This window comes from Pseudomonas sp. JL23, assembly GCF_056933585.1.
Genome location: NZ_CM167795.1, coordinates 57097 through 112228, shown reverse-complemented (window position 1 = coordinate 112228; position 55132 = coordinate 57097). Strand labels below are relative to the sequence as shown.

54 protein-coding genes (2 of these 54 running past the window's edge) are annotated in these 55132 nt (G+C 60.4%); 25 read left to right on the top strand and 29 right to left on the bottom strand.

What is annotated here, in order from left to right:
* The 8 genes from AC1Z24_RS00525 to gcvH form a co-directional block, all read left to right on the top strand.
* Positions 1–146, top strand: the end of a protein-coding gene (locus AC1Z24_RS00525) for a YecA/YgfB family protein (protein WP_483744161.1). 409 nt of this gene lie to the left of the window's left edge; only the last 146 of its 555 coding nucleotides appear in the window; its start codon lies off the left edge, out of view; it ends in the stop codon at positions 144–146.
* A 79-nt stretch (positions 147–225) separates the two neighbouring features.
* A complete protein-coding gene (gene pepP / locus AC1Z24_RS00520) occupies positions 226–1560 on the top strand; it encodes a Xaa-Pro aminopeptidase (RefSeq protein WP_483744160.1) in 1335 nt (444 codons plus the stop codon).
* On the top strand, positions 1557–2744 hold the full coding sequence (ubiH, locus tag AC1Z24_RS00515; protein ID WP_483744159.1) for a 2-octaprenyl-6-methoxyphenyl hydroxylase: 1188 nt from the start codon (positions 1557–1559) through the stop codon (positions 2742–2744). Before pepP ends, ubiH begins: the two co-directional genes overlap by 4 nt.
* A 46-nt stretch (positions 2745–2790) precedes the next feature.
* Positions 2791–4011 (top strand): 2-octaprenyl-3-methyl-6-methoxy-1,4-benzoquinol hydroxylase, encoded by a 1221-nt coding sequence (locus AC1Z24_RS00510; RefSeq protein WP_483744158.1) that lies wholly within the window; start codon positions 2791–2793, stop codon positions 4009–4011.
* A gap of 234 nt (positions 4012–4245) precedes the next feature.
* The gene (locus tag AC1Z24_RS00505; protein WP_483744157.1) at positions 4246–5247 is read left to right on the top strand and encodes an extracellular solute-binding protein; all 1002 of its coding nucleotides are present in this window, start codon (positions 4246–4248) and stop codon (positions 5245–5247) included.
* A 202-nt stretch (positions 5248–5449) separates the two neighbouring features.
* Positions 5450–7066, top strand: a complete 1617-nt coding sequence (locus AC1Z24_RS00500; protein WP_483744156.1) for an ABC transporter permease — start codon at positions 5450–5452, stop codon at positions 7064–7066.
* Between the two features lie 158 nt (positions 7067–7224).
* Positions 7225–8307: a glycine cleavage system aminomethyltransferase GcvT gene (gcvT, locus tag AC1Z24_RS00495; RefSeq protein WP_259101180.1), complete on the top strand. Its 1083-nt coding sequence runs from the start codon at positions 7225–7227 to the stop codon at positions 8305–8307.
* A 46-nt stretch (positions 8308–8353) separates the two neighbouring features.
* Positions 8354–8737 carry a glycine cleavage system protein GcvH gene (gcvH, locus tag AC1Z24_RS00490; protein ID WP_483744155.1) on the top strand — a complete coding sequence of 128 codons (384 nt, stop codon included), beginning with the start codon at positions 8354–8356 and terminating at the stop codon, positions 8735–8737.
* Between the two features lie 139 nt (positions 8738–8876).
* Here gcvH and AC1Z24_RS00485 read toward each other — a convergent pair whose 3' ends face one another.
* From AC1Z24_RS00485 to glnA, 7 genes are all read right to left on the bottom strand, one after another.
* Complete coding sequence (locus tag AC1Z24_RS00485; protein ID WP_259101176.1) at positions 8877–9197, bottom strand: DUF2388 domain-containing protein; 321 nt, start codon at positions 9195–9197, stop codon at positions 8877–8879.
* Positions 9198–9359: 162 nt separating this feature from the next.
* Positions 9360–10796, bottom strand: coding sequence for a nitrogen regulation protein NR(I) (gene ntrC / locus AC1Z24_RS00480; RefSeq protein ID WP_259101175.1), 1437 nt, complete (start codon positions 10794–10796; stop codon positions 9360–9362).
* Positions 10793–11878: a nitrogen regulation protein NR(II) gene (gene glnL, locus AC1Z24_RS00475; RefSeq protein ID WP_259101173.1), complete on the bottom strand. Its 1086-nt coding sequence runs from the start codon at positions 11876–11878 to the stop codon at positions 10793–10795. The genes ntrC and glnL overlap by 4 nt, the downstream gene beginning before the upstream one ends.
* Before the next feature lie 343 nt (positions 11879–12221).
* Positions 12222–12815 (bottom strand): DUF4124 domain-containing protein, encoded by a 594-nt coding sequence (locus tag AC1Z24_RS00470; RefSeq protein WP_483746762.1) that lies wholly within the window; start codon positions 12813–12815, stop codon positions 12222–12224.
* 1 nt (position 12816) lies between these two features.
* A complete protein-coding gene (locus AC1Z24_RS00465) occupies positions 12817–13338 on the bottom strand; it encodes a DUF4124 domain-containing protein (RefSeq protein ID WP_259101169.1) in 522 nt (173 codons plus the stop codon).
* Positions 13339–13543: 205 nt separating this feature from the next.
* Positions 13544–14098, bottom strand: a complete 555-nt coding sequence (locus tag AC1Z24_RS00460; protein WP_483744154.1) for a chorismate mutase — start codon at positions 14096–14098, stop codon at positions 13544–13546.
* Between the two features lie 144 nt (positions 14099–14242).
* A complete protein-coding gene (gene glnA / locus AC1Z24_RS00455) occupies positions 14243–15649 on the bottom strand; it encodes a glutamate--ammonia ligase (RefSeq protein ID WP_259101166.1) in 1407 nt (468 codons plus the stop codon).
* Positions 15650–15980: 331 nt separating this feature from the next.
* Between glnA and thiI the strand changes: the two genes are divergently transcribed.
* Positions 15981–17435 carry a tRNA uracil 4-sulfurtransferase ThiI gene (gene thiI / locus AC1Z24_RS00450; protein ID WP_483744153.1) on the top strand — a complete coding sequence of 485 codons (1455 nt, stop codon included), beginning with the start codon at positions 15981–15983 and terminating at the stop codon, positions 17433–17435.
* 143 nt (positions 17436–17578) lie between these two features.
* Positions 17579–19399: a translational GTPase TypA gene (typA, locus tag AC1Z24_RS00445; protein WP_259101161.1), complete on the top strand. Its 1821-nt coding sequence runs from the start codon at positions 17579–17581 to the stop codon at positions 19397–19399.
* A gap of 178 nt (positions 19400–19577) precedes the next feature.
* On the opposite strand, the gene AC1Z24_RS00440 is transcribed toward typA, so the two are convergent.
* The 3 genes from AC1Z24_RS00440 to AC1Z24_RS00430 all read right to left on the bottom strand — a co-directional run bounded on the left by AC1Z24_RS00440 (position 19578) and on the right by AC1Z24_RS00430 (position 22857).
* Positions 19578–20033 (bottom strand): YkgJ family cysteine cluster protein, encoded by a 456-nt coding sequence (locus AC1Z24_RS00440; RefSeq protein ID WP_259101158.1) that lies wholly within the window; start codon positions 20031–20033, stop codon positions 19578–19580.
* A gap of 81 nt (positions 20034–20114) precedes the next feature.
* Positions 20115–21491, bottom strand: coding sequence for a GTPase/DUF3482 domain-containing protein (locus tag AC1Z24_RS00435; protein WP_483744152.1), 1377 nt, complete (start codon positions 21489–21491; stop codon positions 20115–20117).
* On the bottom strand, positions 21484–22857 hold the full coding sequence (locus AC1Z24_RS00430; protein WP_483744151.1) for a DUF2868 domain-containing protein: 1374 nt from the start codon (positions 22855–22857) through the stop codon (positions 21484–21486). The genes AC1Z24_RS00435 and AC1Z24_RS00430 overlap by 8 nt, the downstream gene beginning before the upstream one ends.
* Before the next feature lie 171 nt (positions 22858–23028).
* Here AC1Z24_RS00430 and AC1Z24_RS00425 point away from each other — a divergent pair, with 171 nt between their 5' ends.
* From AC1Z24_RS00425 to AC1Z24_RS00415, 3 genes are all read left to right on the top strand, one after another.
* Complete coding sequence (locus tag AC1Z24_RS00425; RefSeq protein WP_483744150.1) at positions 23029–23541, top strand: dihydrofolate reductase; 513 nt, start codon at positions 23029–23031, stop codon at positions 23539–23541.
* Between the two features lie 162 nt (positions 23542–23703).
* Positions 23704–24771: an HAD family hydrolase gene (locus tag AC1Z24_RS00420; RefSeq protein WP_483744149.1), complete on the top strand. Its 1068-nt coding sequence runs from the start codon at positions 23704–23706 to the stop codon at positions 24769–24771.
* Positions 24772–25251: 480 nt separating this feature from the next.
* Complete coding sequence (locus tag AC1Z24_RS00415; protein WP_483744148.1) at positions 25252–25473, top strand: DUF6124 family protein; 222 nt, start codon at positions 25252–25254, stop codon at positions 25471–25473.
* Positions 25474–25674: 201 nt separating this feature from the next.
* Here the strand turns inward: AC1Z24_RS00415 and ilvD are convergent, their stop codons facing one another.
* Together ilvD and AC1Z24_RS00405 are read right to left on the bottom strand one after the other, a co-directional pair.
* Positions 25675–27522 (bottom strand): dihydroxy-acid dehydratase, encoded by a 1848-nt coding sequence (gene ilvD / locus AC1Z24_RS00410; RefSeq protein WP_483744147.1) that lies wholly within the window; start codon positions 27520–27522, stop codon positions 25675–25677.
* A gap of 412 nt (positions 27523–27934) precedes the next feature.
* A complete protein-coding gene (locus tag AC1Z24_RS00405; RefSeq protein ID WP_483744146.1) occupies positions 27935–28450 on the bottom strand; it encodes a dermonecrotic toxin domain-containing protein in 516 nt (171 codons plus the stop codon).
* A 319-nt stretch (positions 28451–28769) separates the two neighbouring features.
* Here AC1Z24_RS00405 and AC1Z24_RS00400 point away from each other — a divergent pair, with 319 nt between their 5' ends.
* Positions 28770–30452 carry a DUF4153 domain-containing protein gene (locus AC1Z24_RS00400; protein ID WP_483744145.1) on the top strand — a complete coding sequence of 561 codons (1683 nt, stop codon included), beginning with the start codon at positions 28770–28772 and terminating at the stop codon, positions 30450–30452.
* 127 nt (positions 30453–30579) lie between these two features.
* Here the strand turns inward: AC1Z24_RS00400 and AC1Z24_RS00395 are convergent, their stop codons facing one another.
* A complete protein-coding gene (locus tag AC1Z24_RS00395) occupies positions 30580–31776 on the bottom strand; it encodes a class I SAM-dependent rRNA methyltransferase (RefSeq protein ID WP_483744144.1) in 1197 nt (398 codons plus the stop codon).
* Positions 31777–32088: 312 nt separating this feature from the next.
* Between AC1Z24_RS00395 and AC1Z24_RS00390 the strand changes: the two genes are divergently transcribed.
* From AC1Z24_RS00390 to AC1Z24_RS00380, 3 genes are all read left to right on the top strand, one after another.
* Entirely contained in the window at positions 32089–32901 is an 813-nt protein-coding gene (locus AC1Z24_RS00390) for an HDOD domain-containing protein (protein ID WP_483746761.1), read from the top strand.
* Positions 32902–32931: 30 nt separating this feature from the next.
* Positions 32932–33744: a bifunctional DNA-formamidopyrimidine glycosylase/DNA-(apurinic or apyrimidinic site) lyase gene (gene mutM / locus AC1Z24_RS00385; protein ID WP_483744143.1), complete on the top strand. Its 813-nt coding sequence runs from the start codon at positions 32932–32934 to the stop codon at positions 33742–33744.
* A 114-nt stretch (positions 33745–33858) separates the two neighbouring features.
* Entirely contained in the window at positions 33859–34212 is a 354-nt protein-coding gene (locus AC1Z24_RS00380; protein WP_483744142.1) for a multidrug transporter, read from the top strand.
* 11 nt (positions 34213–34223) lie between these two features.
* Here AC1Z24_RS00380 and AC1Z24_RS00375 read toward each other — a convergent pair whose 3' ends face one another.
* The 3 genes from AC1Z24_RS00375 to AC1Z24_RS00365 form a co-directional block, all read right to left on the bottom strand.
* Positions 34224–34475, bottom strand: coding sequence for a YfhL family 4Fe-4S dicluster ferredoxin (locus tag AC1Z24_RS00375; RefSeq protein WP_259101132.1), 252 nt, complete (start codon positions 34473–34475; stop codon positions 34224–34226).
* A gap of 91 nt (positions 34476–34566) precedes the next feature.
* Positions 34567–35046, bottom strand: coding sequence for a pantetheine-phosphate adenylyltransferase (gene coaD, locus AC1Z24_RS00370; RefSeq protein ID WP_259101130.1), 480 nt, complete (start codon positions 35044–35046; stop codon positions 34567–34569).
* Positions 35047–35192: 146 nt separating this feature from the next.
* Positions 35193–36602, bottom strand: coding sequence for a coniferyl aldehyde dehydrogenase (locus tag AC1Z24_RS00365; protein WP_483744141.1), 1410 nt, complete (start codon positions 36600–36602; stop codon positions 35193–35195).
* A gap of 232 nt (positions 36603–36834) precedes the next feature.
* On the opposite strand from AC1Z24_RS00365, the gene AC1Z24_RS00360 reads away from it, so the two are divergent.
* The 5 genes from AC1Z24_RS00360 to katG all read left to right on the top strand — a co-directional run bounded on the left by AC1Z24_RS00360 (position 36835) and on the right by katG (position 42370).
* Positions 36835–37113 carry a DUF2790 domain-containing protein gene (locus AC1Z24_RS00360; RefSeq protein ID WP_483744140.1) on the top strand — a complete coding sequence of 93 codons (279 nt, stop codon included), beginning with the start codon at positions 36835–36837 and terminating at the stop codon, positions 37111–37113.
* A 263-nt stretch (positions 37114–37376) separates the two neighbouring features.
* Entirely contained in the window at positions 37377–38120 is a 744-nt protein-coding gene (locus tag AC1Z24_RS00355) for a YkgJ family cysteine cluster protein (RefSeq protein WP_483746760.1), read from the top strand.
* 221 nt (positions 38121–38341) lie between these two features.
* Positions 38342–39430 (top strand): catalase family peroxidase, encoded by a 1089-nt coding sequence (locus AC1Z24_RS00350; RefSeq protein WP_483744139.1) that lies wholly within the window; start codon positions 38342–38344, stop codon positions 39428–39430.
* Positions 39427–39972, top strand: a complete 546-nt coding sequence (locus tag AC1Z24_RS00345) for a cytochrome b (RefSeq protein ID WP_483744138.1) — start codon at positions 39427–39429, stop codon at positions 39970–39972. The genes AC1Z24_RS00350 and AC1Z24_RS00345 overlap by 4 nt, the downstream gene beginning before the upstream one ends.
* A 151-nt stretch (positions 39973–40123) precedes the next feature.
* Positions 40124–42370 carry a catalase/peroxidase HPI gene (katG, locus tag AC1Z24_RS00340; protein ID WP_483744137.1) on the top strand — a complete coding sequence of 749 codons (2247 nt, stop codon included), beginning with the start codon at positions 40124–40126 and terminating at the stop codon, positions 42368–42370.
* Positions 42371–42492: 122 nt separating this feature from the next.
* On the opposite strand, the gene AC1Z24_RS00335 is transcribed toward katG, so the two are convergent.
* The gene (locus AC1Z24_RS00335; protein WP_483744136.1) at positions 42493–43857 is read right to left on the bottom strand and encodes a sensor histidine kinase; all 1365 of its coding nucleotides are present in this window, start codon (positions 43855–43857) and stop codon (positions 42493–42495) included.
* On the bottom strand, positions 43835–44527 hold the full coding sequence (locus tag AC1Z24_RS00330; protein WP_483744135.1) for a response regulator transcription factor: 693 nt from the start codon (positions 44525–44527) through the stop codon (positions 43835–43837). Before AC1Z24_RS00330 ends, AC1Z24_RS00335 begins: the two co-directional genes overlap by 23 nt.
* A gap of 173 nt (positions 44528–44700) precedes the next feature.
* Here AC1Z24_RS00330 and AC1Z24_RS00325 point away from each other — a divergent pair, with 173 nt between their 5' ends.
* Both AC1Z24_RS00325 and AC1Z24_RS00320 read left to right on the top strand, forming a co-directional pair.
* Positions 44701–45363 (top strand): TetR/AcrR family transcriptional regulator, encoded by a 663-nt coding sequence (locus tag AC1Z24_RS00325; RefSeq protein WP_483744134.1) that lies wholly within the window; start codon positions 44701–44703, stop codon positions 45361–45363.
* Positions 45364–45393: 30 nt separating this feature from the next.
* On the top strand, positions 45394–46248 hold the full coding sequence (locus AC1Z24_RS00320; protein WP_483744133.1) for a sulfurtransferase: 855 nt from the start codon (positions 45394–45396) through the stop codon (positions 46246–46248).
* Positions 46249–46374: 126 nt separating this feature from the next.
* Here AC1Z24_RS00320 and AC1Z24_RS00315 read toward each other — a convergent pair whose 3' ends face one another.
* The 8 genes from AC1Z24_RS00315 to AC1Z24_RS00280 all read right to left on the bottom strand — a co-directional run bounded on the left by AC1Z24_RS00315 (position 46375) and on the right by AC1Z24_RS00280 (position 52541).
* Positions 46375–46695 carry an AzlD domain-containing protein gene (locus tag AC1Z24_RS00315; protein WP_259101113.1) on the bottom strand — a complete coding sequence of 107 codons (321 nt, stop codon included), beginning with the start codon at positions 46693–46695 and terminating at the stop codon, positions 46375–46377.
* On the bottom strand, positions 46692–47411 hold the full coding sequence (locus AC1Z24_RS00310) for an AzlC family ABC transporter permease (RefSeq protein ID WP_483744132.1): 720 nt from the start codon (positions 47409–47411) through the stop codon (positions 46692–46694). Before AC1Z24_RS00310 ends, AC1Z24_RS00315 begins: the two co-directional genes overlap by 4 nt.
* 66 nt (positions 47412–47477) lie before the next feature.
* Positions 47478–48503, bottom strand: a complete 1026-nt coding sequence (locus AC1Z24_RS00305; RefSeq protein WP_259101111.1) for a hydrolase — start codon at positions 48501–48503, stop codon at positions 47478–47480.
* 88 nt (positions 48504–48591) lie between these two features.
* Positions 48592–49224: an SCO family protein gene (locus AC1Z24_RS00300; protein ID WP_483744131.1), complete on the bottom strand. Its 633-nt coding sequence runs from the start codon at positions 49222–49224 to the stop codon at positions 48592–48594.
* On the bottom strand, positions 49221–50114 hold the full coding sequence (cyoE, locus tag AC1Z24_RS00295) for a heme o synthase (protein WP_483744130.1): 894 nt from the start codon (positions 50112–50114) through the stop codon (positions 49221–49223). Before cyoE ends, AC1Z24_RS00300 begins: the two co-directional genes overlap by 4 nt.
* Complete coding sequence (locus tag AC1Z24_RS00290; protein ID WP_483744129.1) at positions 50111–51229, bottom strand: COX15/CtaA family protein; 1119 nt, start codon at positions 51227–51229, stop codon at positions 50111–50113. Before AC1Z24_RS00290 ends, cyoE begins: the two co-directional genes overlap by 4 nt.
* Positions 51230–51238: 9 nt before the next feature.
* The gene (locus AC1Z24_RS00285) at positions 51239–51826 is read right to left on the bottom strand and encodes a hypothetical protein (RefSeq protein ID WP_483744128.1); all 588 of its coding nucleotides are present in this window, start codon (positions 51824–51826) and stop codon (positions 51239–51241) included.
* Positions 51792–52541, bottom strand: coding sequence for an SURF1 family protein (locus AC1Z24_RS00280; RefSeq protein ID WP_483744127.1), 750 nt, complete (start codon positions 52539–52541; stop codon positions 51792–51794). Before AC1Z24_RS00280 ends, AC1Z24_RS00285 begins: the two co-directional genes overlap by 35 nt.
* A 24-nt stretch (positions 52542–52565) precedes the next feature.
* Between AC1Z24_RS00280 and AC1Z24_RS00275 the strand changes: the two genes are divergently transcribed.
* A complete protein-coding gene (locus AC1Z24_RS00275) occupies positions 52566–52769 on the top strand; it encodes a twin transmembrane helix small protein (protein WP_483744126.1) in 204 nt (67 codons plus the stop codon).
* 146 nt (positions 52770–52915) lie between these two features.
* On the opposite strand, the gene AC1Z24_RS00270 is transcribed toward AC1Z24_RS00275, so the two are convergent.
* The 3 genes in view from AC1Z24_RS00270 to ctaD are tightly spaced (at most 15 nt apart) and all read right to left on the bottom strand, a layout consistent with a single transcriptional unit that may run on beyond the window.
* Positions 52916–53803 (bottom strand): cytochrome c oxidase subunit 3, encoded by an 888-nt coding sequence (locus tag AC1Z24_RS00270; RefSeq protein ID WP_483744125.1) that lies wholly within the window; start codon positions 53801–53803, stop codon positions 52916–52918.
* Between the two features lie 15 nt (positions 53804–53818).
* Complete coding sequence (locus AC1Z24_RS00265; RefSeq protein ID WP_483744124.1) at positions 53819–54373, bottom strand: cytochrome c oxidase assembly protein; 555 nt, start codon at positions 54371–54373, stop codon at positions 53819–53821.
* A protein-coding gene (ctaD, locus tag AC1Z24_RS00260; RefSeq protein ID WP_483744123.1) for a cytochrome c oxidase subunit I crosses the window boundary here: on the bottom strand, positions 54370–55132 show its end. 857 nt of this gene lie beyond the right edge of the window; 763 of the gene's 1620 nt are visible here — the last part of the coding sequence; its start codon lies off the right edge, out of view; its stop codon occupies positions 54370–54372. Before ctaD ends, AC1Z24_RS00265 begins: the two co-directional genes overlap by 4 nt.

Sequence of the window (55132 nt, the reverse complement as noted above, 5' to 3'; positions counted from 1 at the left end):
CTCAAGTCCAGGACGCCCTGGAAGAATCCGAGGATGGCGAAAGCGATTACATGGAAGTCATGGAATACCTGCGCGTCGCACCACTGCTGCTGTTCACCGAGTGCAACAAGCCTGCGCCAGCCGAGGCCAAGCCTTCGCTGCATTGATTGCCCATCCCCGCGATCCGGTCGGCGCCTGCGCATCAGGCACTGACCGGCCCGTTCGACAGAGGAACACCACCTGCCCATGATCCATATCCCCAAGTCGGAATACGCCCGTCGACGCAAGGCCCTGATGGCGCAGATGGAACCCAACAGCATCGCCATCCTGCCCGCAGCGGCTGTGGCGATCCGCAATCGCGACGTCGAGCATGTCTATCGTCAGGACAGCGACTTCCAGTACCTCAGCGGTTTTCCCGAGCCGGAAGCGGTGGTGGTGCTGATTCCGGGCCGTGAATATGGCGAGTACGTGCTGTTCTGCCGCGAACGCAACGCCGAGCGCGAATTGTGGGATGGCCTGCGCGCCGGGCAGGAAGGTGCGATTCGTGACTATGGCGCGGACGATGCCTTTCCGATTACCGATATCGACGACATCCTGCCGGGCCTGATCGAAGGCCGCGACCGGGTGTACTCGGCCATGGGCAGCCACCCAGAGTTCGATCGCCACCTGATGGACTGGATCAACGTCATCCGCTCCAAGGCCCATCTTGGTGCGCAGCCGCCGAACGAATTCGTTGCCCTGGATCACCTGCTGCACGACATGCGCCTGTATAAATCGGCGGCAGAAGTGAAGGTCATGCGCGAGGCGGCAGAGATTTCCGCCCGCGCCCATGTACGGGCGATGCAAGCCAGCCGCGCCGGGTTGCACGAATTCAGCCTGGAAGCCGAACTGGACTACGAATTCCGCAAGGGCGGGGCGAAGATGCCGGCCTATGGCTCCATCGTCGCCTCGGGCCGCAACAGTTGCATCCTGCACTATCAGGAAAACGACGCGCCGCTCAAGGATGGCGATCTGGTGCTCATCGACGCGGGCTGCGAGATCGACTGCTATGCCAGCGACATCACCCGGACCTTCCCGGTCAATGGCAGATTTTCGCCGGAACAGAAGGCGATTTATGAGCTGGTGCTGGCGTCCCAGGAAGCGGCATTCGCTGCCATTGGTCCGGGCAAGCACTGGAATCAGGCACATGAAGCTACGGTCAGGGTGATTACTGAGGGCTTGGTGGAGCTGGGGCTTTTGCAGGGCGACGTCGATACCCTGATCGCGACTGAGGCGTACAAGGCGTTCTACATGCATCGTGCCGGGCACTGGCTGGGCATGGATGTGCATGACGTCGGTGAATACAAGGTTGGCGGTGAGTGGCGCGTACTGGAAGTCGGCATGGCACTGACCGTGGAACCGGGGATCTACATTTCGCCCGACAATCAGAACGTGGCGAAAAAATGGAGAGGGATTGGCGTGCGAATCGAGGATGACGTCGTAGTGACCCGACAAGGCTGTGAAATTCTTTCCGGTGGCGTGCCCAAGACTGTTGCTGAAATCGAGGCCCTGATGGCCGCTGCCCGCAGTCAAGCCGCATGAGCCGTTTCAATCTCGCGATTATCGGCGGCGGCCTGGTCGGCGCCAGCCTGGCCCTGGCCCTGCAGGCGGGCGCCAAGGAACGCGGCTGGAAGATCGTCATGATCGAGCCGTTCGCCCCCGGTGACAGCTATCAGCCAAGCTACGACGCACGCTCTTCGGCGCTGTCCTTCGGTGCCCGGCAGATCTATGAGCGTCTGGGCCTGTGGCAGCACATTGCCCGACGTGCCGAGCCGATTCTGCATATTCAGGTGTCCGATCGCGGCCGTTTCGGCGCGACCCGCTTGTCCGCCCTGGAAGAGGGTGTGCCGGCGCTGGGCTACGTGGTGGAAAACGCCTGGCTCGGCCAATGCCTCTGGCAGGGCCTGGACAAGGACGTAGTCACCTGGCGCGTACCCGCCGAGGTCAAGCGCATGCAGCCCGAAGCCGACGGCTACCGCCTGACCCTGGATGACGACAGCGAAATCCACTGCGACCTGGCCGTCCTGGCTGACGGCGGCCGCTCCAGCCTGCGCGAGCAACTGGGCATCGGCGTGCGCCAGCGGCCATACAACCAGAGCGCGCTGATCGCCAATATCACCCCCAGCGAAGCGCATCTGGGCCAGGCCTTCGAGCGTTTCACCGATGAAGGCCCGATGGCCCTGCTGCCATTGCCGGAAAACCGCTGCGCCCTGGTCTGGACCCGCACCGGTCAAGACACCCAACGTCTGGTCGAGCTGGATGACCGGGCATTCCTCAGCGAACTGCAGAACACCTTCGGCTACCGCCTCGGCACCCTGCGCCAGGTCGGCGTGCGTCACGTCTATCCACTGAATCTGATCGAGGCCGACGAACAAGTCCGCTCCCATCTGGTGGTCCTCGGGAACGCCGCCCACAGCCTGCACCCGATTGCCGGGCAGGGCTTCAATCTGTCCCTGCGCGATACCCAGGCGCTGGCCGACGCCTTGCTGGCCAGCGACAAGCAGCCGGGCGATCTGGCGACTTTGTTGGCGTACCGCGAACGTCAGCGCCTGGATCAACAGCTGACCGTGGGCTTTTCGGACAAGGTGACCCGCCTGTTCGGCAGCACCCAACCACTGGTTACGACCGGACGCAACCTCGGCCTGCTCGGTCTCGACCTGCTGCCACCCGCCAAGCGCTGGTTTGCCCGTCAGGCCATGGGCCTGGGGACACGCCCCGATGCATGACCTTTCCCACACCCGGCAGTTGCCGCCAGCAAGAGCGATTTAACACATGGAAACCCGCGCAGATGTGCTGATTGTCGGGGCCGGAATGGTCGGCAGTGCCCTTGCCCTGGCGTTACGCGGCAGCGGCCTGGATATTCTCGTGCTCGACGGCAGTCCGCTGAGCGTCAAGCCGTTCGACCCGCACGCGGCGTTCGAGCCGCGGGTCAGCGCCTTGTCGGCGGCCAGCCAGCGCATCCTGCAACGTCTTGATGTGTGGGATGGCATCGCCGCGCGCCGCGTCAGCCCTTATGGCGAGATGCAGGTCTGGGACGGCAGCGGCACCGGGCAGATCCATTTTTCCGCGTCCAGCGTGCATGCCGAAGTGCTCGGCCATATCGTCGAGAACAAAGTGGTCCAGGACGCTTTGCTTGAGCAACTGCATGACAGCGATATCGGCCTGCTGGCCAACGCCCGCCTGGAGCAGATGCGTCGCTCGGGCGATGACTGGCTGCTGACCCTGGCCGACGGCCGCCGCCTGCGCGCGCCCTTGGTGGTCGCCGCCGACGGCGCCAACTCGGCAGTGCGGCGCCTGACCGGCACAGCGACCCGTGAATGGGATTACCTGCACCATGCCATCGTTACCAGCGTGCGCACTGTGAACGGCCATCACAAGACCGCCTGGCAGCGCTTCACCGACGATGGCCCGCTGGCGTTCCTGCCGTTGCAGCGTGAGGGCGAGAATTGGTGCTCCATCGTCTGGTCGGTCACTCCGAGCGAAGCCGAACGCCTGATGGCGCTTGAAGACGACCTGTTCTGCCGCGAGCTGGAGCGCGCCTTCGAAGGCCGCCTTGGCTCAGTGCTGGCTGCCGACCCGCGCCTGTGCGTGCCGCTACGTCAGCGCCACGCCAAGCGCTACGTCGCCGAAGGCCTGGCGTTGATCGGCGATGCCGCTCACGTGATCCATCCGCTGGCCGGGCAGGGCGTCAACCTGGGTTTTCTCGATGCCGCCGTCCTCGCCGAAGTGCTGCTGCACGCCAGCGAACGCGAAGAACGCCTGGCAGATGTGCGGGTGCTGAGCCGCTTCGAGCGTCGGCGCATGCCGCACAATCTGGCGCTGATGGCGGCCATGGAAGGCTTCGAACGGCTGTTCCAGACCGACCGACTGCCCCTGCGCTGGCTGCGCAATGCCGGCCTTAAAGTGGTCGATCAACTGCCCGAAGCCAAGGCCCTGTTCGTTCGCCAGGCTCTCGGCCTGACCGGGGATCTGCCGGAATTGGCGAGGTTGTAGTCCGCCAGGACCGTAGGAGCGAGGCTTGCCCGCGAAGAGGCCGGTGCATCCGCCGCAGCCTCTAAGGCTGAAAAACCCTATTCGCGGGCAAGCCTCGCTCCCACAATGATCACTCCAATTCAAATACCCATGGAGCCCTGCAACATCCAGTAACGCCTCTATCTTCTGTTCGATTGAGATGACAAATGGGATTCACTACCATTTCGCCTCATTTTGCGCACACGAGACATTCCCATGAAGGCAAGCAAGGCTCTCCTCGCCGCTCTGACCCTGACCGTGCTGGGCAGCGCCGCCCAGGCCGCCGATGAAGTGGTGGTGTATTCATCGCGGATCGATGAGCTGATCAAGCCAGTATTCGACGCCTATACCGCCAAGACCGGGGTCAAGGTCAAGTTCATCACCGACAAGGAAGCGCCACTGATGCAGCGCATCAAGGCCGAGGGCCAGAACGCCACCGCCGACCTGCTGCTGACCGTCGATGCTGGCAACCTCTGGCAAGCCGAGCAGATGGGCATCCTGCAGCCCTTCACCACTGCGCTGATCGACGCCAATATTCCCGCCCAGTACCGCTCGTCCACCCATGCCTGGACCGGCCTGAGCCTGCGCGCCCGGACCATCGCCTACTCCACCGACCGGGTTAAACCCGAAGAGCTCTCCACCTACGAAGCCCTGGCCGACAAGAACTGGGAAGGTCGCCTGTGTCTGCGTACGGCGAAGAAGGTCTATAACCAGTCCCTGACCGCCACGCTGATCGAAACCCATGGCGCCGAAGCCGCGGAGAAAATCCTTAAAGGCTGGGTCAACAACCTGTCCACCGATGTGTTCTCCGATGACATCGCCGTGCTTGAGGCCATCAACGCCGGGCAGTGCGATGTCGGCATCGTCAATACCTATTACTACGGCCGCCTGCACAAGCAAAACCCCAAACTGGCGGTGAAGCTGTTCTGGCCGAATCAGAATGACCGTGGCGTGCACGTCAACCTGTCGGGCATCGGCTTGACCCAATACGCGCCGCACCCGGAAGCCGCCAAGGCCTTGGTCGAATGGATGACCGGCACCGAGGCGCAAACCATCTTCTCCGGCATCAACCAGGAGTTCCCGGCCAACCCGGCGGTGCAGCCATCCGAGGAAGTGGCGAGCTGGGGCAGCTTCAAACCTGATGCGTTGCCGGTGGAAGTCGCCGGCAAGCGCCAGGCCGAGGCTATTCGCATGATGGATCGGGTTGGCTGGAATTAATCGCAAACACATCATTGATGTGGGACCGGCTTTAGCCGGGAAAGCGCAGGCAGGATCAATACATTTCTGCTGCCTGTCATATTGTCTTCCCGGCTAAAGCCGGTCCCACATAAAACCGCATTAATTTAGTTTGTTCGGTTGTGTGGCAGGGAACCTGCTTTAGCGGTTCCGACCTTTACTCTCTCACCATAAGAATTCCCCCTTGGCCCATCCCGCCCAACGCCGCTGGTATCCACTGGTCTACGCCATCGCCGCGTTGGTCCTGCTGCCATTGAGTGTCCTGGTGCTGTCCTGGCAGTCCATCGATCAGCAGATCTGGTCGCACCTCTGGGAAACCCAGATGACTCGCCTGCTGAGCAATACCGCCATCCTGTTGCTCGGCGTTGGCATTGGCGTGACCTTGCTGGGCGTGAGCCTGGCCTGGCTGACCAGTCTCTGCGAGTTTCCCGGCCGGCGCTGGCTGGACTGGGCATTGATGCTGCCGTTTGCGATTCCGGCCTATGTGCTGGCCTTTGTCTTCGTCGGCCTGCTGGACTTCTCCGGGCCGGTACAAAGCCTGCTGCGCGAGTGGTTCGGCAACGGTGTACGTCTGCCACGGGTACGCTCCACCGGCGGAGTGATTTTTGTTCTGGTGCTGGTGTTCTACCCCTATGTCTACCTGTTGGCGCGCACGGCGTTCCTCGCCCAGGGCAAGGGCCTGATGGAGGCAGCGCGAATACTCGGGCAATCGCCCTGGAAGGCCTTCTGGCGGGTCGCCCTGCCGATTGCGCGGCCTGCCATTGGTGCCGGGGTAGCTCTGGCCCTGATGGAAACCCTGGCGGACTTTGGGGCGGTTTCGGTGTTCAACTTCGATACCTTCACCACGGCCATCTACAAGACTTGGTATGGCTTCTTCAGCCTGTCCAGCGCGGCGCAACTGGCCAGCCTGCTATTGCTGGCGGTGATGCTGGTGCTATACGGCGAGCATCGCGCGCGCGGTGCCAACCGTGTCGCCAACGAGCGGCCGCGGAGCACGGCGCTGTATCACTTGCACGGCATCAAAGCGCTGGCCGCCAGTAGCTGGTGCGGGCTGGTATTCGCCTGCGCCTTCGTCGTGCCGGTGCTGCAATTGGTGGTGTGGGTCTGGCAACGCGGGCGCTTCGATCTCGACGAACGCTATCTCGATCTGATCCTGCACACCCTTTACCTGGGCGGTACGGCGGCGTTGCTCACCGTTTGTGTCGCCCTGATCCTGGCGTTCGCCCGGCGCCTGTCGCCGACCCGAGGTATTCGTGTCGGCGTGAGCCTGTCCAATCTAGGCTATGCGCTACCGGGTTCGGTACTGGCCGTATCGATCATGCTGGCATTCAGTTATCTGGATCGCGAATGGGTCATTCCGCTGTCCAGCTGGCTCGGTGGTACGGGCAAGCCGTTGCTGTTGGGCAGTCTCGCCGCGCTGTTGCTGGCCTATCTGGTGCGCTTTATCGCCGTCGCCTACGGGCCGCTGGAAAACAGCCTGTCACGTATTCGCCCATCGCTGCCTGAAGCAGCACGCAGTCTGGGTGTCAGTGGGCCACGATTGTTTTTCAAGGTGTATCTGCCGTTACTGGCACCGGGCGCCCTGAGTGCTGCCTTGCTGGTCTTCGTCGATGTACTCAAAGAAATGCCCGCGACTCTGCTGATGCGCCCATTTGGCTGGGACACCCTCGCCGTGAAAATTTTTGAAATGACCAGTGAAGGCGAATGGGCTCGGGCTGCTCTGCCGGCCCTGACACTGGTACTGGTCGGCCTGCTGCCGGTCATCGGTCTGATCCGCCGCTCGGCGCGACAGATCGCTTAGGTGCGGGTCTCTCGCCTTGCGGCTACAATGCGCCGCAATCGGTGTGGTCTGTCAGACAATTCTGCGTGCCAGTGACGGTTTCGCCCCCTGTTCACAGGGATGAGACTTGCCTGAGCCACAGCAGCCCACACCTTCGCCACGCCCGGAAGGAGAAACCCATGGGACAGCGTACGCCCCTCTTTGACCTGCACCTCGCGCTAGGCGCGAAGATGGTCGATTTTGGTGGTTGGGACATGCCGCTGCATTACGGCTCGCAAGTCGAGGAACACCATCAGGTGCGACGCGATTGCGGTGTGTTCGACGTCTCGCACATGCATGTGATCGATGTTACCGGCAGTCAGGCCAAGGCCTGGTTGCAACATCTGCTGGCCAATGACGTCGGCCGCCTGAAAAATATCGGCCAGGCCCTTTACAGCGCCATGCTCAACGCTGACGGCGGGGTTATCGACGACATGATCGTCTACCTCACCGACAGCGGTTATCGCCTGGTGGTCAACGCCGCCACCGGCGCCAAGGACCTGGCCTGGATGGAGCGCCAGCTCAAAGGCTTCGACGTACAGCTTATCGAGCGCCCGGACCTGGCGATGCTCGCCATTCAAGGCCCCCACGCCCGGCGCAAGATCGCCGAACTGGTCTCGGCTCAACGCAGCGAACTGATCCATCGCCTCAAGCCCTTCGAAGGCCAGGAAGACGGCGACTGGTTCATCGCCCGCACGGGCTACACCGGCGAAGACGGCCTGGAAATCATCCTGCCCGCCGCACAGGCCCCCGGTTTCTTCAACGATCTGGTCGGTGCCGGCATTTCCCCCATCGGCCTGGGCGCCCGCGACACGCTGCGCCTGGAAGCCGGTATGAATCTCTACGGCCAGGACATCGACGAACAGGTGTCGCCACTGGCCGCCAACATGGCCTGGACCATCGCCTGGGAACCGGCCGAGCGCGATTTCATCGGCCGCGCCGCCCTGGCCGCCGAACGCGCGGCGGGCGTCTCATCGCGTCTGGTCGGGCTGGTCCTGGAAGAACGCGGTGTATTGCGCGCCCATCAAGTGGTGCGCATCGCAGAAATTGGCGAAGGAGAGATTACCAGTGGTAGTTTCTCTCCTACGCTGAGCAAATCAATTGCTCTGGCTCGGGTACCGATGGCGACAGCCGACCGCGCCGAAGTAGAGATTCGAGGCAAGTGGTATCCGGTACGCGTGGTGCAACCGACCTTCGTACGTCATGGCAAAACCCTGATCTAATAATATTTTTTGCGGACTTCCGCTGACCCGATCCGAGGATGAATAAATGAGCAATATTCCCGCCGAACTGCGTTTTGCCGAAAGCCATGAATGGGCCAAGGAAGAGGGCGACCTGATCGTCGTCGGTATTTCCGACCATGCTCAGGAAGCTCTGGGTGACGTGGTATTCGTCGAGCTGCCGGAAATCGGCAAGGTCTTCGCTGCTGGCGACGCAGCAGGCGTGGTCGAGTCGGTGAAAGCCGCTTCGGACATCTACTCCCCGGTTGGCGGTGAAGTAGTCGCAGTCAACGAATCCCTGGGCGACAGCCCTGAATCGCTGAACAGCGATGCTTATGGCTCGTGGATCTTCAAGGTCAAGCCAAGCAATGCCGCAGGCGATCTGACCAAGTTGCTGGACGCTGCGGGTTACAAGGCAGCTATCGGCGAGTAACACTCTTCGCCACTGGAAACACAAAAAACGGTGGGAGCGGATTCATCCGCGAATGGGGCGTTTGATCGATAGAGATATATCGGTCAAACCGGCCTCTTCGCGGATGAATCCGCTCCCACCGTTTTATTCAGCGCAAAACTTATTGGTTCTCTGCGACCAGATTCTTCGCCAGGATGGCGTTGGCCAAGTCCATGTCGGTAGCCTTCAGGCCAGGGTTATCACGACGCACCTGCTCAATGGCCGCTTCCAGGAACGGCCCGCGAATGCCACCGTCACTGGCGACGAAACTGCCGGCGTCATCCTGAGCGGCGACGATCAACTTGTGATCCTTGAAGGTCAGGTAGGTGGAGCCGGTGGTTGCACCGGAAGAAATGACATCGCGCCAGAAGCCATCAGCCATCGCTGAACCGACCGGCAGGGAAAGCAACGCTAACGTGGCGACCGCGAACTTGAGACGCATGGTGAGGCACTCCTGCATTGATAGTGAGCGTTGGATAGCTGTGGCAGGCTGGTAGTTCCATTGCCTCAGCCCTTACTCACCACCCTGTGGGACCGGCTTTAGCCGGGAAGACCTATTCCCGGCTAAAGCCGGTCCCACAAGAGTTCATGCAACCCACATCACTCAGGCGTCATCACCCTCATCATCGTCGCCGCCATCGATCTTCATGCCCAATTCCTTGATCTTGCGAGTCAAGGTATTGCGGCCCCAACCCAGCAGCACAGCGGCGTCGCGACGGCGGCCGGCGGTATGCTTGAGGGCGGTTTCGATCATGATGCGCTCGAAGGTCGGTACAGCGCTGTCGAGCAGGCTGGATTGGCCACGCGCCAGAGCCTGGTCGGCCCATTGACGCAGGGCCTGCTCCCAGTTGGTTACCGGCGCGGCGTCCTGCGGCAGGCTCAGCAGCTCCGGCGGCAGGTCGCTGATATGCACTTCACGACCAGAGGCCATGACGGTGATCCAGCGGCAAGTGTTTTCCAGCTGACGAACGTTGCCCGGCCATGGCAGATGCTTGAGGTATTCCTCGGTCTCGGCCTTGAGCAGCTTCGGCTCCACGGCCAGCTCTTGCGCAGCGCGGCTGAGGAAGTGCTTGGCCAGGGTCGGAATGTCTTCGCGACGGTCGGACATGCGTGGGATGTGGATACGGATCACGTTCAGGCGGTGGAACAAATCCTCGCGGAACTTGCCGGCCTGCACCAGGGTTTCCAGGTTCTGGTGGGTCGCAGCGATGATGCGCACGTCGACCTTGACCGGCGTGTGCCCACCGACCCGATAGAACTCGCCGTCAGCCAGTACGCGCAGCAAACGGGTCTGGGTGTCGGCCGGCATGTCACCGATTTCGTCGAGGAACAGTGTGCCGCCGTCCGCCTGTTCGAAACGGCCGCGACGCAGGTTGGCCGCGCCGGTAAAGGCGCCTTTTTCATGGCCGAACAGCTCGGACTCCATCAGGTCCTTGGGGATCGCCGCCATGTTCAAGGCAATAAACGGCGCCGCAGCACGCGGGCTGTGACGGTGCAATGCATGGGCGACCAGCTCTTTACCGGTACCCGACTCACCATTGATCAGCACGGTGATATTGGAGTGGCTCAGACGCCCGATGGCGCGAAACACTTCCTGCATCGCCGGTGCTTCACCGATGATTTCCGGGGTGCGGGTCAGGGTCGGCGCAACGTCCATGCCCTGTTGTTCCTGGGCGTGCTGGTTGGCACGCTTGACCAGGGACACTGCCTCATCGACGTCGAACGGCTTGGGCAGGTATTCAAACGCCCCACCCTGATAGGACGCCACGGCGCTATCGAGGTCGGAATGGGCGGTCATGATGATCACCGGCAGGCGCGGATGCTGCTCGCGGATTCGCGCCAGCAAGTCCAGGCCACTGGCACCGGGCATGCGGATGTCGGAGATGATCACGTCCGGTTGCTGACGCGCCAGGCGGCTCATTACGCCATCGGCACTGTCGAAGCTTTGCGTGGTCATGCCTTCCTGTTGCAAGGCCTTTTCCAGTACCCAGCGAATCGAGCGATCGTCATCTACGATCCAGACAGTTTCACTACGGCTCATGTCGAAGCTGCTCCTTGTTCCAGCGGCAGGAAGATCGAGAAGGTGGTGTGGCCAGGATGGCTGTCACATTCGATCAGGCCCTGATGCTGACTGATTATGTTCTGGGTAATGGCAAGACCGAGCCCTGTGCCATCCGGGCGCCCACTGACCATCGGGTAAAAAATGGTTTCCTGAAGCTCGGCCGGAATACCGGGGCCGTTGTCGATGATCTCGATCTTGCTCACCAGGCGATGACGCACATGCCCGATGGTGAACTGGCGCATGGCCCGGGTGCGCAGGCTGATGCGACCCAGACGCAACTCGTTCTGGCCGCTGATGGCCTGCATGGCATTGCGCACAATATTGAGTACGGCCTGGATCATTTGTTCGCGGTCGATCAAGACATCCGGAATACTTGGATCATAGTCACGCACCAGCGTGATGCAGCCCTGGCTTTCCGCCTCTACCAGACTGCATACGCGCTCGAGCACTTCGTGCACGTTGGTCATGGCCAGGGACGGCAGCTTGTTCGAGCCAAGCATGCGATCCACCAGATTACGCAGACGGTCGGCCTCTTCAATGATGACGTTGGTGTAGTCCTTGAGGCTTTCTTCCGGCAGCTCCCGGGCCAGCAGTTGCGCAGCACCGCGAATCCCGCCCAGAGGGTTCTTGATCTCGTGGGCTAGACCACGGACCAGCATCTTGGTGGTTTCCTGCTTGGACAGCTGGGCCTCTTCCTTGGTAATACGCAACAAGCGGTCGCGAGGATGAACCTCAAGCAACAGCATGGTCTGGCCCTGGCTGAGAATCGGGGTGACGGCGTAGTCGACGGTGAGGGTCTGGCCAGTCAGGGCGGTGAGCATCGCCTCGCGCTTGGTGAACGGGTGCGCCTGCTCAACCGCCTGACGCAGCGAACTCAGGGCCTCGGCGGACTCGGTGAACAGCTCGCTGATAAATTGCCCGTGGCTACGCTGACCGCTGATCGCCAACAGCATCTCCGCCGCCGGATTCATGTATTCAAGGCGCAGATCGGCATTGAGCAGAATGGTGGCAGTGGTCAGGTTGTCGAGTAACAGTCGGTGCAGCGTGTCGCTGATAGTCATGAATATCGTTGACCTCTTTTGGCACATTGCAATTTCAGGCGGCCCCGGAGTGCTGGTGCTGGTAGACCTTCGCCAGCTTTGGCACGCCGTTGTTACAGCGCGAATGGGGCGTTAAGACACTGAAGTTGCAAAAACCAAACCAAGGCTCCGAAAAGAAGCGTTAAAGCAGGAAAACCGGGCGTTTTTTGGACAGCGTGCAACATTACGCAGCTTGCTCTGGTTCTTTTCGAACCAAAATGGGATGCAACCGTTCAGGAATGGAGAATTAACGCACCATTTGTGCGCACTCAGCCGCTCTCACGGGGGTCGCATTCCAATTCAGTTCGTTGGGCCAGCACCCTCGTCAATCGGCAGGCTTGAGCACCAGCGGGCATTCCGGCCGCACACCGTAATCGCCTTCCTTACAGGGATGCGCCTGGCGTTTCTGCGCCAGACTTGTGCGTTGCATATGGAACGGCTGGTTGGGGGTTCGCTCGACGACCCGGCCCAGCTCATCGACGATTTCCACTGAGAGCTGATGAGTGCCGCGATCAATGTTGCTCAAAGGAAACACCGGGCTGCGCCCACTATCGCCCACCGGCTGGCCATCGAGCAGCAGGCGATAGACATGGCTGTCCTGCAAGGCGGGCTCGCTGGTTACAGTGACGATCAGATTACCCTCCATGCTGCGGATCGTTGCATCCGGTTCCGGCACCAGGATGCGCAACAGCTGGTAATGAAACACTGGCTTGGGCTTGGCCGCTTTTGCCGTGGCGGGTGCCTTTTGCGCGGGCGGGGTGCCGGTCAGGTTATTGGTCGGCGGGATCTCGACGCGCTTGGCGCCCTTCTTCGGCTGATCGGTAAAGACCCGATTACCGTTGGCGTCAATGTAAGTAAAGACATCGGCCGCCGCAGGCAACATCCAGAACAACAGCAGGCATAGCAGCAGGGCACGCACGTCAAGGTTTGCCGACATGGGCTCGCTGCACGCTGAGGGTGACGGTCGGGCTTTGCTGAACCACGCGCTTGCTGTCGAGCACCTGCACGGCAAGGCTATGTTCACCGCGGTCGATATTGATCACCTGCAGGCGCGGCACGTTGGTCGGCTGACCATACGGCTTGCCGTCGACCAGCAGCTGGAACATGAAGCCGGGGTCCAGTTTCGGCCGGATCTTCACGCCCACCGTGAAGTTGCCGTTATTGGCGCGCAATGCTTCATCGTCGGGCAGGTCGGTCAGCTCAAGCACCGTGTACTGCTGACCCGAGGACGCGGCAGGAGTGGTCGGCGCGGCGGGCACTACAGGCGCGGGCTTGACGGTGTTGATAGTCGGCAGCGGTGGCAGCTCGACCTCCTGGGCTTTTGTGCCAGCGGGCGGCTGGTTGCTGTAAGCGGTGTTGCCTTCAGCATCGGTGTATTTGTAGATCTGCGCAGCAGCGGGCAGGGCGACCAGTAACAACAGCCAGACAAGACTTCGACGCATGGGGTCTCCGGAAAACGGTAGTGCGGGCAACTGCGAGCCACGAGGCGCCAGCATAGAACACATCATGTAGGGGTGGCAGACATACTGCGCCATCACACAAACAACACGACCCCTGGTGGGACCGGCTTTAGCCGGGAAGGCAATATGGCAGGCGGTACAAATGTATCGATCCCGCCGACGCTTTCCCGGCTAAAGCCGGTCCCACTCAGTTGCCAGCACACAACCCCAAGGTCGCGCGAACCAGCCCCTGATCATGAATGGCATCAGTGGCATGCCGCTGCCGTGCAGCATCCAGCCACGCCTGGCAATGCGGATCTTTGCGCAGGGGCACGAAGGCGCTGTAGGTCTGCAGCAGGCGGGTTTGCAGGATATCCAGTTGCGGTCGGATATCGTCGGTCAGGCTGCGACGTGGCAGGGCAGGCGCGGCGCCTGCGGCATGCCACTGGGCGAGCAGGGCGTTCTGAACCAGCTTGTTGGCTTCGATCTGGGCTCGGAACAGCTGCTGTACATCGTTGCGGTCCAGCTCGAACTCGACCGCGCGAGCACCGGCACCGTCGATGACCTGCTGTTCGCGGGGCAGATCCTCCACCGGCTTGCCACTGTCCCATTTGCTCAGGGCCACTGGGTCGGCAATGGTCAGGCGCTCGCCGATTACGCCGAGCAGGGCATCCAGCTCAGCCGGGCTCTTTTGTGTGGCGCAGCCCGTCATGGACAGACAGGCAAGGGTCGAAAGGGAAACAGCGAGAAAAAGCGAACGCATGGTGGTGCTCCATCCTGTGCCGAAATGCAGAACACAAGGGTGCCAAAGAAAATCGGAAAAAGCCCATACCTATTTACCACACCCATAAAAAAGGCCTCCCGAAGGAGGCCTCTTGTTCAAGCAGCTTGCGCTGACTCGACCGGATTAGCAGCTGTAGTACAGCTCGTATTCCAGTGGGTGTACGAAAGTACGTACCTTGATTTCTTCTTCGCTTTTGAGAGCGATGTAAGCGTCGATGAAATCATCGCTGAAAACGCCGCCTTTGGTCAGGAACGCACGACCTTTGTCCAGCTCTTCCAGGGCTTCTTTCAGGCTGCCGCAAACTTGTGGGATCTCTGCTGCTTCTTCTGGCGGCAGGTCGTACAGGTTTTTGTCAGCTGCATCGCCAGGGTGGATCTTGTTCTGGATGCCGTCCAGGCCAGCCATCAACAGAGCAGCGAAAGCCAGGTACGGGTTGGCTGCTGGATCCGGGAAGCGTGCTTCGATACGACGGCCACGTGGGCTGGAGACGTAAGGAATACGGATCGAAGCGGAGCGGTTACGCGCCGAGTAGGCCAGCATGACCGGAGCTTCGAAGCCTGGAACCAGACGCTTGTAGGAATTGGTCGCAGGGTTGGTGAAGCCGTTCAGCGCCTTACCGTGTTTGATGATACCGCCGATGAAGTACAGGGCGGTGTCGGACAGACCGGCATAGCCTTCGCCAGCGAAGGTGTTCTTGCCATCTTTGGCGATGGACATGTGAACGTGCATACCCGAACCGTTATCGCCGTACAGAGGCTTAGGCATGAAGGTAGCGGTACGGCCGTAGGCGTCTGCAACGTTGTGAACAACGTATTTCAGGGTCTGAACTTCGTCAGCCTTTTTAACCAGGGTGTTGAAGCGCACGCCGATTTCGTTCTGACCAGCAGTCGCCACTTCGTGGTGGTGAACTTCTACGACCTGGCCCATTTCTTCCAGAGCGTTGCACATTGCGGTGCGGATTTCGTGGTCGTGGTCGAACGGTGGAACCGGGAAGTAGCCGCCTTTGATACCTGGACGGTGGCCCTTGTTACCGCCTTCGATGTCAGCGTCGGACATCCAGGAACCTTGTTCGGAGTAGATCTTGAACATGGAACCGGAGATGTCGGATTTGAATTTCACTTCGTCGAAGATGAAGAATTCTGGCTCTGGACCGGCGAATACCGTGTCACCGATACCAGTGGACTTCAGGTATTCCTCGGCGCGGTGAGCGATGGCGCGTGGGTCGCGATCGTAACCTTGCATGGTCGAAGGTTCGATGATGTCGCAAACCAGGATCAGGGTCGGCTCTTCGGTGAACGGGTCCAGTACGGCAGTTTCGTCGTCTGGCAGCAGGATCATGTCGGAAGCTTCGATGCCTTTCCAGCCGGAGATGGAGGAGCCGTCGAACATCTTGCCGACTTCGAAGAAGTCGTCTTCCAGCGCATCGCGAGCCGGCATGGTCACGTGGTGCTGAGTGCCTTTGGTGTCCGTGAAGCGCAGATCAATCCACTTAACGTCATGATCTTTGATGAGTTGAACCGACTTCGACATGCTGTCCTCCGGGGTGAATGAGGGCTGGGTAGTAGTGAGCCCTTTAATTTGGGTGATGCCGGGCGCGATAGTCGGCCAAGGCAACCTGCCTCACAAGGGAGCAAATTGCATGCCAGTGCCCCGAGATGGGTTTTTTACCTGAAACACTGGCGATTTAGCCGTCAAATCAGTTTTTTCTGAAAATACACGCACCAAAATGGACCTAAATATTGCACGACAGATCCATTTTGGTGCGTCGATGATTGGTCGCACGATAACTGGTTAAACCTTGAGCAATTTCCGCTATAATCCCGCCCCCTCTTTTTCGGCTGGCACCTCGCGCGCTGTTTCCATGAAACTAATCGTTAAAGTTTTCCCAGAAATCACTATCAAAAGCCCGCCGGTGCGCAAGAAGTTCATCCGCCAGCTGGCCAAGAACATCCGTACGGTCCTGCGTGAAGTAGACCCGGACGTGGTGGTGGGTGGCGTTTGGGACAACCTCGAAGTCGAGACCCAGCTCACCGAGCCGAAGAAGCTCGAGGAAATAAACGAGTGCCTGCGCTGCATGCCGGGCATCGCCAATTTCCTCCAGGTGGCCGAATACCCGCTGGGCGACATGGACGATGTGGTTGCCAAGTGCAAGCTGCACTACGGTGATCTGCTGCCGGGCAAGATGTTTTCGGTGCGCTGCAAGCGCGCGGGCAAGCATCCGTTCAGTTCGATGGACGTGGAAAAGTACGTCGGCAGCCAGTTGCGCCGTCAGTGCGGGGCCGCCGGAATCGAGCTGCGCAAGCCGCAAATCGAAGTGCGCATGGAAATTCGCGACCAACGGTTGTTCGTCGTTCACAGCCAGCACGATGGCATGGGCGGCTACCCGCTTGGCGCCCTTGAACAGACGCTGGTGCTGATGTCCGGCGGTTTCGACTCCACGGTTGCGGCCTACCAGGTCATGCGCCGTGGGCTTATGGCGCACTTCTGCTTCTTCAACCTCGGTGGTCGCGCCCATGAACTGGGCGTGATGGAAGTGGCCCATTTCATCTGGAAGAAGTTCGGCAGCTCCCAGCGCGTGCTGTTCGTCAGCGTACCGTTCGAGGAAGTTCTTGGAGAAATTCTCGAAAAAGTCGACAACAGTCATATGGGCGTGGTTTTGAAGCGTATGATGTTGCGCGCAGCCTCGTCTGTTGCCGATCGCCTGGAAATCGACGTGCTGGTTACCGGCGAAGCGATTTCCCAGGTGTCCAGCCAGACGCTGCCCAATCTGTCGCTGATCGACTCGGCGACCGACAAACTGGTGCTGCGGCCTCTGGTCACCAGTCACAAACAGGACATCATCGATCAGGCGATCGAGATCGGCACTGCCGACTTCGCCCGACACATGCCTGAGTATTGCGGGGTGATTTCGGTCAACCCCAAGACCAACGCCAAGCGCAACCGCGTTGAGTACGAAGAAAAACAATTCGACATGGCGATTCTCGAGCGTGCGCTCGAACGCGCCAGACTGGTCACGATCGATCGCGTCATCGACGATCTGAGCAAGGATGTCGAAATAGAAGAAGTCAGCCAGGCACTGGCCGGGCAGGTCATTCTCGACATCCGTCATCCGGATGCCCAGGAAGACCAGCCGCTGCAACTGCCCGGCATTGAGATACAGACACTGCCGTTCTACGCACTGAACAGCCGTTTCAAGGAACTGGATGAAACTCGCCAGTACCTGTTGTATTGCGACAAAGGCGTCATGAGCCGCCTGCATGCTCACCATTTGCTCAGTGAGGGGCATGCCAATGTGCGCGTTTATCGACCGAGCTAAGTGCCCGGGGCTGTTTGCCTGTGGCTTGCGTCACCGGCCCCCCGACGCTTGTCGTCAAGCCGTAACGGCCTTGGCCGACTCTACCTGTTAATCGCTGCCTGCCTTGCTGACAGCTGACCGAATCCTCTGATCGAGATACACAAGTGATCGAAAATCTACGCAACATCGCCATCATTGCTCACGTTGACCATGGTAAAACCACCCTCGTCGACAAGCTGCTGCGCCAGTCCGGTACCCTTGAGCGTAACGAGCTCAACGACGAGCGCGTGATGGACTCCAACGACCAGGAAAAAGAGCGCGGTATTACCATTCTCGCGAAGAACACCGCGATCAACTGGAATGGCTACCACATCAACATCGTCGACACCCCGGGCCACGCCGACTTCGGTGGTGAAGTAGAGCGCGTAATGTCGATGGTCGACTCCGTTCTGCTGCTGGTTGACGCTCAAGACGGCCCTATGCCGCAAACCCGTTTCGTGACCAAGAAGGCTTTCGAAGCCGGCCTGCGTCCAATCGTGGTCATCAACAAGGTTGACCGTCCAGGCGCGCGTCCGGATTGGGTTCTGGACCAGATCTTCGACCTGTTCGACAACCTGGGTGCTACCGAAGAGCAACTGGACTTCCAAGTCGTCTACGCCTCGGCGATCAACGGCATCGCCGGTCTGGATCACACCGACATGGCCGAAGACATGACCCCGCTGTACCAGGCGGTCGTGGATCACGTTCCTGCGCCGAAAGTTGACCGTGACGGTCCTTTCCAGATGCAAATCTCGGCACTGGACTACAACAGCTTCCTGGGCGTCATCGGTGTTGGCCGTATCGCTCGCGGTCGCGTCAAGCCGAACACCCCGGTTGTGGCGATCAGCGCTGACGGCAAGCGTCGCAACGGTCGTATCCTCAAGCTGATGGGTCACCACGGTCTGCACCGTGTAGACGTCGAAGAAGCAGCTGCCGGCGACATCGTCTGCATCAGCGGCTTCGAAGAGCTGTTCATCTCCGACACTCTGTGCGACCCGCTGAACGTCGAGGCGATGAAGCCTCTGACCGTTGACGAGCCAACCGTTTCCATGACCTTCCAGGTCAACGACTCGCCATTCTGCGGTAAAGAAGGCAAGTTCGTGACGTCCCGTAACATCAAGGACCGTCTGGACAAAGAGCTGCTGTACAACGTTGCACTGCGCGTTGAAGAAGGCGACTCGGCTGACAAGTTCAAGGTTTCCGGCCGTGGTGAGCTGCACCTCTCGGTTCTGATCGAAACCATGCGTCGCGAAGGCTTCGAACTGGCCCTGGGCCGTCCTGAAGTGATCATTCGTGAAGTCGACGGCGTCAAGCAAGAACCGTACGAAAACGTCACCATCGACATCCCTGAAGAAGCGCAGGGCAAGGTCATGGAAGAAATGGGTCTGCGTAAAGGCGACCTGAGCAACATGGTGCCGGATGGCAAGGGCCGTGTTCGTCTGGAATACAACATCCCTGCTCGCGGTCTGATCGGTTTCCGTAACCAGTTCCTGACCCTGACCAACGGTGCTGGCATCCTGACCTCGATCTTCGATCGCTACGACACCGTCAAGTCGGGCCACATGTCAGGCCGTCAGAACGGCGTACTGGTATCGGTTGAGACCGGCAAGGCACTGACCTACTCCCTGGAAACCCTGCAGGCGCGTGGCAAGCTGTTCGTTGAACACGGTCAGGAAATCTACAACGGCCAGATCGTTGGTCAGAACAGCCGTGACAACGACCTGGGCGTCAACCCTACCAAGGGCAAGAAGCTCGACAACATGCGTGCTTCGGGTAAAGACGAAACCATCGCTCTGGTTCCACCGGTGAAATTCACTCTGGAACAGGCTCTGGAATACATCCAGGAAGACGAGCTGTGCGAAGTCACGCCTAAGTCGATCCGTCTTCGCAAGAAGATCCTCGACGAAAGCGAGCGTACCCGCGCTGCCAAGAAAGCCAAGATCTGATCATTAGTCCTGGCTGAACAAAAACGCCCCCGGCCTTACGACCGGGGGCGTTTTTTTTGCTGTTTGATAATACCTGTGGGACCGGCTTTAGCCGGGAAGACGCCGGTACAGCTGCGGCACCTCTATCGACATTACCGACGCTTTCCCGGCTAAAGCCGGTCCCACAAGTCCACAACGGTCAGAACTTGATCGGCACCCGACCCGAATTGGCATTCAGGGTGCCGTGGTCCTGACGTACCACTTCCTTGGGCTTGTAGGCGCAATAGCCAGGGCGCGGGCCGATCTTTGGGTGGTTGCGGCAGGTGTCCGGGCGCTTGTCGTAGATGGTGCACAGGCGGCTCTTGCGGTCCAGGTACAAGCAATCGTTGTTGCTCATGCGCTGCAACGTGAAGATCCCCGTCTTCTGATTGAAGCGCTCGACGACACCTTCCTTTTGCAGGCGCTTGGCGATGTTCTTCGGGTTATCGCCCTGTTCGAACTCGTCGACGATACCGATCCGGATCAGGTCCTTGATCTTCGCTTCCACGGGCAACGTGCAGCAGCTGGACACGCAGCCTCCGCACATGTAACTGGAGTATTTCTGCCAGGTCTCAAGACGGTCGAGCTCTGCGGCGGCGATCAGGGTGGGTTTCATCAGGTCCGGTTCCGGGTGTATCAGGGCGCGCGATCATACCGGGCGCCGGGCATTTGCAATACTGCAAAATGCCAGATGCGACTACCGGTCGGGGGTAATGTGCCGGGCCAGCTCGCTGATCTGCTCCTGACGCTCGGCCTGACCCAGCTTCGACTGAGGGTTGAGCGACGACCATTGCGGGTGAGCGCGGGCCTTGCGCAAGGCCTCGGGCAGCTTGCCTTCGCGCCAGGTTTTATCCTGCGGGCCGTCGAGTTGGATGCGCTCCATGGCCGCATGGCCACGGACATTGAGCGCTTGCAGCAGTTGCCGCTGACGCAAGGCCAGCAGGCGCAGTACCGCATCATCCACCGTCAATTCGCGCTGGCCCTTGAGCTTGCCCAACAGCCGCGAGCCGTAGCTGCGTGCAGTTTGCAGTGCGCCCCCGGCCAAGGCACCGACCAGTGCCGCCGCCCCCAGGGTGATACCGCCGACCAACAGATCGACTCCAGCCCCGGCCGCCGCCCCCGCAGCAATGCCGCCGCCGACTCGCACGCCAAGCTGCTTGAGGGTTTCCGGGTTGAACAAGTCATCACCCCAGCGCCCGTCGAGCAAAGGTAAGTCCGCTGCGGCAGCGTCCTGGGTGCGAAAGGCATAGAGCTTGAGCAAGGACTCGACACAACGCTGCTCGCGATGACGAATGCTCTTGCGCAGCTCATCGATGGCCTGTTGCATCTGGCCCGCCTCGGTCACCACGCTGCGCCGACAGGCAGCGCAGTCAATCAGCAGCTCGGCGATCAGATGGCTCGCGCCCTGCCAACGGGCCTGACGCTGGGCTTCAATATCGACGATCAGGCGCTGCAACTGATCCCGCGCATGTTCGAGCAACAACATCAGATTTTCATACAGCCGCCGCTCGCCGTCTTCCGGCGGCGCCACGCTGTCGAAACGCACCAGTGCATGCAGGCCCAACCGGGCCAGGGCCTCGCGCCATTGCGGCTCGCGGTGCCCGGCACTGCTGACGAAGTTCAACACCGGCAGCAAAGGCTTGCCGCAGCCGGCCAGCACCGCCAACTCATCGCGGTATTTGGCCAACACCGGCTCACGGGCATCGATGACATACAGCCCGGCATCGCAGGTCAGCAGCTGACGCAGCACCTTGGCTTCCTGTTCGAAGCGTTGCCGGGCTTCGCTGCCATCAAGAAACCGCGCCAGACGGGCCGGGCCATCCAGACGTTCGCCAGGGCGATCCAGGTTTTCCAGATAGTCGAGCAGGGCGATGGCGTCTTCAAGGCCCGGAGTGTCGTACAGCTCCAACAGCGCCTCGCCGTCCACCGACAGCCGCGCGCCTTCGACATGCCGCGTAGTGCTGGGCCGGTGGGAGACTTCGCCAAAGCCTACGTCGCGAGTCAGGGTGCGCAGCAGCGAGGTCTTGCCGACATTGGTATGGCCGACCACGGCGAGCTTCAAGGCTTTAGTCATGACCCTTCTCCAGCCAGCTCAGCGGCGCGCTGTCGGCCCATGGCAATTGCAGTTGTTGCAGGGCCTCATGCCAGTCGCTGAGACGCGCGGAGTCCAGCGCCTGCCCGGCAGGTGCAGGTAAAAGCCAGACCCGTGTAGCGGTGGCACAACGGGCCAGTTCGGCGATCAGCGCCAGGCTGCCCCGGTCCGGCGAGCGCCGCGGGTCACAGGCGATGGCCAGGCGGGCAGGGGGGAAGCGGGTCAATTGATCGAGGAGTTTCTTGCGTGACTCGCGGCTGTCGAGAACTCCGGCATCGGCAATGGTTTTTGGCAAAGCGGGCGGCCAGCTGCGTTGCTCGTCCAGTTCGATGGCGACGAGCACAGCGCCATCGCTGTCCTGCGCCGAGACGCCGCTGGGCACCTGATGCAGGGCAGCCGGTGCCGGATCATTCACCCCCAGGCGCTCGCTACTGGGCATCAGCCGCTCGCGCAGAGTGCCGTAGCCGGGCAGATTGAGGTCCAGGGCCAACTGGTCACGCCCCCGTCGCCAACGCCACAGGCACAACAAGGCCAATAGCAGGCGCGGCAGGATGCCGTAGACCAGCAACACGCCCACCAGCCAGGTCGCCCAAAGCTGGCGGGCCGCTTCGATGCTGCCATCGCCACTGGCGCGGATCAGGCTTTCATCGGGTACGCCAAAGCCCAGCAGCGCAGGCAACGCGCCGAGGGCCTGGGTCAGGTGGACGAAGGTGTCGCTGCCGAGAATGGTGGTCTCCCAGACAAAGCCGTACCGCCGCGTCGCCATCAACAACAGCATCAACGCCAGGGCGCAGAGCAACGCCACTGTCCACAGGCTGTTGACCAACAGGCCCAACGCCCAGCGATTCAGCCGTTGGCGTTGTAGCAGCACCAATAGCGCCGGCGCCAGTTGCGCGGCCCTGGCATCACGGGCGAGCTTGTCACTGAGCCACAACCACAGGCGCCCAAGAATGGCGCCGTGTTCACCGGCCAGCAGCAGGCCCGCCAACCAGCCCAGCAGCAGAATCAGGTTCAGCCCCAACAAGCTGCCCAGGGCCCAAAACACATTGACCGGATGCTGACCGTCGCCCATGGCTGCCAACGCCAGACCCGCACCGCTCAATAGCGCGACGACCAACAGCGCCAGCAACGCCAGGCGCGCACCCTGCTGCCAGTGACGCAGCGCCCCGGTCAGGCCATCACGCTCGGCCAGCCACAGCGCGCGGCGGATGATCCGCGTACGCAGGTCACCGCCCTCGGCGCGGGCGCGGCGATTGGCTTCCTGATCCTCCAACGCCCCGGCCTGCTCTTCGCGCAGGCGGATGGTTTCGGTGAGCCAGAGAGTGTCGAGTGGGGTTAAAGCAGTCACACAAATCCTCGAATCAATGCGGTCTTGTTGGAGCCGGGCTTGCCCGCGAAGAACCCGATGCGGTGCTCCAGACACTCCACGTCGCCTGTTTCGCGGGCAAGCCTCGCTCCAACAGACCTCTTAAGCTGGAGCATACCCGCTGCACACCCACGCAGTGTTATTCTCGCCGCCATGAAAAGACATCTCCCCCTCAGCCTGATTGCCGCTCTCGGTGAAAACCGGGTGATCGGCGTCGACAATTCCATGCCCTGGCATTTGCCGGGGGATTTCAAGTATTTCAAGGCCACGACCCTCGGCAAGCCGATCATCATGGGCCGCAAGACTTGGGATTCCCTCGGTCGCCCGCTGCCCGGTCGCCTCAATCTGGTGGTCACCCGCCAGGCCGACCTGCAACTGGAAGGCGCTGAAGTCTTCACCTCACTGGAGGCCGCCGTCGCTCGCGCCGAAACATGGGCACAGGAGCAGGGTGCCGACGAAGTGATGTTGATTGGTGGTGCACAGTTATATGCCCAAGGCCTGCCCGACGCCGATCGCCTGTACCTGACCCGCGTGGCATTGAGTCCCGAAGGCGATGCCTGGTTCCCCGAGTTCGATCCGCAGCAGTGGAAGTTGGTTTCCGATACAGCGAATCCTGCTGCGGATGGCAAGCCTGCGTACAGCTTCGAGGTCTGGGAGCGCGCTTAGGTCAAGCATTTAAAACTGTAACAAAAGTGTCGTTTTTGACCTTGTTGTCGCGAATGGTTCTCGCCATGACGCACTCAGAACGCAGGCGGTCGTTGACGTGCCTGAACTGTCACAGGATTTTGTTACGGTCGGTCTCCTTTATTTGTAGGAGGGGATACGGATATGAAATTCGCGCCAACACTGCTAGCCGCCGCACTCACTTTAGGCTTGGGTCTGGGCCTTGCCGGCCAGGCCGGTGCCACCGAGTTGAAGCACTGGCCGGAAGCTGCCGCCAAGCAGCTCGACGCCATGATCGCCGCCAATGCCAACAAGGGCAATTTCGCGGTCTTTGACATGGACAACACCAGCTATCGCTACGATCTGGAAGAGTCCCTGCTACCGTTCCTGGAAAACAAAGGCGTGTTGACGCGGGAAAAACTCGACCCGTCGCTGAAACTGATCCCCTTCAAAGACACGGCTGACCACAAGGAAAGCCTGTTCAGCTACTACTACCGCCTGTGCGAAGTCGATGACATGGTCTGCTATCCATGGGTCGCGCAAGTGTTCTCCGGCTTCACCCTGCAAGAACTCAAAGGCTATGTGGACGAGCTGATGGCCTCCGGCAAGCCAGTGCCGAGCACCTATTACGAAGGCGACGTGGTCAAGCAGATCAACGTCGAGCCGCCGAAAGTCTTCACCGGGCAAGCCGAGCTGTACAACAAGCTGATGGAGAACGGCATCGAGGTCTATGTGATGACCGCCGCTTCCGAAGAGCTGGTGCGCATGGTCGCTGCCGACCCGAAATACGGCTACAACGTCAAACCGCAGAACGTGATTGGCGTGACCACCCTGCTCAAGGATCGCAAGACCGGCGAGCTGACCACCGCGCGCAAGCAGATCAGCGCTGGCAAATACGACCCGAAAGCCAACATGGGCCTGGAACTGACCCCGTACCTGTGGACCCCGGCGACCTGGATGGCTGGCAAACAGGCAGCGATCCTGACCTACATCGACCAATGGAAGAAACCGGTCCTGGTCGGCGGCGACACCCCGAGCAGCGACGGCTACATGCTGTTCCACAGCGTCGACGTCAGCAAAGGCGGCGTGCACCTGTGGGTCAACCGCAAAGACAAATACATGAAGCAGATCGACGGCATGATGAAGTCCAACGCCGAGGCGCAAGCCAAGGAAGGTCTGCCGGTGACGGCTGACAAGAACTGGGTCATCGTCAAGCCTGAAGACATCCAATAAAGCCAGATAGACCCTGTGGGAGCGAGGCTTGCCCGCGAATGCGATTTGCCAGGCGCAGACGGTGTATCGGATGTGTCGGGCTCTTCGCGGGCAAGCCTCGCTCCCACAGTTTTTTGCTGCGCCCGCCACAAGAAATGTGACGAATATGAAGGACCGCTCTCTATCTCGTGAGTGAAATTTCCGAAACAATCCCGAGCGCTTGTTTCTGCGAATTTCCGGGACTAGCCTGCGTCCCGCCACTGAAAATTCGGTGGTCGGGCGTGAGAACCCGGTTCGTAAATCCAGTACAAGCTTCACCGCGTTATTCTGCCGAGTGGTTTAGCGGCAGATGCTTTATGGCGGCTGTGGCGGGCAGACTTCGGTCTGGCCGGGTCTTTTGTCTGGGTTTCTCACCGGTTTCTCACCCCGCTTCACAGCCGCCACCCCCTTTGTCGCGTGAGAAACAACGAAGGGCTGGCTATTCGCAGCGAGAAAACCTTCATGACTGAAAAGTTAATCCCCGATCCACCCCACACCACCGAAGAAACCCTGCTGCGCATACACGAGATCCTGCGTTGCGCCGCAGCCGTCGTCTATGAATCCGGCGATCAGCACAGCGGCTCCAAACGCGATCTGCCCTTTGCGGCGATGTACCTGATCGATATGGCCAAAGGTCTGGCCAATCATCAGCTGGAGCAGATTCAGGCACAGCGGGCGGTGTGAAGAGTTAAAAAAACCGCCTGCATGCAGGCGGTTTTTATTTGAGCGAAACACACGAGAGCTCTGGGTCACTGACAGCACCCATGTGGGACCGGCTTCAGCCGGGAAGGCGCAGGCAGTATCGATATATCTCTTTCGCCAGCTACATCTCTTCCCGGCTAAAGCCGGTCCCACAAAAGCCACATCAACTCAGCGAGTCAGTCCTTACGGCACCAACTTATCCAACATCGCTTTGTCCCGCACGGCGCCCTTGTCGGCGCTGGTGGCCAACAGGGCGTAGGCCTTGAGGGCGGTGGTGACTTTGCGTGGACGCGCCTCGACCGGTTTCCAGCCCTTCTTGTCCTGCTCGGCACGGCGCTGGGCCATCTCGGCGTCGTCGATCATCAGGTTGATCGAACGGTTCGGGATGTCGATCAGCACTTTGTCGCCGTCGCGCACCAGGCCGATGGCGCCGCCTGCTGCCGCTTCCGGCGAGGCGTGGCCGATGGAAAGGCCCGAGGTACCGCCCGAGAAACGGCCGTCGGTCAGCAGTGCGCAGGCTTTGCCCAGGCCCTTGGACTTCAGGTAGGACGTCGGGTAGAGCATTTCCTGCATGCCCGGGCCACCTTTCGGGCCTTCGTAACGGATGATCACGATGTCGCCCGCTTTCACTTCGTCAGCGAGGATGCCGCGTACAGCGCTGTCCTGGCTTTCGAAGATCTTGGCGTTGCCTTCGAAGACGTGAATCGACTCGTCGACACCGGCGGTTTTCACTACGCAGCCGTCCAGAGCGATGTTGCCGTACAGCACGGCCAGGCCGCCTTCTTGCGAATAGGCGTGCTCGACACTGCGGATGCAGCCGTTTTCACGGTCGTCGTCCAGGGTGTCCCAACGGGTCGACTGGCTGAACGCAACCTGAGTCGGGATACCGGCCGGGCCTGCCTTGAAGAAGGTGTGCACCTCTTCATCGGTGGTCTGGGTGATGTCCCACTTGGCGATGGCTTCGCTCATGGTCTTGCTGTGCACGGTCGGCATTTCGGTGTGCAGCAGGCCGCCACGGGCCAGCTCGCCGAGGATGCTGATGATGCCACCGGCGCGGTGCACGTCTTCCATGTGGTACTTCTGGATGTTCGGCGCGACTTTGCACAGCTGCGGCACTTTGCGCGACAGGCGATCGATATCGCGCAGGTCGAACGGGATCTCGGCTTCCTGGGCAGCGGCCAGCAGGTGCAGGATGGTGTTGGTCGAGCCGCCCATGGCGATGTCCAGCGTCATGGCGTTTTCGAACGCCTTGAAGTTGGCGATGTTGCGCGGCAGCACCGAGTCGTCGTTGCCCTGGTAGTACTGTTTGCACAGGTCGACAATGGTGCGGCCGGCGCGCAGGAACAGTTGCTCGCGGTCGCTGTGGGTCGCCAGCACCGAACCGTTGCCCGGCAGGGCCAGGCCCAAGGCTTCGGTCAGGCAGTTCATCGAGTTGGCGGTGAACATGCCGGAGCACGAACCACAGGTGGGGCAGGCGCTGCGCTCGTACTCGGCGACTTTCTCATCACTGGCGCTGGAGTCGGCAGCGATGACCATGGCGTCGACCAGGTCCAGGCCATGGCTGGCCAGCTTGGTCTTGCCCGCTTCCATCGGCCCGCCGGAGACGAACACCACTGGGATGTTCAGGCGCAGAGCGGCCATGAGCATGCCGGGGGTGATTTTGTCGCAGTTGGAGATGCAGACGATAGCGTCGGCGCAGTGAGCGTTGACCATGTATTCCACGGAGTCGGCGATGATTTCGCGGCTCGGCAGGGAATACAGCATGCCGTCATGGCCCATGGCGATACCGTCATCGACCGCGATGGTGTTGAATTCCTTCGCCACACCACCGGCGCGCTCGATCTCACGGGCGACCAGTTGGCCGAGGTCCTTGAGGTGCACGTGACCCGGCACGAACTGGGTGAAGGAGTTGGCGATGGCGATGATCGGTTTCTTGAAATCTTCGTCCTTCATGCCCGTGGCGCGCCACAAGGCACGTGCGCCAGCCATGTTGCGGCCGTGGGTGGACGTTTTCGAGCGGTAATCAGGCATTGGAGCACTCCGGCAAAAAAGGCTAATCAGAACAGGGAGTGAGCTTCTGTAGGCTTCATCTGCACGCGTCAGTCAACGCTGCAACGAAGGAACCGCACGCAACGGGATCACCGGGCGCTCGGCTTGAGCTCATAAACCCGCCGGGGATGACTGGCGATGAATACCGGCGATTCTACACCTGAAGGGGGGCGATGGCATGCCGGTGATGCAGGGGAATGATGAACAGTGCGCTGTCGCTCGGCACACACAGTGGGTGATGGGGTAAATTCTGAGGGGCGAACTCTGTGAGAGCGAATTCATTCGCGAAGGGGACGGTACATTTTGATTGGCTGAAATACCGCTTTCGCGAATGAATTCACTCCCACAACCGTATTGGTGATGCAATTCAGACAGTGACGTCACATTGACTGATTCAACGCCTTACAATACTTTGAATCTTGTGCAGATAAGTCTGGCCCTGCACCGGCATGAACATAATCGAGGTTTCACTCCAGCTCGACGGCAGTCGACTGACTTCCTCAAAATAACTCGCCACACGATCGACTTTGTCTTCCGGCACCAGATTTATCATGTAATCCAGACCGCCCGGTTTACCCAAAAATTCGCCCAGAACATAACCTGTACGCTTCCAATCGTAATGTTCATAGAAAATACGATCACCTGGCGATTGCGGTTGCTCCGGCACATAAAGAATGTACTGGTCGGATGCCCCACGAATCACAAACAGGCGCTTAAGGTTTGCGCCGCCGTGTTGCGGCATATGGATGCTGCCGATCTCCACGCCGTCATCATCCGATGCCTGCTCGGCGTAGATGACCTGATGAATCAGCTCGGCACCGTCCTGGCTCAGAAGCCCACGGGATTGTTGATCGGCAACCATGCGGGCCATATTGTCACGAATATAATCAACCGACGTTTCGTCAATCATCTTTTAAATTCCATTTAATTAGAGAAGTTCACTTGATGAACCGCCGGGTTCATCAAGATGCAAAAAAGATATCAACCGACTTGCCGGATAGAAGCATATTTATTTATATAAACGTACAATTCGAAGTTTCCCGATAAACTATTGCAGGTATCACCGCCCGCCTGCCACACCTTTCACCGGTGTTAGGTCTACACGTCCTACATCTGAATAACTATGCAGGGTATCGTGCAACTTAATGCCTCGTCTGTGGCCAATATCACAGCCCTCCGCAGGCCATCTGGCTAGACTTGCCATCCCCACAACCTCAAAAGGAATTGTAATGCCCGCCCTTAAAGGCTCGCTGTATTTCTACCTGACCGTCGCCGTGGTCCAGGCACTGGTGTTGCTCGCGTTAGTCGACCTGGAGCACCCCGCGCTGGTCGCGGCGGTGATATCACTGGTGCTGGTGGTGGGAACCAATCTGCAACTGCTCGGCGAACAGGCCGGACAGCGGCGTACCTGGCTGGGGATATTGGGCCTGGGGCTGCTGTTCGCGGCGGTCAGCGCTTGGGTATTGGGCTACACCGGCGCCGACATTCCCGCAGATTCGCGGCTGGCGGGTTGCTGGATCATGAGCGCCCTGGCTGCCGGTTATATCGCCACGGCGCTGATCCAGGCCTGGCCGGGGCAGCAGAGCTATCTGCCGCCCTATGAGGTGCTGTTCCGCCATGCCTGGAACAATGGCTTTATCGTCCTGCTGGCGCTGTTGCTGACCGGTCTGTTCTGGCTACTGCTGTGGTTGTGCAGCCATCTGTTCAGCATGCTCGGCATCGATGCTTTCGACCGACTGTTCTCCTCCACAGAATTCATTATCTTCAGCCTGGCGCTGCTGTTTTCCCTCGGCATGCGCATGGGCCGGGAAAACGCCCAAGTCATCGCCCTGTTGCGCGGCGTATTGCTGACCTTGTGCCGATTCCTGATGCCGCTGGCGGCGCTGATCGTGCTGCTATTTACCGCGACCTTGCCGTTTACCGGCCTCGCCACCATCTGGCAGACCGGCTACTCGACGCCGATCCTGCTGTGCATGGTGGCGGTGAGCATCTTCCTGATCAACGGCGTATTCCAGGATGGCCTACAGCCGACGGGCTACCCGCGCGCAATGGTCGCGCTGATCAACCTGAGCCTGTTGTGCCTGCCGATCCTCGCCGGGCTGGCGGCTTACTCCACCTGGCTGCGCATTAACCAATATGGTCTGACACCCCAACGCTTTTCGGCAATGACGCTGGTCATCCTGAGCATGTTCTACAGTCTGGCTGTGGCCGGGGCGGTGATCCTGCGGCACAACACCTGGCTGGGCAGCCTGCGCATCAGCAACCCTTGGCTTGCCATGCTGACTTTCGTGATCCTGGTCGCCACCAATACCCCATGGCTTAACCCGCTGGAACTCAGCGCACGCAACCAGATAGCGCGCCTGCTCGACGGCCGCACCGCCGTCGCCGACTTCGATGCCAACGCACTGCGCAACGGCACCGGCGAGATCGGCCGGCGCCACTATCAGGCCCTGCTGGAAAAAATCGCCAGGGAACAACTGTTCGACAAAACCTCCCGCGACCTGCTGCTGGCCGACGAGCCAACGGCAGATTGGGAGCGCTACCGCCAACGCCCGAAAAACCTCACCTGGATCGGCCCGCCCGTCGAAGGCAGCGAACAGTTCGCCGAGCAGGACGTCGGCGAAATGCCCTGTGATGGCGTCGGCTGTGTGCTTTGGGCAGTGGACCTGAACGACGATGGCCAGCCGGAAGTACTGGAGATCTCCAAGAAGGACTCGGAATACCCGATCTACTTCTTCACTCGCAGTGCCGAAGGTAAATGGACCCAGGCCGGACTTGTGAACGGGATGCGCAATACCTTCCAGGTCATCGAACTGATCGAGAAGGGTGAGGGAAAGGTGATGAAGCCGGCGTTCAATAATCTGGAGTTTGGTGGGGTACGGTTTACCCCGGAGCCTACGGAAAAACCCTGAGATTTATCTGTGTGGGAGCCGCCTTGGTGGCGATGATGGCAGCTCAGTCGCTAAAGCTGCTGGCCTCCGGCGAGCGCTTCGCACTCGATCGCCACCAAGGCGGCTCCCACATAAAACGTGATATTGATCAGCTATTGGGCAGCAATCGCACCGTCATGCTCTTGATATAGCGCGTCTCGACGATCGCCGGGTGCACCGGGTGGTCCGGGCCCTGGCCACCGCGCTCGAGCAGCTGGATATTGCGGTCCAGATGGCGGGCGCTGGTCAGCAGGATGTTCTGCAGGTCGTCTTCAGGCAGGTGCATCGAGCACGAGGCGCTGATCAGGATGCCGTCCTTGTTGAGCAGGCGCATGGCCTGTTCGTTGAGGCGACGGTAGGCGCCTTCGCCGTTTTTCAGGTCTTTCTTGCGTTTGATGAACGCGGGCGGGTCGGCCACGATCACGTCGAAACGCTCTTCGCTGGCTTTCAGCTCTTTGAGAGCTTCGAAAACATCGCCTTCGATGCAGGCGACTTTTTCGCTGAAACCGTTGAGGGCGGCGTTGCGTTCAACACCGTCCAGAGCGAAGGACGAAGCATCGACGCAGGTTACGTCGCTGGCGCCGAAGGCCGCAGCCTGGATACCCCAGCCGCCGATGTAGCTGTACAGGTCCAGTACACGCTTGCCCTTGACGTACGGGGCCAGACGCGCGCGATTCATGCGGTGGTCGTAGAACCAGCCGGTCTTCTGGCCGCCCATGACCGGCGCTTCGAATTTCACGCCGTTCTCTTCCAGCGCGACCCACTCCGGGACCAGGCCGAATGCGGTTTCGACGTAACGGTTCAGGCCTTCGGCATCGCGGGCAGCGGAGTCGTTCTTGAACAGGATGCCACTTGGCTTGAGCACCTGGACCAGGGCAGCCAACAGGTCTTCCTTGTGGTTTTCCATGGTGGCGGAGGCCAGTTGCACCACGAGGATGTCACCGAAACGATCAACGACCAGACCCGGCAGCAGGTCGGAATCGCCGTAGACCAGACGATAGAAAGGCTTGTCGAACAGACGCTCACGCAGGGACAGGGCGACGTTGAGGCGATGCACCAGCAGCGACTTGTCCAGCGGCAGCTTGACGTCGCGCGACAGCAAACGCGCACAGATCAGGTTGTTGGGGCTCATGGCGACGATGCCCAGCGGCTTGCCGCCCGCCGCTTCCAGTAAAGCCTGATCACCGGCGGCGAAACCGTTCAGCGGGGTCGCCGCGACATCGATTTCATTGCTGTAGACCCACAGGTGGCCGGCGCGCAGGCGACGGTCGGCGTTGGCTTTGAGGCGCAAGCTAGGCAGAGACATGACGTCGCTCCGAAAAAAAGAGCGGGATTATAGCGCGGGATTCCGTGTCGTAACGGCCAACGGGCTAATTAAGCAACGAATGTTTAGAGTCACGACGGCAGTTGTAGGACTTGCGATGTCCCAAGGAATTTTTTTTCGGCGCCCAAGGTCTTTATCTACATAGGCTTACGCGATTCTGAAGGGTGGCATGGTGCCTTGGCGGTGTGGTTCAGCGCTCGGGAAGGGGTAGAATCGCGGCCTGACCCTGAGTGTGTACTTATGTCCCAAGAGCTGACAGCCGAGCAAATTACCGAGGCCCTTCAAGGTATCACTGTGCCACCACAGCCACAGATCATGGTTGATCTGCAGATGGAACAGTACATGCCGGACCCGGACCTGGGTGTGATTGCCCGACTGATTTCGCAAGACCCCGGCCTGTCCGGCGCGCTGCTGAAAATCGTCAATTCGGCCCACTATGGTTTGTCCAACAAGATCGCTTCGATCGAGCGCGCGGTTAATCTGCTGGGCAGTCGCTCGGTGATCAATATCATCAACGCCCAGTCGATCAAGGGCGAGATGAGCGACGAGACCATCGTCACCCTTAACCGCTTCTGGGACACCGCACAGGATGTCGCCAACACCAGCCTCACGCTGGCCAAGCGCATCGGCTCCCAGACGGTGGACGAGTCCTACGCCCTGGGCCTGTTCCATGATTGCGGCATTCCGCTGATGCTCAAGCGCTTTCCCGACTACATGGATACCCTCGAAGAGGCCTACGCCAATGCCGGGCCGGAAACGCGGGTGGTCGACACCGAAAACACGGTGCTCAACACCAATCACTCGGTGGTCGGCTACTACACGGCCAAATCCTGGCGCCTGCCGGATCATGTCAGTAACGCCATAGCCAACCACCACAACGCATTGGCGATCTTCAAGGACGACACTGGCAGCAATCCGCCGTTGAAGAACCTGCTCAGCGTGTTGAAAATGGCCGAGCATATCTGCGAGTCCTATCGGGTGCTCGGCAATCAGACCGAGGATCGAGAGTGGGCCACCATTGGCCACCTGATTCTCGATTATGTCGGTCTGTCGGAATACGATTTCGAGAACCTCAAGGAAAGCATCCGCGAACTCGGCGCGCGTTGATCCTGAGCGCCGCTGCCTATCGAGCCATTCATGCCTGAATTACCTGAAGTTGAAACCACCCGCCGGGGCATTTCCCCTCATTTGGTGGGGCAACGCGTCAGCCGCGTAATCGTCCGCGACCGCCGCCTGCGCTGGCCGATCCCTGAAGACCTTGATGTGCGCCTGTCCGGGCAGACCATCGTGCAGGTCAATCGCCGCGCCAAGTATCTGTTGATCGAAGCCGAGGTCGGCACCCTGATCAGCCATTTGGGCATGTCAGGCAATCTGCGCCTGGTGGAGGCGGGGCTGCCTGCGCTCAAGCATGAGCACGTCGATATCGAGCTGGAATCGGGCCTGGCCCTGCGCTACACCGACCCGCGGCGTTTCGGCGCCATGCTGTGGAGCCTGGATCCGCTCAATCATGAACTGCTGATTCGTCTGGGTCCTGAACCGCTGACCGACCTGTTCGATGGCCTGCGCCTGTTCGAGCTGTCACGCGGACGGTCGATGGCGGTCAAGCCGTTCATCATGGACAACGCCGTGGTGGTCGGGGTCGGCAATATCTACGCGACCGAAGCGCTGTTCGCCGCCGGTATCGATCCGCGCCGCGAGGCTGGCAGCATTTCCAAGGCGCGTTACGTGAAGCTGGCGGTAGAAATCAAACGTATCCTGGCCCACGCCATCGAGCGCGGCGGCACGACGTTGCGCGACTTCATCGGTGGCGACGGCCAGCCGGGCTACTTTCAGCAGGAGCTGTTCGCCTACGGGCGGGGCGAGGAGCCGTGCAAGGTGTGTGGCACGACACTGCGAGAGGTCAAGCTGGGGCAAAGGGCCAGTGTGTATTGTCCGAAGTGCCAGAAGTAGGCAGTTGCAACTGGAGTGTTGGTAACAAAACCCATACACCGCAGCACTTGCTTAACCGATAGCCCGGTTTATAGTGAGCAGCATTCAATTTTGTTGAGCCTGAAGGATCACGCCATGCGCCCGTTTCGTATTCTTGCTGCCACTCTGGCGCTGCTTCTGGGCATGCAGGCCATGCCTGCCATGGCTGAGAAAGAAGCTCACGGCAGCGGTGATCCGGTCTACAGCATTCAGAACCCGCCTACCTACGCCATGGTCGGCGACCTGATCATCGCGCGTCCGCTGCTGATTGGCGCAACGATCATCGGCACGGGCCTGTTCATCATCGCCTCACCATTCGCAGCGCTGGGCGGCAACCTCAAAGAAACTGGCAATGCGCTGGTGGTAGGCCCGGCCAAAGCAGCCTTCGTGCGCTGTCTGGGCTGCTCCGGTGACGGCTATGGCGACAACAGTGGCACTCTGGAGCGCTGATCGGCGCCAGATCAGGCCTTGCTGGTCAGAATCAGGTATTTAGCCATCAAATCGTCCTTGCTCTCGACATGGGCTTCATCCAACGGGATGCAGTCCACGGGGCAGACTTGCTGGCATTGCGGCTCATCGTAGTGACCCACGCACTCAGTACACAGGTTCGGATTGATCACGTAGATCTCTTCGCCTTGTGAAATCGCCTCGTTCGGGCACTCGGGTTCGCAGACATCGCAGTTAATGCAATCGTCAGTGATGATCAGGGACATGAAACACTCCAGCCGCGGCCGACGCCGGGGCATACAAAAGCCAATGCGGCGAATTGTGCCGCATTAGACCTTTATATGCACCCCGACCTTTCTATCGCTTGAAGCGTTCAGTCAACGCTTCGGCCACTGCAGGGTGCACGAACTTGCTGATATCGCCGCCCAGAGCCGCGATTTCACGGACCAACGTCGAAGAAATGAACGAATAACGTTCCGAAGGCGTGAGGAACAGACTTTCGACGTCCGGCGCCAACTGGCGATTCATATTGGCCAGCTGAAACTCATATTCGAAATCGGAAACCGCCCGCAGGCCGCGCAGAAACACGTTGGCGTTCTGCTCCTTGGCAAAGTGCGCGAGCAAGGTGGAGAACCCCATGACCTCCACGTTTGGCAGGTGTTTAGTGACCTCTCTGGCCAGCTCCACGCGCTGTTCCAGTGCAAACAGCGGGTTTTTCTTCGGGCTGGCGGCGACAGCGATGATCACATGATCGAACAGGCGCGAGGCGCGTTCGACCAGATCGCCATGGCCCTTGGTGATTGGGTCGAAGGTGCCTGGGTACAACACTCGGTTCATCGCGTCGTCCTGATCGGGAGTCCGTTGGGGAATCGGATGGTATCGCAGCAATCCCGGTCGGCCAAGTCGGGCAAAGGTCTAGTGCACCGCAACAGAGTACTGGCTGTCATTGCGCAAACGTTTAAACCACACGTTGCGACAGCTGCCTAGCGAATAAACAGCCTATACACCCAGCGCAAAATCGCCTTGCCGTAGGGCGGGTAAATCAGCCGCGCGGCGTTGAAACGCTGTTTGATGAACACGCCCTTGGCCTTGCTGAACGTCATGAAGCCCTCGCGCCCATGGTAATGCCCCATCCCGGAAGGCCCGACGCCGCCGAAAGGCAAGTCATCCTGGGCCACATGCAGCAAGGTGTCATTCAGGCAAACGCCGCCGGAATGCGTCTGTTCCAACACACGCGTTTGCTCGCCCTTATCGTAGCCAAAATAATATAGCGCCAATGGCCGAGGGCGATGGTTTATGTAGGCCAATGCCTCAGCGAGGTCGGTATAGGGGACGATGGGCAGCAACGGCCCGAAGATTTCGTCTTGCATGACGCTCATCTCGTCGCTGACGTTCAGCAACAGACTGAACGGCAGCCGCCGCCCCTGGCTCTGTTCGAACAGCGAAATCACCCGCGCGCCCTTGCTGCGAGCATCTTCCAGATAGTGATTGAGCCGGGCCAGCTGTCGCTCATTGATGATTGCGGTGTAGTCCGGGTTATCCGCCAGGGTCGGATAAAACGCCCTGACCGTCTGGGTGTAGGCCTCGACGAAGCCTTCGACACGATCATGGGGCACCAGTACGTAGTCCGGCGCCACACAGGTCTGCCCGGCATTCAGGGTCTTGCCGAAGGCAATGCGTTCGGCGGCATCCTTGAGTGGTACATCGGCAGATACAATGGCCGGGGACTTGCCCCCCAGCTCGAGGGTAACCGGCGTCAGGTTTTCTGCTGCAGCGCGCATGACATGCCTGCCGACGCTGGTCGAGCCGGTAAACAGCAAATGATCGAAAGGCAAGCGGGAGAACGCCATGCCCACCTCGGCTTCACCCAGCACCACGGCGACCAGATCCTCGGGGAACACCCGAGCGAACAGGCGTTTGAGCAACTCTCCAGTGGCCGGGGTGGATTCACTGAGTTTGAGCATCACTCGATTGCCTGCAGCCAGGGCGCCGATCATTGGGCCGACGGCGAGAAACAACGGGTAATTCCACGGCACGATAATCCCGACCACGCCCAGTGGCTGATAAACCACCCTGGTCGACGCCGGCTGAAACGCCAGGCCAACCCGGCGACGCGACGGTTTCATCCATTGCTTGAGATGCCGACGCGCGTCCTTGATACCCAGCAGACTGGGCATCAGTTCGGCCAGGCGGGTTTCATCAGCGCTGCGATGGCTGAAGTCCTGGCTGATGGCGGCAATCAGTGCCTCCTGCTCACTCAACAGCAGGTCGCGCAGGCTTTTCAGCCATTGCAGACGTTGACCCAGCGCAGGCAGCGGATTGGCGGCATAAGCCTGGCGCTGCAGAGCGAACAGGCGGTCGAGCTCAGAGGCGGGTTGTGCAGGGCCGGACATGACAGAGCTCTCGTATAAACGGTAACGCCCTGTTTAGAGCCTTGGCACAGAGAAGTCAAATACCCGCGTGATAACCATTAATAGTGAAATAAGCAAACATCGATACCACTGATGTCTCCTATCGATCGCAAATATTTACCCTTCATTCAATAACCGCGCAGAATCAACTCCAGAAGCCAACGAACAACCGCTTGGTTCACTTTAGACTCAAACTAATTTATTGGAGATTCACATGAAATACGTAGCCTTTGCCGCACTCTCATTGTTCAGTGTTTTTGCCTCGGCCAATGAACTTACCTACACCTCTGCCAGCGCCAAACCGCTGACCCAGGTAGAGCAGTATAACCAACACAAAGGCTTGGACGTCGCCAAAGTCACCGGCGTCAGCAACTCCCAAGACCCTGAAAAATTCGACGGTCTGGTTAAAACCCAGCTGACTTACGTGGATAGCACCGGTGCAAAACACAGCCTTGAATACACCACCATGGGTTACGGTCGTCAAAACGGTTAATTGATTCTGGCGCTACTATGCTCAATGTAAAAAACAAAACGCCGCATTCTGTGCGGCGTTTTTTATTTTAAATATATCCAATAGTTTTTTTGAATGAATACGATTCCCCTCAGGAGCGGCGTTAGCCGCGAGGGCGACACGATTAAAAAAGTGAAGTGATCCCAAGTCCTCCCAAATAGTTAAACAAAATGTGAACACCTTAACACCTGCGAACCGACATACTTGCCGCCTTCCAAGAAAAAATCCGGTGAGGTGGCAAGTTGATCAGCACAACCTATTCATGCGTTGGTTGCGGCAAATGCTGTAACGATCATCATGTGCCGCTGACATTGGCCGAAGCGCGGCGCTGGGCGGGGGATGGCGGCACGATCATTGTACTGGTCGAAGCCTTTCTCGATAGCGGCCTCGGCATTACCGATACGCAACGCGAACACGCCCTGCGCCGATCCGTGCGGGTCAGCAGCGGCACCGCGCACGCCTGGCTGGCGATTACCTTTGCCGCCTACAACGCCGGTCCCTGCCGGAACCTGGATGCCGATAACCGCTGCGGTATTTACGAGTCGCGCCCGCTGGTCTGTCGCATCTATCCGATGGAAATCAACCCGCACATCCCTCTGCGACCTGAACGTAAGGACTGCCCACCCGAGTCCTGGGAGCAGGGGCCGCAGTTGATTGTCGGTGGGCAACTGGTCGATACGGAGCTGGCAGCGCTGATTGAACAATCGCGCCAGGCAGACCGCGAGGACATTCGCGCCAAGGCCGCCATTTGCGCACGCCTGGGCATCAGCACCACCGCCTTGAAGAGTGATGGCTTCGCCACTTACCTGCCGGACAGATCCGCGTTCCTTGCCGCAGCCGCACAAGTCGATGAGGCTGACGGCGACCATGGGTGGACGTTCCAGCTGGCAGATCAGAATCTGGCCGCCAGCCTTCTGCAGCAAGGCGCGGCACTCGGCTATTCGGGCCATGCGCCTTGTACCTTCATTCCATTGGCTCAACAGCCATAAGCTGCGAGTCGCCAGACCCGACATTTGCGCGCATTCGTTATAGCCCGCCTGCCTTCCTCGCCCCCACAGTAACTGCCGCTCAGGCACCGTTGAGCCGAGCGGCCGCCTGACCAGCGCTACTCCGGCCGTCAGCCACTATATTTCTATACCGGAATAAGCCGCCCTGAGCGGCGTCACACTATTCCTACTTTTTATAGAGGCCGAAGGCCCGGAGTTTCCCGATGAGTGACCGTGAACCACCCTTGCACCCTAAACCGCCGCCACTAAGCAATTCGGCCATCATTCTGCGTCTGGCAGGCATCGGCATTGTGGTCGGCATTGCCGCCGCCACCTTTGCCTACGTCAGTGGCGCCCTTGACCCACAACGCCTGACGCCCGCGCGAATCGTCGACACCTTCGAACACAACAACGGCGTATTCCCCGGCTACCGCCGCAATCACCCCAAAGGCCAATGCGTAGCGGGTTACTTCGAAAGCAATGGCGCTGCCGCTTCCCTGTCCACAGCCCAGGTTTTTGCCAGCGGCCGTACGCCCATCATCGGCCGCTTCGCCCTGCCCACCGGCAATCCGTACTCGCCGGACAGCGCTGCGCCGATCCGCAGCTTTGCCGTGGAGTATCGGCAGGCCAACGGTGAACAGTGGCGCAGCGGCATGAACAGCATGCCGGTGTTTCCGGTGGCCACGCCCCAGGCGTTTACCGACCTGCTCAAGGCCACCGCGCCAGACCCGAACACCGGCAAGCCCGACCCGGCCAAGCCCCCGGCATTCTTCGCCGCGCACCCGGAAGCACAGCCGTTCCTGGCCTGGGTGAAAACTGCCAAGCCGTCTGCCAGCTTCGTCACCGAGACCTACAACAGCGTCAACGCGTTTGTCCTGGTCAACGCCAGCGGCCAGCGTCAGGCCGTGCGCTGGAACCTGGTGGCTCAAGCGAAAGACCCGGCACCGACCCCGGACGCCAAGGACTATCTGGAAAGTGACCTGACTCAAAAAGTAGCCAGCGGCCCGCAACGCTGGGACCTGGTGCTGACCCTGGCCAACCCCGGCGACCCTACCGGCGATGCCACCAAACAATGGCCTGCCGAGCGTAAGACAGTGAACGCCGGCACCCTGGTGGTGGACAGCACCACACCGCAGCTCAGCGGTGACTGCCGCGATATCAACTTCGACCCGCTGGTGCTGCCAAGTGGCATCGAGGGCTCAGACGATCCATTGCTCGCCGCCCGCTCGGCCGCCTACGCGACGTCCTACATGCGCCGCACCGCAGAAGTCGATCAATTGCAGGCGGCACCCGCCAAGGGGCAACAGCCATGAACCAGCCAACTTCACATTTCGCGCCACTGGCGCGCCTGCTGCACTGGCTGATGGCCGTGATGGTGATCGCCATGCTGTTTATCGGTGCCGGTATGGTGGCGTCGGTCTCCGAGCGGCATGAATGGCTGTTGCATCTGCACAAGCCGCTGGGCATCGCCATTCTGCTACTGGTGATCGTGCGCATTGTCGTACGCCTGTCGACGACCCAGCCGCCGCTGCCAGCCGACCTGCCTGCATGGCAAGCCCTGGCCGCCAAGCTTTCCCACTACCTGCTGTACGCAATGATGCTGGCGATGCCGCTGATTGGTTGGGCCATGATTTGCGCCGCCGGAGACCCGGTGATGCTCAGCAGCTCGATCCGCCTGCCATCGATTCTGGCCGCCAATGCCGAGACCTTCGCCTTCCTGCGCAAAGCTCATCGCTACCTGGCCTACCTGTTTTTCCTGACCATCCTCACCCATCTCGCGGCGGCGCTTTTTCATGGCTGGATCAGAAGGGACGAGGTGCTGGGCAGCATGTTGCGCGGCAAGCCGAGGGGATAAACACAGCTTTTGTGGGAGCCGGCTTGCTGGCGATAGCGGTGACATGAGCGACGCAGATCGACATGGCTCACGCTGTCGCCAGTTCCGGCGTCATCGCCACCAAGGCGGCTCCCACAGGTTTTGCGAAAAAACGACCTAGACAGGAGCAGATATGACCGAATCCAAATGCCCGTTCAACCACGCCGCAGGCGGTGGCACCAGTAACCGTGACTGGTGGCCGGACCAATTGAATCTGAAAATCCTGCATCAGCACTCATTACTGTCCGACCCAATGGGCGAGGCGTTTGACTACGCGACGGAATTCAAAAGCCTGGATCTGGAAGCGGTAAAGCGCGACCTGCACGCGCTGATGACGGATTCCCAGGACTGGTGGCCCGCGGACTTCGGTCATTACGGCCCGTTCTTCGTTCGTATGGCTTGGCACAGCGCCGGGACCTACCGTACCGCTGATGGCCGTGGCGGCGCCGGGGCAGGGCAGCAACGTTTTGCGCCGCTCAACAGCTGGCCGGACAACGTCAGCCTGGACAAGGCCCGTCGTCTGATCTGGCCGATCAAACAGAAATACGGCCGCAAGATCTCCTGGGCCGACCTGATCATCCTCACCGGCAACGTTGCCCTCGAATCCATGGGCTTCAAGACCTTTGGTTTCTCCGGCGGACGTCCTGACGTCTGGGAGCCGGAAGAAGACGTGTACTGGGGCAACGAAAAAACCTGGCTGGGCGGCGACGTCCGTTATGGCCAGCAGACCCAGCCACCGGGCGAAGGCACCCTGGTCGCCGAGCCGGAGAAGCACGGCAACGAAGAAAGCCGTACCCACCAGGGCGAACGCACCCTGGAAAATCCCCTGGCCGCCGTGCAGATGGGCCTGATCTACGTGAACCCGGAAGGTCCGGAAGGCGTGCCCGACCCAGTGGCGTCGGCAAAAGACATCCGCGAAACGTTCGGCCGCATGGCCATGAATGACGAAGAAACTGTCGCCCTGATCGCCGGCGGTCACGCGTTCGGCAAGACCCACGGCGCAGGCCCGGCTTCCAACGTCGGCCCTGAACCGGAAGCGGCTGGCCTTGAAGACCAGGGCTTCGGCTGGAAAAACAGCTTCGGCAGCGGCAAAGGCGGCGACACCATTTCCAGTGGCCTGGAAGTCACCTGGACTTCGACTCCGACCCAATGGAGCAACGAGTACCTGGAAAACATGTTCGCCTTCGACTGGGAGCTGACCAAGAGCCCGGCCGGCGCCCATCAGTGGACGCCTAAAAACGGTGCAGGCGCAGGCAAGATCCCGGATGCCCATGATCCGAGCAAGCGTCATGCGCCGACCATGCTCACCTCAGACCTGGCCCTGCGCTTCGACCCTATCTACGAGCCGATTTCCCGACGCTTCCTGAACAATCCCGAGCAGTTGGCCGATGCCTTCGCCCGCGCCTGGTTCAAGCTGACCCACCGCGACATGGGCCCGCTGCCCCGTTACCTCGGCCCGGAAATGCCCGCTGAAGAGCTGCTCTGGCAGGACCCGATTCCGGCAGTCGATCACCCGCTGATCGATGACAACGATATCGCCGCACTCAAGAGCAAGATCGCCGCCTCGGACCTGACCGTTACACAACTGGTCTCCACCGCCTGGGCAGCCGCTTCGACTTTCCGTGGTTCGGACAAGCGTGGTGGCGCCAACGGTGGCCGTCTGCGCCTGGCGCCGCAAAAGGACTGGGCGGTCAATCAGCCTGAGCAACTGGCCGTCGTACTGAGCACCCTCGAAGGTATCCAGAGCGCCTTCAACGTCGGCGGCAAGCAAGTTTCCCTCGCCGACCTGATCGTGCTGGCCGGTAGCGTCGGCGTGGAACAGGCAGCCAAGAACGCCGGGCATAACGTCAGCGTACCGTTTACTCCGGGGCGTATGGACGCGAGTCAGGAGCAGACCGATGTCGAGTCGTTCGGCTACCTGGAGCCCATCGCCGATGGCTTTCGCAACTATCTGGCGGGCCAGTACACCGTATCCGCCGAAGCCCTGCTGGTGGACAAGGCGCAACTGCTGACCCTGACCGCGCCGGAAATGACTGTACTGCTCGGCGGCCTGCGCGTGCTCAAGGCCAATGTCGGCGACAGCGCCCACGGCGTCTTTACCCAACGCCCGCAAGCGCTGAGCAATGACTTCTTCATCAACCTGCTGGATATGGGCACCGAGTGGAAACCGGCATCGCGCACGACCTTCGAAGGCCGTGACCGCAAGACCGGTGCGCCGAAATGGACCGCGACCCGTGTCGACCTGGTGTTTGGCTCACACGCGCAATTGCGGGCGATTGCCGAGGTCTATGGCAGTACCGACGCCGAAGGCAAGTTCGTTGCCGACTTCGTCAAGGCGTGGACCAAGGTGATGAATCTGGATCGGTTTGATCTGGCCTGAAAACAACCTGATTATGGGTTGAAATAGGGTTTTGTGGGAGCCGGCTTGCTGGCGATGCGGTGTGACAGGCGACACTTTCGTCGACTGACCTGACGCTATTGCCAGCAAGCGGGCTCCTGCGATCAAAGCCCACGCACACTAAGCAATTCCATGCGGCAACCCGGTTCAGCGTCATGTACGGTCAGGCTCATCTCATGCAGCCGGGCCACCGCCGCTGCCATGCTCAGCCCCAAGCCGTTGCCCGGCGTTTGCCGGCTCGACTCCGAGCGATACAGACGGCGAAATACTGCCTCACGTTCCTGCGGCGCAATGCCGGGGCCGTTATCGCTGACGCTCAGGCCAGGGCCTTGGGCGGTGACGATGATGTCTACCTGAATCCGCCCGTTATCCGGGGAAAACTTGACCGCGTTGTCCAGCAGATTGCAGGCCGCGTCGAACAGCAACTGCGCATCACCCAAGCGCAGGGCCGGGGTATCGGCTGGCGTAAAATTGAGGGTAATGCCTCTGTCCTCAGCCAACGGCGTGAAAAACTCGGCGACATCGGCACCAATCTGATTCAGGTCGACTTCCGTGAAATTACTGCGCCGGGCGCTGCCTTCAATTTCGGAAATACGCAGCAACGCCCGGAACGTCAGCATCAACCCGCGGGCCTCGGTAATTGCCGCATCGATGGCGCCGGCATATTCATCATCGCGAAGCCCCCGACGCTGGGCGCGTTCGAGCCCGGCAATCAAACGTGTCAGTGGTGTGCGCAGGTCGTGGGCGATGTCGTCGCAGACGCCTTTTACTTCGCTCATCAGCCGTTCAAGTTCATCAAGCATGCCATTGACCACATGGGCGATACGGTCGATGTCATCGTGATTACCACGGGTAGGCAAGCGCCCGCTGAGGTCACCCTCGAAAATGCCCTTGATCGCATCAGTGAGGGTGTCCAGCCGCCGTCGTGCGGAGTGACCCAGCCAGATCGCCCCCAACAGCCCGACCAGCAATAGCAGGCAGCCGCCTGAGATCAGGGCATTGACCAGCAGTTCGTCGAACTCGCGAATGTCCTGCATATCCTGGGCGACCAACAGAATCCTGTTGTCGTCCAGCCGGTGAACCATGAAGCGCACCATCCGCTGAAGGCCATTGGGGTTCAACCAGAGAAACTCGACGGGCTCATCAAAAGCCTTGAACGATGGCAGCGTGCGCATGGCACCTGCGACGTAGTTGCCTTGCTCGTCATAAAGGGTATGGGGCAAGCGGCCTTCGGCATCCTGCGCCTCATGCTTGCGAATCTCCCGCTCCATCAGTACAGGCGGTTGCCGGCTGCGATTTTCTACCTGGCGATGCAGTGTGGCGTCGGTTTCAGTGGTGAGATAAAACGCTGTCTGCCAGTAGATATAACCGAACAGTGCCAGGAACGAGAAGCCGAACAACCCTAGAAACATAAGCCCGGTGCGGAAACTGATGGTGCGCGGAATGTCATTCAAATGAACGAAGAACATAGCCGGCCCCCCGGACGGTATGGATCATTTGCGCTTCACCTTCGCCATCGATCTTGCGGCGCAGACGGCCGATATGTACTTCGATGACATTGGTGTGCTCGTCGTAGCTGTAATTCCACACGGTCTCGAACAACATGGTGCGGGTCATCACCTGATCGGCATGGCGCATCAAGTGTTCGAGCAGCGCGTATTCACGAGGCAGCAGTTCAATCACGCGATCGCCACGCCGCACGCTGCGGTTCAGCAGGTCGATTTCCAGCTTGCCGACTTTCAGGCGGCTTTCGCGCTCCGGATTGGAGGTCACGCTGCGGCGCCGCATGAGGGCATCCAGGCGGGCGGTCAGCTCGATGAACTCGAAAGGCTTGGTCAGGTAATCGTCACCCCCGGCGCGCAGGCCACGGACTCGCTCGTCCAAGGCACTCAACGCGCTGAGGATCAGTACCGGTGTGGCCATACTGGCCGCACGCAGAGCAGTGAGCACGCCCAGGCCATCAATAGTGCCGGGCAACATGCGGTCCAGCACAATCAGGTCGAACCTGTCGGTAAAGGCCTGTGACAGGCCTTCACGGCCGTTATCCACGCAGATCACGCTAAAACCGTGGTCCTGCAGAGCGGCTTCGATTTCATTGGCAGTCGCGCAATCGTCCTCGATGACGAGTACATGAGTCATGGGCGCGGTGCGCTCCCTGAAGTTTTTATTAGACAGGGCAGCCGATGGGCGCCCCTGTGACAGTGGCATAGTGTGGCAACGCGCAAGGAAGACAAAGCTCGCGCAAGATGAAAGAAAGTTTAGCCACAGCTTGCGTTAAGATCGGCAACACTCCAATAACATGTCGATCAAGCATGGCCCCACGTCTGAAAACCCGTGAACGCATCGTGCAGAGCAGTCTTGCACTGTTCAACCAGCACGGTGAGCGCAGTGTGAGCACCAACCACATCGCCGCGCACATGGAGATTTCGCCGGGCAATCTGTACTACCACTTCCCCAACAAGCAGGCGATCATCGCCGAGCTGTTCGGCGAGTACGAAACCCTGGTCCAGAGCTTTCTGCACCCGCCCAAGGGCCGCCTGCCCAAGGTCGAAGACATGCGCCAGTACCTGCTGGAAATTCTCGACGGCATGTGGCGCTACCGCTTTCTGCACCGCGATCTCGAACACCTGCTGGACGCCGACCCGGAGCTGGCGGCACGCTACCGACGTTTTTCCCAGCATTGCCTGATCCAGGCCAAAGCGATCTACGCCAGCTTCGTCGAGGCTGGCATCCTGGCCATGGACAAGGTGCAGATCGAATCCCTGACCCTCAATACCTGGATTATCCTCACCTCGTGGGTGCGCTTTCTGTGCACCACTCGGGAAAATCCCGCATACCTGAACGAAGATGCCATCCGTCGCGGTGTCTATCAGGTATTGATGCTTGAATCCGCCTACGTCACCGCCCTGGCGCGGGACGAGGTGAATGCGCTGTGCGAGGCGTTCTACGTGCCCTTGCTACAGGCGCTGGAGTAACCGTCCATGACTTATCCACAGGAGTCCGAGATGTCACTTGCGCAACTGATCAGCCCGCAACAACTGGCCGACCGTCTGGAGCAACCGGGGTTGGTCATTCTCGATTGCCGCTTTGCCCTGGAAGACCTGGATTACGGCCAGCGCAGCTATGCCGGAGGGCACATTGCCGGGGCTCACTTTGCCGACCTGGAGCGCGACCTCAGCGGTCCGATCAGTAAGGGCAAGACCGGCCGTCATCCACTGCCTGACCCCCAGGCACTGGTGCAACGCCTGCAGAACTGGGGTATCGACCCGGACAGCGAAGTCGTGCTCTATGACGACGGCCTCGGCATGTACGCGGCCCGCGCCTGGTGGAGCCTGGCCTGGCTGGGCAAGCGCAGCGGCGTGTACCTGCTCGATGGCGGCCTCAAGGCCTGGCATGCGGCGGGTCTGCCTCTGAGCCTCGATCCACCGAGCAATTATCAGGGCCGCTTTACCGGCAAGCCGGACATGGACCTGCTACTGACAGCGGAAAAACTGCACAAGAAACTCGGCAATCCAGAAATGACCCTGATCGACGCCCGTGCCGGTGCGCGCTTCCGTGGCGAAGTCGAGCCGATCGACCCGGTGGCCGGGCACATTCCGGGAGCGCAATGTGTCGCCTTCACCGATAACCTCGGCCCGGACGGACGCTTCTTGCCCGCCGAACAGCTCAAACTGCGTTTTGAAGAACAGCTGAAGGGGCGCTCGCCGGACAAACTGGTTTCTTATTGCGGCTCCGGCGTGACCGCCTGCCATAACCTGTTCGCCATGTGCCTGGCCGGTTATCCGTTAGGCAAGCTGTATGCGGGGTCGTGGAGCGAATGGATTACCGATCCATCCCGCGAGGTTGCGACGGGGGAGTAAGCGAGCTTCGTAGCAGCTATTGTGGGACCGGCTTCAGCCGGGAAGAGGCCAGTCCAGTCGATGCATTTCGGCGTCTGGAATATCGTCTTCCCGGCTAAAGCCGGTCCCACCTGGCATGTGCAAAACCTATTGCCCCAACACCCACCGCAACGCAAAGAACACCAGCAACCCACCGCCAATGGTCGCCAGCAAATTGCGGCTGAACGCGGCAATGGCAATCGCCACGATCCCCGCCAGCAAATAAGCGTTATCGAAACTCACCTGCCAGTGTTCGCCATCGGGCAACAGCATGCCGGGGGCGACGATGGCAGTCAGCACGGCGGTGGGCACATAGTGCAGCCCCTGACGAACCACCGGCGGGAAGCTGATGTTGGGCCAGGCAAACAAGCTATAGCGCATGAGAAAAGTAATGGCAGTCATGCCAAGGATCAGCCACCAGTAACTCATGAGTGCACCTCATCGCCCTGGGCCAGATCGGCTTTGCGCCGCTCAAGCAGCACGCCTACGGCAATCCCGCCGAAGGCGGCGGCCATCAGCCCGAGTTTGTACGGCCAGCTATAGGTCAGCAGGGCGACTGCGGCGGCAGCCAGGGCGGCGGCGATCTGCGGCTTGTTGCGCAACAGCGGCACGACGATGCCGATAAATGTCGCCAACATGGCGAACTCCAGGCCCCAACCGGCCATATCCGGCACGGCCTGACCGAACAGCACGCCAACCAGCGAGCTGAGCACCCAGCAGGCATACAAGGCACTGGCCACACCGAGCCAATACCAGTGCGCCAGAGGCGTGCGGCCATGGACCAGGTAGAAACGCTGGACCACGGCAAAGGTCTCGTCAGTCAGCCAGAACGCCAACAGCAGACGCCAGCGCTGCGGCAGCTCGCTGACCTGAGGTTGCAGGGTCGCGCTGTACAGTACATGGCGCAGATTGACGATAAAGGTAGTCAGCAAGATCACCACGGCACTGGCTCCGGCGCCCATCAGGCTGATCACGATAAATTGCGCCGAACCGGCGTAGACGAACAGCGACATGCCTACCGACTGCCACAGAGACAGGCCGGAAACACCGGCCAGCGTGCCAAAAATAATACCAAATGGGGCAATACCGACCAGCATCGGTACGCTGTCGCGAAGACCGCGAGAAAAAAACTGACTGCGGGACATAGATAGTTCTCCTTGTCCCGGCAGCTTAAAGATTCACACAGTCATCGTCTCGAAGATTTGTGCAGCTCAGCTGTGCAACTCGCCGCTGTGGGCGCTGGTCAGCCACAAAGGGATACGCCGTTCCAGGTAATACCCCGGTTTCTTCAGCGTGCCGTCGACAAATCCGACATGACCGCCCCGGGCCTGCAATTCCAGTTCGGTGCAGGACGACAATTCATGGGCTTCGGGCAGGCTGTGGATAAACACGAAGGGGTCGTCGGTGGACTGAATGATCAGGGTCGGCGTACGAATCTGTCCGAGAAAATAACGACTGGAGGCGCGGCGATAGTAGTCCTTGGCGTCGGCAAAGCCATGCAGGGGCGCAGTGACCCGGCCATCGAAATCCCAGAAGGTGCGCATGTTTTCCAGGGAGCCAAGGGCGGACAACTCGGCCAGGCCCTCGCTCAACCCTTCATGCTGGAAGCGCCGTTGCTTGTCACGGATGTAATTGACCATCTCGCGCATGAAATGCCGCTGATAGATCCGGGAAAAGCCCTGGCCGATGCGATCAGCGCACTCGTCCAGACGAAACGGCACCGACACCGCCACGGCGCCGAGCAGTTCACTGTTGGCGCCGGACTCCCCCAGGTGCTTAAGCAGCACATTGCCGCCCAATGAATAGCCCACGGCGTAGAGCGGGGCCATGGGCCGCAGGGCACGCAGGTGGGCGATCACTTCTACCAGGTCTTCGCTGGCGCCGGAGTGATAGCTGCGCGACAGCAGGTTGGGCTCACCGGAGCAGCCGCGCCAGTTCAACGCCACGGAGGCCCAGCCTTGCTCGGCCATGGCCTGTTGCAGACCCACCACGTAGGGCGAGTTGGACGAGCCGGTCAGCCCGTGCAACACCAATACCAGTGGCGCATCGGCTTGATGCGGACCGTGCCAGTCCAGGTCGAGAAAGTCGCCGTCCTTGAGCCAGATACGCTCGCGCGGGCGCTCCAGATGGATGGTGCGGCGCCACAACGGCCCCCACAGGGTTTGCAGATGCGGATTGCCCAGCCCCGGCGCCGGGACGAAATGGTTGGCGAAGGACGAGTGTTCAGGACGTGACATGAACGGCTCCTTCGTAAATGTTTGGTTCACCGTTGTACGTTGCCACTAAGCGCAAGGACATGTAAGGGAATTTTGCCGAGCGGCGTGGCTACTGTCGGCCAAGCAGATTGGGCAGTTGCGCCACCAGCTTCGGATTGCTCATGGGCGCGCGGATAAAGCCGCGCTGAGTGCCGTCCGGGCCGAGGATCACCAGGTTGCCGCTGTGATCAACGGTGTAGTTCGGCTTGCTGGTATCGGCGGGGATAAACGGAATGCTCACGGCATTGGCCAGTTTCTGGATCTGCGCCACCGGGGCGCTGAGGCCGACGAAATCTTTATCGAAGTAGCCCAGGTACTGCTTGAGCTGCTGCGGGGTGTCGCGGTTCGGGTCGACGCTGACCAGTACCACGCGCAGGTTGCTGACCGCTTCCTTGGGCAGCTCGCTCTTGATCTGACGCAGTTGTGCGAGAGTGGTCGGGCAGATATCCGGGCAGAAGGTGTAGCCGAAGAACAGCAACGTCCACTTGCCTTTCAGATCACTGAGCGACACCGCCCGGCCGTCCTGATTGGTCATGGCCATGTCCGGCACCGTGCGGCTCTGGGGCAGCAGGATGATGCCGGCGTCGATCATCCCGACCTGAGCGCCCTGGTTATTGCCGGACAGCACCCGATAGACCGTCAGGCCCATGATCAGTGTGACGATGGCGACAAGAATGAAAACGGTCTTCTGGGTTCGGGTCATGGCATCAACGAAAAGTAATGGTCGGCGAGCAGGGCGGCAAACAACAGGAACAGGTAATAAATAGAGTACTTGAAGGTACTGATCGCCGCGTGCGGTCGAGTGCCACGGTACAGCACGCAGGCCCAATACAGAAAGCGCAGGCCCAGGGCCGTGGCGCAGATCAGGTACAGCACGCCACTCATGCGAATCACAAAAGGCATCAGGCTGGCGGCCAACAAGATGCCGGTGTAGAGCACGATATGCAACTTGGTGTAACGCTCACCATGGGTCACCGGCAACATGGGAATGGCGGCCTTGGCGTATTCCTCCTTGCGATGAATCGCCAGGGCCCAGAAGTGCGGCGGGGTCCAGGCGAAGATGATCAGCACCAGCAGCAGGGGCTCGGCGCTGACCTGGCCGCTGACCGCCACCCAGCCCAACAGCGGCGGCGCAGCTCCGGCCAGACCGCCGATGACGATGTTCTGCGGCGTGGCGCGCTTGAGAAAGCCCGTGTAGATCACCGCATAACCCAGCAGCGACGCCAGTGTCAGCCAGGCCGCCAGGCTATTGGTGAATATCAGCAACAGCACTTGCCCGCTCACCGCCAGAAGCAGGGCAAAGGCCAGGGCCGCAGGCGGCGAAATACGCCCTTCGGCCACAGGTCGTTTGTGGGTACGGGACATCAGCGCATCGATACGCCGATCCACCACATGATTGACCACCGCCGCACCGCCCGCGCACAGGCCGATGCCCAGATTGCCGAACAGCAGCAGCGTCCAGGGCAGCGCCTGGTGGCTGGCCAGGAGCATGCCGATCAGCGAAGTGATCAGCATCAGCGCGACGACCTTGGGTTTGGTCAGTTCCAGGTAGTCGCGCCAGAGGGGGTGGCGAGTCTCGATCAATAGGTTCACGGATGACTCCTGTCAAAAACGTGGGAGCCGCCTTGGTGGCGATAGGGTTGCATCTGCGGTCGCAGAAAGACCGGACGATCCAGGTTGTTAGCGCCAACGCGATCGCCACCCAGGCGGCTCCCACAGGGTTGTGGCGTGACAATCCTTAACCGGTAATTGACCAGCGTCATCCCCAGCAACAACAGCGCCGCCCCTGAGTTATGGGCCACGGCCACCGGCAGAGGCAGATGAAACAACACGTTGCTCAAACCCAGGCCGATTTGCAGGGCCAGGGCCGCAACCAATAACCCGGCCAACGCCTTGAGCCCGGCGGCCCGCAGCTGCCAGGCCAGGCTCAGCACGGACAGCGTGACCAGCACCGCGCCCAGGCGATGGGTCAGGTGGATCGCCGTGCGGGCTTCGCTGTCGAGCTTGCCGCCCAGATAATGCTCACCTACGGGCTGCGTCAGATGAAAGCCATTGCCGAAATCCGCCTCGGGCCACCATTGCCCCTGGCACGTCGGCAGATCGGTACAGGCCATGGCGGCGTAATTGGCGCTGACCCAGCCACCCAAGGCTACCTGCACCGCCACCAGCACCAGCCCGATAGCAGCAAGCCGACGTAGACGGGACGACAGCTGCGGCATCGCAGCCCAGACGCCACTCAGGCGCAGCGTCAGCAGAAACAGCAGGTTCAGGGTCAGCATGCCGCCCAGCAGATGCGCGGTGACCATCTGCGGCCAGAGCCTGAGCGTCACCGTCCACATACCGAAGGTGGCCTGAGCCATGACCACGGCAAGGATCAGCCAGGGCAGTTTCACCGGTTGCCCCGCCAGTTGCCGACGCCGCCAGGCCTGAGCGGCCAGCAGCAGAATCGACAATGTCAGGCCACCGGCGAAATAACGGTGGGTCATCTCGCTCCAGCCTTTGTCGGCCTGCACCGGGGTGTCCGGGTAATGGCGCTCGGCATGGGCCAGTTGCGCGGGCGTTTGCGGCACGCTGATAAAGCCATAGCAGCCGGGCCAGTCGGGGCAGCCCAGACCGGCATGGGTCAGCCGGGTATAGGCACCCAGCATGACCACCAGAAAGGCCAACACGGTGGCCAGCAACGCAAGACGAAATCCGGGCCTGGTCATGCTGACCTCCTAGCCGATATTCGACAGCTTCAGCAGATGCCGCAGGTCATTGAGCAGATCCTTGCCGTTGACCTCGGCGCCATAACGCAGCACCAGATTGCCGTGTGGATCGACGATCCATAGTCGCGGAGCGTCGAGGCCGGGCACGGCCTTGCGAAAAGCCGGTAAATCCAGCGGATAGCGCTGCAACTGCGGATATTCACGCGCAAGCTTCGCCGTGTAGACCGCATCCAATGGTTGCGCGCTGCTCAAGGCATGGCTTGCGCGTCCGGCATCCCGTCCCAGGCCGATCTGAATCTGCCGGGCCAGGTACACCAGTTGCTGGCAATCGGCCTCGCAACTTCCGGGCGCGCTGACCAGCAACTGCCAGCGTTTTTCTTCACTCTGCACGCCGAGATCAGCGCGGGTCTGGCCATTGCCAATCAATTCGCCGTGATAGATACGGCTGTCCGGCACCCAGAACTTGAACTTGTACATGCTGGTGGCCAGGACCATCGGCCCCAGCGCTACCAGCAGCACCAGTAACAGCTGCAAGCGGCCTTTGCGTCGGTCCGGGCGTGGTTCAGAGGCGTGGAACGGGTTGCTGGTCGCGGCCATGGGCGTTCTCCTTGCGATTTTTGCGCGTGCGCCATCCCAGGTAGAGGGCCAGCACTGTCAGGGTCGCCGCCATGGCGAACCACTGCACCGCATAGCCCAGATGCTTCTCCGGCCCCATGGCCACCACCGGCCAGTCCAGTCGGTAAGCCGCCGGGCCGGGTGCCAGGCGCAATTGCTGGGCAAAACCTTCGCGGCCCAATTCGGCCCAGAGCTTCGCCGGATCCACCGCCGTGACCAGTCGCGGCCAGGGCGCCCCCGTCGGGTCGGCATGCAACTGAAAGGTCGCACCGGGTAGCGCATAGACCCAAGCCTCGAGATTCAGCACCTGCCCCGGGGTGTCGAAAGTCGGCGGAGTGCGCCGGTCCGGCCAGGGCAGCCAGCCGCGATTGACCAACAGCCACAGCCCGCTGGCCTGATCCTCGAAGGGTTGCAGCAGCTCGATGCCGATCCGGCCGTCGCGCTGACTGTTGTCCAGCAGCAGGCTGTGCTCCACATCGAAATGCCCGGACAACCTCACCCGACGCCACGCCGGATCGGCCATGGTTGCAAGCTGGGCGCTGCTCAGCGGCTGCGCCACCTTGCGTTCAGCATATTGGGTCAGCATCGCGCGCTTCTCTTCGGCCCGGCCCAATTGCCAGCAACCGAGGCTGATCAACAACGGCAGCAACGCCAGGACCACCAGGGTCGGCAAGCGGCCTCCTATACTCATGTGCATGTCCTGACTCCCGCAGGCTTCGCCATGCTTAAAGTCGCTATCGTCGTCATGCTCTTCGCCACCATCGCCAGCCTGTTCAGCGGGCTGTTCTTTCTGGTCAAGGACGGCGGCCATTCCACCCGCCTGCTCAAGGCCCTGACCGTGCGCGTGTGCCTGGCGGTCATTACCCTCGGGTTAATTACCTGGGGGTTCTATAGCGGGCAGTTGGTGTCCCGTGTGCCTTGGTGAAATATTGACCACCGCATCTAAATCTGAATTCTGTGGGACCGGCTTTAGCCGGGAAAAGGCCAATACAGTCCCCCTCACTTTCTTGATCAGACGAGCCGCCTTCCCGGCTGAAGCCGGTCCCACATGAGCCCTGAGTTCAGCTCCAATTACAGGACGTACACAAATACAAAGAGCCCTACCCACACCACATCGACAAAGTGCCAATACCAACTTGCCGCCTCGAAGCCAAACTGATGCTCGGCATCGAAATGCCCACGCAGAACGCGGATCAGCATCACCAATAAAATGATCGAGCCAATCGTGACGTGGGCGCCGTGAAAACCGGTGAGCATGAAGAATGTCGCGCCATAAACGCCCGAGCCCAGAGTCAGGCCCAGCTCTTTATAAGCGTGCACATATTCCTCGGCCTGCAAGGTCAGGAAGCTCAGGCCCAGCAGTACGGTAATGCCCAGCCATAGCTTCAAGGCGCCGCGATGGCCTTTTTTCAGCGCATGGTGGGCGATGGTGACAGTCACACTGGAGCTGACCAGCAGGATCGTGTTGATCAACGGCAGATGCCAGGGGTCGATGATGCCCTTGGGCGCCGGGTAGCGGGCCGGATCGGGGGTGTTGAGCATTGGCCAGGCATACTGGAAATCCGGCCACAGCATATGGGCGATGCCCTTGCTGCCTTCGCCGCCCAGCCAGGGGCCGGCCCAGGTGCGCACGTAAAACAGCGCGCCAAAGAAGGCGATGAAAAACATCACCTCGGAAAAGATAAACCAGCTCATACCCCAGCGGAAGGTGCGGTCCATTTGCGCGCTGTACAGCCCGGCGCGGCTTTCGCGGATCACCGTGCCGAACCAGCCGAACATCATGTACGCCACCAGCAGCCCGCCAACCAGCATGATCCACGGCCCATGACCGGCACGCGCCGCCTTCATATCGTTGAACCAGGTGCCCAGGCCGAACATGGTCACGGCCAGGGCAACCGTGGCGATGATCGGCCATTTGCTTTGGGCCGGAACGTAGTAATGCTCGTGATGAGTGGCCATTTGCATTTCTCCTGGCTAACCGCCATTTCGTGCGACGGGCGCGGGCGGCTGGCGAGCGGTGATATCGAACAGCGTATAGGCGAGGGTCAGGTGTTTCACCTCGTCGGGCAGGGCGCGGTCGACGATGAAACGCACCGGCATTTCGATGCGCTCACCCGGCTGCAAGACCTGCTGGGTGAAGCAAAAGCACTCGGTCTTGTGGAAGTACACCGCCGCCGTGCCCGGTGAAATGCTCGGCACCGCCTGGGCGGTCATGGGCTTGTCGGTGGGGTTCTGCGCCACGAAGAGCATCTGGTTGACCGCGCCGGGATGCACGTCCAGCTCTTGGGCCTCGGGGTAAAAGCCCCAGACCATATCCGCCGCGTTGGTCGAGAGAAACTGCACGCGCACCTTGCGGCTGTCGTCGATCATCTGGCTGCCCTGATAGGCATCGCCGGTCTTGCCGTTGATACCAAACGCCTTGCACATCACGGTGTACAGCGGCACCAGGGCAAAACCGAAGGCAAACATCAGTACCGCAAGCAACAGCAGGCGCGTGACCAGGCGACGCAGTTCGGGTGCTGGCTTCATGGCCGTTCACTGCCGTGATCCAGCGGGTGCTCGTCCAGCTCCGGGGGCGTGGTGAAGGTGTGATAGGGCGCAGGCGAGGGAATGGTCCACTCCAGACCGTCGGCGCCGTCCCAGGGTTTGGCCGGGGCGGGCGGGCCGCCACGAATGGTCTTGATGACAATAAACAGAAAAAAGATCTGGGTAGCGCCAAAGGTAAAGGCGCCGATGGACGAGACCATGTTGAAGTCGGCGAATTGCAGGTTGTAGTCCGGCACCCGCCGCGGCATGCCCGCCAGCCCAACGAAATGCATGGGGAAGAAGGCCATATTCATGCCGACGAACGACAGCCAGAAATGCAGCTTGCCCAAGGTTTCGTCGTACATGTGCCCGGTCCATTTCGGCAGCCAGTAATAGGCCGAGGCAAAGATGCCGAAGATCGCCCCCGGCACCAGCACGTAATGGAAGTGGGCGACGACAAAGTAGGTGTCCTGGTACTGAAAGTCAGCCGGAGCAATCGCCAGCATCAAGCCCGAAAAGCCGCCGATGGTGAACAGGATGACGAAGGCCACGGCAAACAGCATCGGCGTCTCGAAGGTCAGCGAGCCCTGCCACATGGTGCTGACCCAGTTGAACACCTTCACCCCGGTGGGCACGGCGATGAGCATGGTCGCGTACATGAAGAACAATTCGCCCACCAGCGGAATGCCAACCACGAACATATGGTGAGCCCAGACGATAAAAGACAGGAAGGCGATACTCGCCGTGGCGTAGACCATGGAG

What these genes read in the sequence shown, in the direction of transcription:
- pepP (WP_483744160.1), top strand. Translation starts at nt 226, where the DNA reads ATGATCCATATCCCCAAGTCGGAATACGCCCGTCGACGCAAGGCCCTG.
- ubiH (WP_483744159.1), top strand. Translation starts at nt 1,557, where the DNA reads ATGAGCCGTTTCAATCTCGCGATTATCGGCGGCGGCCTGGTCGGCGCC.
- AC1Z24_RS00510 (WP_483744158.1), top strand. Translation starts at nt 2,791, where the DNA reads ATGGAAACCCGCGCAGATGTGCTGATTGTCGGGGCCGGAATGGTCGGC.
- AC1Z24_RS00505 (WP_483744157.1), top strand. Translation starts at nt 4,246, where the DNA reads ATGAAGGCAAGCAAGGCTCTCCTCGCCGCTCTGACCCTGACCGTGCTG.
- gcvT (WP_259101180.1), top strand. Translation starts at nt 7,225, where the DNA reads ATGGGACAGCGTACGCCCCTCTTTGACCTGCACCTCGCGCTAGGCGCG.
- gcvH (WP_483744155.1), top strand. Translation starts at nt 8,354, where the DNA reads ATGAGCAATATTCCCGCCGAACTGCGTTTTGCCGAAAGCCATGAATGG.
- AC1Z24_RS00485 (WP_259101176.1), bottom strand. Translation starts at nt 9,197, where the DNA reads ATGCGTCTCAAGTTCGCGGTCGCCACGTTAGCGTTGCTTTCCCTGCCG.
- ntrC (WP_259101175.1), bottom strand. Translation starts at nt 10,796, where the DNA reads ATGAGCCGTAGTGAAACTGTCTGGATCGTAGATGACGATCGCTCGATT.
- glnL (WP_259101173.1), bottom strand. Translation starts at nt 11,878, where the DNA reads ATGACTATCAGCGACACGCTGCACCGACTGTTACTCGACAACCTGACC.
- AC1Z24_RS00465 (WP_259101169.1), bottom strand. Translation starts at nt 13,338, where the DNA reads ATGCGTCGAAGTCTTGTCTGGCTGTTGTTACTGGTCGCCCTGCCCGCT.
- AC1Z24_RS00460 (WP_483744154.1), bottom strand. Translation starts at nt 14,098, where the DNA reads ATGCGTTCGCTTTTTCTCGCTGTTTCCCTTTCGACCCTTGCCTGTCTG.
- glnA (WP_259101166.1), bottom strand. Translation starts at nt 15,649, where the DNA reads ATGTCGAAGTCGGTTCAACTCATCAAAGATCATGACGTTAAGTGGATT.
- thiI (WP_483744153.1), top strand. Translation starts at nt 15,981, where the DNA reads ATGAAACTAATCGTTAAAGTTTTCCCAGAAATCACTATCAAAAGCCCG.
- AC1Z24_RS00440 (WP_259101158.1), bottom strand. Translation starts at nt 20,033, where the DNA reads ATGAAACCCACCCTGATCGCCGCCGCAGAGCTCGACCGTCTTGAGACC.
- AC1Z24_RS00435 (WP_483744152.1), bottom strand. Translation starts at nt 21,491, where the DNA reads ATGACTAAAGCCTTGAAGCTCGCCGTGGTCGGCCATACCAATGTCGGC.
- AC1Z24_RS00425 (WP_483744150.1), top strand. Translation starts at nt 23,029, where the DNA reads ATGAAAAGACATCTCCCCCTCAGCCTGATTGCCGCTCTCGGTGAAAAC.
- AC1Z24_RS00420 (WP_483744149.1), top strand. Translation starts at nt 23,704, where the DNA reads ATGAAATTCGCGCCAACACTGCTAGCCGCCGCACTCACTTTAGGCTTG.
- AC1Z24_RS00415 (WP_483744148.1), top strand. Translation starts at nt 25,252, where the DNA reads ATGACTGAAAAGTTAATCCCCGATCCACCCCACACCACCGAAGAAACC.
- ilvD (WP_483744147.1), bottom strand. Translation starts at nt 27,522, where the DNA reads ATGCCTGATTACCGCTCGAAAACGTCCACCCACGGCCGCAACATGGCT.
- AC1Z24_RS00405 (WP_483744146.1), bottom strand. Translation starts at nt 28,450, where the DNA reads ATGATTGACGAAACGTCGGTTGATTATATTCGTGACAATATGGCCCGC.
- AC1Z24_RS00400 (WP_483744145.1), top strand. Translation starts at nt 28,770, where the DNA reads ATGCCCGCCCTTAAAGGCTCGCTGTATTTCTACCTGACCGTCGCCGTG.
- AC1Z24_RS00395 (WP_483744144.1), bottom strand. Translation starts at nt 31,776, where the DNA reads ATGTCTCTGCCTAGCTTGCGCCTCAAAGCCAACGCCGACCGTCGCCTG.
- mutM (WP_483744143.1), top strand. Translation starts at nt 32,932, where the DNA reads ATGCCTGAATTACCTGAAGTTGAAACCACCCGCCGGGGCATTTCCCCT.
- AC1Z24_RS00380 (WP_483744142.1), top strand. Translation starts at nt 33,859, where the DNA reads ATGCGCCCGTTTCGTATTCTTGCTGCCACTCTGGCGCTGCTTCTGGGC.
- AC1Z24_RS00375 (WP_259101132.1), bottom strand. Translation starts at nt 34,475, where the DNA reads ATGTCCCTGATCATCACTGACGATTGCATTAACTGCGATGTCTGCGAA.
- coaD (WP_259101130.1), bottom strand. Translation starts at nt 35,046, where the DNA reads ATGAACCGAGTGTTGTACCCAGGCACCTTCGACCCAATCACCAAGGGC.
- AC1Z24_RS00365 (WP_483744141.1), bottom strand. Translation starts at nt 36,602, where the DNA reads ATGTCCGGCCCTGCACAACCCGCCTCTGAGCTCGACCGCCTGTTCGCT.
- AC1Z24_RS00360 (WP_483744140.1), top strand. Translation starts at nt 36,835, where the DNA reads ATGAAATACGTAGCCTTTGCCGCACTCTCATTGTTCAGTGTTTTTGCC.
- AC1Z24_RS00350 (WP_483744139.1), top strand. Translation starts at nt 38,342, where the DNA reads ATGAGTGACCGTGAACCACCCTTGCACCCTAAACCGCCGCCACTAAGC.
- AC1Z24_RS00345 (WP_483744138.1), top strand. Translation starts at nt 39,427, where the DNA reads ATGAACCAGCCAACTTCACATTTCGCGCCACTGGCGCGCCTGCTGCAC.
- katG (WP_483744137.1), top strand. Translation starts at nt 40,124, where the DNA reads ATGACCGAATCCAAATGCCCGTTCAACCACGCCGCAGGCGGTGGCACC.
- AC1Z24_RS00335 (WP_483744136.1), bottom strand. Translation starts at nt 43,857, where the DNA reads ATGTTCTTCGTTCATTTGAATGACATTCCGCGCACCATCAGTTTCCGC.
- AC1Z24_RS00330 (WP_483744135.1), bottom strand. Translation starts at nt 44,527, where the DNA reads ATGACTCATGTACTCGTCATCGAGGACGATTGCGCGACTGCCAATGAA.
- AC1Z24_RS00325 (WP_483744134.1), top strand. Translation starts at nt 44,701, where the DNA reads ATGGCCCCACGTCTGAAAACCCGTGAACGCATCGTGCAGAGCAGTCTT.
- AC1Z24_RS00320 (WP_483744133.1), top strand. Translation starts at nt 45,394, where the DNA reads ATGTCACTTGCGCAACTGATCAGCCCGCAACAACTGGCCGACCGTCTG.
- AC1Z24_RS00315 (WP_259101113.1), bottom strand. Translation starts at nt 46,695, where the DNA reads ATGAGTTACTGGTGGCTGATCCTTGGCATGACTGCCATTACTTTTCTC.
- AC1Z24_RS00310 (WP_483744132.1), bottom strand. Translation starts at nt 47,411, where the DNA reads ATGTCCCGCAGTCAGTTTTTTTCTCGCGGTCTTCGCGACAGCGTACCG.
- AC1Z24_RS00305 (WP_259101111.1), bottom strand. Translation starts at nt 48,503, where the DNA reads ATGTCACGTCCTGAACACTCGTCCTTCGCCAACCATTTCGTCCCGGCG.
- AC1Z24_RS00300 (WP_483744131.1), bottom strand. Translation starts at nt 49,224, where the DNA reads ATGACCCGAACCCAGAAGACCGTTTTCATTCTTGTCGCCATCGTCACA.
- AC1Z24_RS00290 (WP_483744129.1), bottom strand. Translation starts at nt 51,229, where the DNA reads ATGACCAGGCCCGGATTTCGTCTTGCGTTGCTGGCCACCGTGTTGGCC.
- AC1Z24_RS00285 (WP_483744128.1), bottom strand. Translation starts at nt 51,826, where the DNA reads ATGGCCGCGACCAGCAACCCGTTCCACGCCTCTGAACCACGCCCGGAC.
- AC1Z24_RS00280 (WP_483744127.1), bottom strand. Translation starts at nt 52,541, where the DNA reads ATGCACATGAGTATAGGAGGCCGCTTGCCGACCCTGGTGGTCCTGGCG.
- AC1Z24_RS00275 (WP_483744126.1), top strand. Translation starts at nt 52,566, where the DNA reads ATGCTTAAAGTCGCTATCGTCGTCATGCTCTTCGCCACCATCGCCAGC.
- AC1Z24_RS00270 (WP_483744125.1), bottom strand. Translation starts at nt 53,803, where the DNA reads ATGGCCACTCATCACGAGCATTACTACGTTCCGGCCCAAAGCAAATGG.
- AC1Z24_RS00265 (WP_483744124.1), bottom strand. Translation starts at nt 54,373, where the DNA reads ATGAAGCCAGCACCCGAACTGCGTCGCCTGGTCACGCGCCTGCTGTTG.